Source organism: Hahella sp. NS-SX17 (genome assembly GCF_057367735.1).
The window spans coordinates 4,266,431-4,324,101 of the sequence record NZ_CM170632.1 but is presented as its reverse complement, the minus strand read 5'-3'; the positions used below and the strand labels follow the sequence as shown (position 1 = coordinate 4,324,101).

Here is a 57,671-nt window from a genome sequence, read left to right as displayed (position 1 = left end):
GACGTACCCGTCCCGCGCCAGCTGTGACGCCAGGGTTTTCAATGCCACCGCGTTCAATATAGGCGGACGGGTTTCCGGCAATTGTCTGGCGCTGAGTCCCAGCAATGCAGTCGACATGACGAATAAGCCGATAAACACGCTCAGATAGCCGCCGAACGCCGTTAATAATCCACCGGCGAAAAATCCCAGCACTGGACTGATCGCCATACCCAGTCCCATGACGGCGAACATCTTCGCCAGCTCGGTTCCACGGTAGGCGTCGCGTAACATGGTCTGCGTCACCACTGACCCGACCGCCGCGCCAAAGGCGCTCAGGGCGCGCACGAACAACAGCGTTTCAAACTGATCCACGATCAGCGCCGCCGCAGCGCTGAGGCTATACAGGCCCAGCCCGCAGAGCATGGCGGGGCGACGGCCGATGCGATCAGCCATGCCGCCCCAGAATCCCACTCCCAGGGCGAAGGCGATAAAGTAAATGGAAAGCGTCTGCGCCGCGGCGTGTTCGGGCGTGGCGAAGTGATGGGCGATATCCGTCAGCGCCGGGCTATAAATGGTTTCCGCAATCTGTGGGAACATCAACAAGGTGAACAGCAGTCCTGTCGCCGGTTTGTGCGATGTCATACTTCCTCCAATGAGCACATAAAGGCGGCTATTTTAGGGACGGAAGTTGTGGTCAAATAACATAACCGGATCATAAAACCACAAGATAGAGACAGATGGCGCTAATAGACGGAGAAGCCCAGTTCGACGCAGACCAACTGCATAACGCTGTCATCGGCGTGGCGGCGGAGGTGGGCAGCCATGATTCGGGCATGCACCACCATAAAAAAGCGCAGTTGTTGTACGCTCCTAAGGGATGCATGAACATCACGCTGGATACTATGCACTGTGTGCTGCCGCCGACCCGCGCCGCCTGGATTCCCGCCAACACCCCGCACTGCGTCAGAATGACCAACGTGGTTGCTTATCGCTCGCTGTATTTCGACTTATCCCGCAATGGGCCGCTGCCCGGCCGTATCAGTATTTTTTGCGTTAGCGGACTCATGCGTGAGTTGATAGAACGAATGGCGTTCTGGCCCTGGGATATTTCCGAAGAGAAGCAGCGCAATACGCGCGCGTTGTTTTGCGAAGAACTCAGCCTGGCGAAAACAGAAGCGCTGCAACTGCCATTGCCGCGGGATAAACGCCTGTCCGGCTGGCTGGCGAGTCTGAATCACCCGGACGCACTGCCAGACCCCTTGAACCAGCTTGCCAACCGAGTCGGCGCCAGTAGTAAAACCATCACCCGACTTTTCAACAAAGAGACGGGCATGTCCTATCAGTCCTGGCGCCAGCAGTGGCGACTGCTCAAATCCATCGAAAAACTGTCGGAAGGCCTGAGCGTCAACGACGTCGCCTATGCCCTGGAATTCTCCAGCGACAGCGCTTTCATCAGCTTCTTCCGCCAACACACCGGGCAGACGCCCTATCAGTACGTGCGGCGGGGATAAGAACGATCAGCGGGAAAATTCTGCGTCGGAGTAGGGCTGTAGTTTTGTGCATACGAAGCGTTTCAGTTCCTCATTGGAACAGCCGTCGTAATATCCCAGCTCCGGCTCGAAATAATACAGGTCATTCAATAGGGCGCGTGCGCAGCGCATTCTGACAGGCTGATCCGCGGCTTCCGCCATGCTGATTAGAAGGTCCAGCGCGGCAAGCGCCGCAGGATAATAAACGCCCTGATGGTTATTCCCGAGCGTGTTCAATACTGTCTCGCCGACTGCTTTTGAGGCGTTTTGATCATGGAGTTCGATGAGAGCAAGCAATGACGTAATCAGTTTGTTCGGCGCATAGAGGTTGGGGCCGGAGTATTGCAGCCAATCGATATCGCGAAGTCTGGCTTCAAGGCTTTTGTCCGCCATGGATGCTTAGCCCTCCTGCGATCCGATCGTAGAGACAAACTTCCCGCTAACCATCGCCGCCAAGTGTAATGCGGTTTCAATACCGGGCTTGGGATGAATTTGTTGCAGTCCGAGGAACAGGCCGTAGGCGACTTGAGCGAGTTCCCCGGCGAGGCTGTCTTCGGCGCCCAGATCCAGATAACACTGTTTAAGATATTGCTGTCGTTGGTTGTCGATCTTCACCAGGTGTTCAGCGATCTGGGCGTCTTTCAACGCCCAGGCGCGGATATGCATTTCCGCTTCGATATTGTGTGCGGCGATGACCTGATCGAGTTTTTTCAGCCGCTCCAGAGGCGCGCCGGCGGCGTCCGCCTGCTTGATAAACTCCATGGTCATGCGCTCGTACCAGTGACTCATCAATGCATCATTAAAGTCTTGGCGATTCTCGAAGTGGTGATAGAAAGAGCCCTTGGTGACCTTCAACGCCTCACACAACGGCATGATCTTCAGGCTATCAGGGCCTTTGTTCACCAGTTGTTTAAGCGCAAACTCCAGCCAATCGGTTTTCGATAACTGCTTGGATTTTGCGGGAAGCGGGGCTCTGACTTTCTTGCTGACCATGATTAGATGCGTCCATCTTTGACTGCGTTATGAATGACTACCCGGGCGATCAGCCAGTGAAAGGGCTTGATCATCGCCATATACAGGCGTCCCGTGAGCGTCTTCAGGTTCACCAGTGTGGAGACCACCACCTGTTCGCCTTGTTTGGAGACGGACAGATAAAACTGCATATGCTTATCTTCCGTAAAGCTGACGATTTCGCTGGCGTCAGCATGGATAACGTGCATGAACGCCACGGCGTCCCCAACCTGGAGGTCGCGGGGAGGGAAGACACTGCGATCATCCGTAAACGTCCGCCCAACTTCAAACCCCAACACACCGACAATTCTATTGCGCAACGCCATCAACGCCTGCACCCACAGAGGCATCACCGTGAAAATAGCATTCTGCAATTGTCCGGGCGTTAACGACTTATTTGAGACCGGCGCAGCAAGCGCGTCGCGAAAATAGGGACGAGCGGCGCGTTGGCCGAGATAGTCATCGGTAGGAATCGGTAAAGCGGAAACGCGAAAAAGCTTAAAACCTGACATGGCGTCCTCCTGAATTTTTAAAACATACCGTGAGGTATGGTATGGATGATATTGCGAAAAAGCAGTGGCGTAAAGAGGGTGACATAAAGATGAGAGTGACGGCTGGATAATTTGGGGCGATGAATCAACCATGTCCTGTCACTATCCACCGTTCGCCCTGAGCCTGTCGAAGGGCCTCCCAGAGAGTTAACGCAAAGACACTGGCCCATATTCAACGGATAGTGTTGATGGGAAGCTCTGCTCCTTTCAAACGCTCTGGAAAGCCCTTCGACAGGCTCAGGGCGAACGGAGTAGAAATAAAGGTCAAGTGAAGTGACCTCTGAACGCTATCGTTTTGCGCCCGTCATTCGTTTCACGTATGAAGTGAAAGAGCGTCTGTACTGGTCATGGATGCAACATTTGGACGATTCTAATATCATCCGCGCCAGCTGGGGCCAAAACACCCACTATTGGCGTTCGAAATTTGAGTATTGTGCTGTGGATTTGTAGGCGAGAAAACGAGGATGGATGTGAAACCTATCAGTGGCTATCAAATATGTGCTTTTCTTTCCGCAGGACTAATGTTGGGTGTCAGTACTGTAATATTTGCGGTGGCTATACCCGAGCTTCTGCCGTCTTCTATTGCTCTGTTTATGGTAATAGTTTCCGTCTTGCTCATCGTTAGTGTAAGGAGAGCGGGCGCTACAGCTTTTACTCAGAAAATTCTTTTGTTGCTGCACATATTAATCCCGGTCGCGATTCTAATCCTGATTCAGAGTTATTCCCCTCATAGCTTCTTTTGGTTTTGGAGTCCTCTGGTGGCGCTGTCGGCGTTAGGAGGGTTGCTTCTCTTCCCAAAGCAACCAGGAACTGGCAAAGAGTAAGGCTGAGGCTAGGTATTTGATTATCTGGAGTCATCCAGGAACTGTTTAGTGATGTCAAAAAGATTAAGAAAAAAGAACGTGCTTAGACGAATCAACTCAGCCTTTTCTAATGTAACGCTTGAGGACGGGATTAGTCTGCGTGAAACCGTAGAGATAGATCATTACAGAACCGTACCTAAGAGTTCAAAAGCGAGAGATCAGGATGAAGTGAACGATTGGCGCAAGCTTCTGGGCTCTACGGATATTCAAGAATTATGTTGGATCGGCGGCATACATTTTTTTGATCCGAAAGGTTTCAGGTTCCATATCCCTGCCTATCTCAGCCTTGCTGTTCGTCAAACGCTGAATGGCGATATTTTTCAAAGCATGATTTCCTGTTTGGTTGATCCGGCAGAATATAGACAAGACGGTTTTGTGGTATTTAATGATGCGCAGCGAAAAGCCATCTTTGAAGCCATTATGTATCTGCATGACTTCGAGCTTTATCCTTTGAATGAGCAGGAGATGGCTGGGGCGAAACGGTACTGGGGATAGCGGCTTTGGAATACTGGTCAGGCAAGTGATTTTGTAACGCCATTGTCATCTCCCCGCCTTTGACGTCACCAGCTAATTGTCGCTATCTTAGGCGCTGAATAGAGATGGCCAAGCAAGCCTAACTGAGGGCGTCAAATGCAAAACAAACATCCCTTCACCCTCCTTGAAAACGGAACTCTGGGTCTGGCTACGCTGGTGTTTGGCGTGATGGCGGGGTTCTTCTGGACTTACACTTTCAATGTGAATCTGGCGATGATGCAGGTCGATGGCGAGACCTACGCGAGGATGCAGTCTTTGTTTAATCAAAATGTCCGGCACCCCATGTTTTTTGCTTTCTTTTTTGGCGGCGGCCTGTTTTCAATCATTGCATTGCTGGCGAATTTAAGGCAACGAAAAACGCTCTCGTTCTGGTTCATTGTACTGGCGGCGGTCACTTATATCGGGGGCGTTATTATATTCACCAGACAAGTGAATCTGCCCTTGAATTACTACACCGAATCCTGGGTTCCCACCCGTTTGCCTGCCGACTGGATGGAGACCCGAAACAGTTGGAATGACGCCAACGCTATACGTGTGGCGACCTCTTTTCTGCCGTTCCTGTTCTGCATTTCAGCCTTGGTGATGAGAACCTTCAATCAAGGCGCAGCGGCGAAGTCCTCGTAATATCGATCAGTTTAAGGGGTTGCTTGAACAGCCATGCTTATGGATGCGTGCGTCTTGGTCTGGTAATTTACTTAATGTTACATAGAATGATTTTTTTAGAGCTATTACTAATCCTGGAAGAAGAATGAAAAAGTTACTGGTTATCTCTTTATTGGCGCTGAGCTCGCTTTCACACGCGGAAGAAACGAAAGAAAATACAGTCACGGACGCAACCAAATCCGTTGTGTCCGGTATCGTCAAATTTGGCAAGGATTTATTGGAAGGCGCGGACGAAGGCGTCGATGAGGGCAGAAAAACAGGGCAAAGCCAGGATGGGGCGATCATCGTTGATAACGGCGCCGATCTGGAGAAGAACCTGAGCGTCGAACTGCTGTCCGTCAACAAAGAAGGGGACAATGGTTCCTATATCGAACTCGGTTTCAAGAATGCCAACGACAACCCCGTACGCATTATCAATTTGAAAGATTCCGAAAACATTATCGCCATTGACGCTGATGGTTATGCCACCAATCTGGCCAGAGCGGGCGATAACCCCATAGACGTGACCATTCCCAGCAAAGCAGGCAGAAAGCAGCGCTTCCATTTCGATATACCGGCGGAGTCGGTTAAAGAAGTAAGAATTATGGGTAAAGTGCTTTCTCTTTAAGAGTACATTTATTTTTTCGAGCTTAGGCGACAACTTCTCTCCCGATTGAAGGCATTCAGCGGAGATGAATCTGCTGTTTTGACACATGAAAATCACGGAAGGTTTCTATGGTCAATTATCAACTGTGTCATGCCCTCATCCACCGTTCGCCCTGAGCTTGTCGAAGGGCCTCCCAGAGAGTTGACTCAAAGACACCAGCCTTATTCAATACCCGAAGGCGACAATCCCCTCACTGCTAATAATTTAAAGCTGCTATGGAAGAAGATTATTATTTTTGCTACATGGTCTCATTGAGAATCATCGGAGATATTGATCATTTCGATGAAATCACAAAGGTTGTAGGAGTAAAGCCAACTTACTCACATAAGAAAGGCGATAAACGCTCACCACGAAGTAAGCCGTTTGAACGGGACGTATGGATTTATAGGCCCGAGATTGATGAGCATAAACCACTTGCTGAACACCTGGACTCATTATGGGCGACAGTTAGCGCTAATGTTGAGAACATAAAAGCGCTTAAGGAAAAGCTACAAGTGGATATTTTTTGCGGTTATCGCTCTGATTGCGATCATGCAGGTTTTGATGTGCCGTATCAGAGTCTCACTATCTTTCAGGCGCTGGAAGTTCCGTTTAGTGTCTCTGTCATTGTGATTCGTCCAGATTGAGGTGAGTCAGCATGCAGACGGACCGTTGCTTTTCCGCCTTAGTTCTAGTGTCGCCTAACTGCAGAATGACATCATGAATAAAATCGCCCTCATTCCAGTTATCGAAATTCTGTATCCAGCGGAAGTCACAGAGGCGGAGGGGCCAGCGCCGACTGGTTCCTGGCAGGCGGAGCCGGAAGCATGGGATGCTTATCTGAGGCGGCTCAATCGTCGTCTGGGCTTTAGCGATCTACGCTCATTTCCCCTTGGTTCGCGGAGGTATCCCGTTGCCGGTCTGACGCAGACGGATATCGCTTTAGCGATTGATCTGCACCTCGGAGATACTCCGTTGCAGGAATCCTGTGGATTATTTGGTGGGCTGGTTTTGGTCGAAGGCGCCACGCCGATATTGATCCCTCAGTGTTGTGGAATGCTTGCCGATATAGCCTCTTGGGAAGCGCTTACGAGACCGGAGGCGTTTTCGGAATCCTTTTGCCTGGAAGGGCATCCCTGTCCCCAGGCGATTACCGATTCTGTCGAGGTGGAGATTCAATGTATTGAGGATATGGAGCCTTTCGAAATGCCCGCTCCCCTGAGTTACAGGATTTCCCGGCAGTCTCTCTGTGACGGGCTGGAAGAGGCGAAGCGACTTCTCAACCATTTTGCCGCCAAGGTGGAAGTTTGGGGGCGCGAAAGGGGTTATACCGGGGCGGCGGATGTATTAGTCTACGAAAAATAACGGTCGGGTCTGTGTATCGAAAATGCGTTGACTGAAGGAAGTAAGACGGCCTCTCTGATGAGGCGCAGTCAGCGTGCGGCTTCTCCCTCAAAACTAACAAGGAGTTTCCATGAGTCTTAACGTTAAACAAAGCGGTAATCCCAAGGTTGATAGCTTTCTGGACAGGGCGGGGCGCTGGAGCGAGGAGTTGGCTTTGCTGCGGCGCATGGCCCTCGATTGTGAGCTGGTCGAAGAGTTGAAATGGGGCAAACCCTGTTATACCTCTCAGCAAAACAACATTGTTATCTTGCAGGGGTTCAATGACTTTTGCGCTTTGCTGTTTCCTAAAGGCGCCTTGCTGAAAGATCCTCAGTCCATCTTGCAAAAGCCGGGAGAAAACACGCAAAGCGCGCGTCGAATTCCGTTTACTACAGTACAGGATATCGCCGATAAGGAAGCCGTCATCAAGGCCTATATTCAAGAGGCGGTGGAGGTCGAAGACGCTGGCCTGAAAGTGGATTTCAAGACCACAGAAGATTACGTCATTCCCGATGAGCTGCAGGAAAAACTGGATGAAATCCCCGCCTTTAAAGACGCTTTCAATGCCCTGACGCCAGGACGGCAGCGAGGCTACCTCCTACATTTTTCCGCACCCAAACAATCCAAAACCCGCGCCTCGCGGGTCGCCAAGCACATGCAGCAGATTATGGACGGCAAAGGACTTAATGACCGCTAAGGCGAGAACGCTTTAAATCGGTCGTTGCAGACAAATGGAAGGAAGCTATTTGTCTGCCTGATAGATAGTGCGGCGGCCAAGGCTGAAATCTCAAAATCTCCCCACAATTCAATAGAGTAAAGCTTAAAAATCTGTATTATTAAGCCGATGTCTATAGTTAGTTGAAGTGTAAAAGGAGTAAGGGTTCATGGCGCAGATATTTGAAACAGAAAGGCTGATTCTCAGGCCGCGGGGACTGCAGGATGTAGAGGCCTGTATCGCTATGGATAAAGACCCGGAAGTCACTCGTTACATCCCAGGCGTTTATGACGGATCGGAGGCGCACGTTAATTTCCTTCTCTCGCGCATCAATGGCGACTTCGGCGAGCGTCGCGGCTATTGGTCCATCTTCGCAAAAGATAACCCGGATGAACTGCTGGGCTGGGTTTCCTATATACCCATGGACGCAGTGGGTCCCGAGTTGGAAATGGGCTGGCGCCTGGTGCGCAGAGCCTGGGGCAAAGGCTACGCCACCGAAGCGGCGATCAGGCTTGCTCAATACGCCTTTGAAGACCCCGAACTGGATATGCTGACGGCCATCGCCCATATCGATAATCAGGCTTCCATCAAGGTGATGGAGAAACTGGGCTTTAAGTATATCCGCGACAGCGAATTCGAAGGCGTGGCCTGCAAATACTTTGAACTGACAAAAGCGGATTTCTTGCGCTACTGGGGATAAGTCCACTTACTGCAGGTACATAACAGGAAGCTATATACCTGCAGGTGAGTCATCAGGTTTTACTGGAAGCTCGCTGTCTTGCTGTCAGAGCGCCAGCGCTTCGTCGCAGCACATCGCCCGCCAGAAATAATAAAGCGGCGACACAGACGATTGTTGGGCCTGTTGGGGTGTCCAAAACAAATGCGGCCCGGAGTCCCCCTATGCTCGCGAGGCCGCCGATAAACGCGGCCATGACCGCCATTGTCTCCGGGGTGCGACTGAAATGCCTGGCCGTCGCCGCCGGCGTGATAAGCATGGCGGCTATCAGCAATACACCAACGACTTTGATCGCAACAGCGACGACAGTGGCGAGCGCAAGGGTGAGAATCATTTGTTCCCGTTTGGGATTGAATCCGCTGGCGAGGGCCAGATCCGGGTTAAGCGTGGAAAGCAGCAAGCCTGACCAGCGTAGGGAAACCAAAGTAATAACGGCGATAGCGCCCACCCAAATCAGCGTTAAGTCGGTTTTGCCGACGGCCAGTATGTCGCCGAAAAGATAAGACATGAGGTCGATTCTGACGCCTGACAAAAAAGAAACGGCGACCAGACCAAAAGCCAGGGAGGCATGAGCCATGACGCCCAGCAGCGTATCCATGGCGAAGCTTTTCCCGCTGAGCGCCGATACCGTTATCGCCATCAATAATGAAACCATTAGAACGCCAGGGAAAACGGGCAGGGATAGCGTCAACGACAGAGCCACGCCCAACACCGCTGCGTGCGCCGTGGCGTCGCCAAAATACGCCATCCGTCGCCAGACGATAAAACAGCCCAATGGTCCGGCCGCTATCGCCACCCCCAGGCTCGCCAACGTCGCTCTTACTAGAAAATCATCCAGCACGGCTAAGACTCCCAAGATGACTGTGCTCTCGACCGTGGGAATGAAGGGTGATCGCCCCCTCTTCATTGTTATCTATACCGAACAGCGCGAGATACTCCGGAGAGCGGCTGACGATGTCCGGTTTGCCTTCGCAACAGATATGACCGTTGAGGCAAATGACCCTGTCAGTCTTTCGCATTACCAAGTGGAGGTCATGACTGACCATGATAATGGCGCAGCCTAATGCGTTCCTCACTGAGGTAATTTGACGATAGAAATCCGCCACGCCCTTTGGGTCCAGCCCCTGTGTCGCTTCATCCAGCAGCAAGAGGCGGGGACGACCCAGTAGCGCTCTGGCGAGCAATACCCGCTGCAACTGCCCGCCGGACAGAGACATGATTTGCTGTTTTTCCAAACCAGGAACACCAGCCTGAGAGAGGGCGGCATCTATATCAGACGCAGTCCCGAGCTTGGGCAGGCTCATGAAACGTCGCACCGTCATCGGCAGGGTGGCGTCGATATGGAGCGTCTGCGGCGCGTATCCCAATGTAAGTCCAGGAGCTCTGATCAGTCGACCTGAGCGGGGCGCCAGCGCGCCGATCATGGCTCGCAGTAATGTAGTTTTACCTGAACCGTTGGGGCCTATGATCGTGACAATTTCACCCGGCTCAACCCCCATCGAGATGTTTCTCAGTATGGTTCGTTCGCCCAGTTGAATCGTTAGTGAGGCGCAACCAATCAGCATTTAAAAACTCCAGGTTATCAGGCGAATACGATTATCCGCTGTTTGTCATTTGTGGTTTGCCGTGTCAGTAAGCGGCCGACAAAAGCAAAGAACCATTGATCGAAGCCGTCTTTTAAAATACGATATGTTATATCATAACAATTCTTATTCCTATCCCGCTCACGGCGGATTCCGGGAACGAACCTTGGCGCACAGGAGCCTTTGCATGCGTAAATTCTTTGTAGTCAGCGCAATGACGTTGCTTGTCTTCCCATTCTGGACTTTCGCCGCGCCGCCTAAGGTGGCGGTGGATATTGCGCCGCTGCACTCTCTCGTGACTCAGGTGATGAAAGGCGTGGCTACGCCTACATTACTGATTCAATCCGGCGCGTCGCCTCATCAGTACTCGATGCGTCCTTCCGAAGCTAAAGCCTTATCGGAGGCGGATCTGGTTTTCTGGGTCAGCGAAGGGCTGACCCCCTGGTTGGAAAAATCCCTGGATAGCATCGGCGGTTCTGCGAGACAAATCGAAATGCTGGAATTGGCGGGAACAGCAAGATATGAGTATCGCGAAGGGGCGACCTTTGAGGCGGATGCACATCATGATGGACGCTCTGACGATGAACACGAAGAACAAGCCGGTCATCACGGCCATGAGGGCTATGACCCCCATGCCTGGCTGGACCCTGTTAACGCCAGAGAATGGGTGAAGCACATCGCCGGCGCCTTGTCGGAACAGGACCCGGAAAACGCGGTTGTCTATCAGCGCAACGCCATCTCAGCTGTGGCGAAACTCAATGACCTGATGGTCGCCATCGAACGGAAGGCGGAGAAGCTTAAAGGAATTAAGTTCATCGTCTTTCACGATGCTTACCAATACTTTGAACGACGGTTTGGGCTGGAAGCGTCGGGCGCCATTTCATTGGGAGACGCATCCGATCCCAGTCCGGCGCGTATCGCGGAAATAAGAGACGCCGTCGCGCAGTGGGGAGTGACCTGCGCCTTTACGGAACCGCAGTATAACTCGGATCTGGTGTATGCCGTTTTTGAGAAAACCTCAATCCAAACGATTGGCGTCATGGACCCGTTAGGCGCCTCTTTCCATACCGGGGAAGGCCACTACGCCGCATTGCTGAATTCCATGATCGCCAGCCTGAGCGAATGTAGAACCTAATCGGTTTACCAACAACGACAGGCCTTGTTTCCTGGGGCCTGTCGCCGTGCTATTGCGCAGGATAATTTGCATTTAAAGATACGATGTATCACATCTAAAAAGCCAAAAAACATTCGGACAATTAAGAGGAAAAGCCACCATGAAACACTTTCATCTGATCACTCCCGCAAGGAGGAAGCCCGTTCTCTCCGGTACGCTATTGGTTTTGTCATCGCTACTCAGCGCTTGTGGCGGGGGAGGGTCGAGCAGTGATGGTGAGCACACGGACACGGATATCGACGCCGCCGGGCGACTGGCTATCTATGATGCCGACGCTCAAGCCCTGAAAGTATTGGACCTGGAGGATGGCTCTACGCTTGAAAGCTTTGCCTTAAGCGGCTCTGCGCCAAGACTTTATCCGCTGCCGGGAGATCGTTACACCGCTGTTCTGCAGCGCGACGATAATAAGGTGTCCTTTATTGATGGCGGGCTGTATACCGAAGACCACGGCGATCATATGCACGACTACGCGGAAGCGCCCCGCTTGCTCGACTTCACCCTGAGCGGAGTCAGGCCTACCCATTACGTCATGGGAGATTCCAGCGCGATTGTGTTCAATGACGGCGATGATATGAATGTCGCCAGCGTCACCGCCTTCTCTGGCTCCAGTGTCGCTGCGGAAGAGGTGCTGCTTGAGCTTAACCGGGAAAATAACATGCACGGCGTGGCGAAGCTCATCAATGGTCATTTGTTTGTGACCTATCGTGACTCCGGCATTACCGACACAACGTTGCCGGCCGAAGTCGAACGTTACTCAATCGCTGATGGTATGGCCACGTTTGAAGAGCGTTACGATACTCAGTGTCCTCGTCTGCATGGCGCAGGTTACAACCAGGATGTGCTGATTTTCGGATGCGCCGACGGCCTTCTCGCGATTGATCTGCATAATGCCGACTATCCCGCGACCAAATATGGAAACCCCGAATCCCTGGCTGACGGCAGCCGAATCGGAACGGTCTATGGACATAAAGAGGTTGCGACGCTGGTGACCAGCGCAGGTTCGCAACTGTTCGCCACAGTGATCGAAAATGGCGCGGTGAGCTATCAGGAACTGACGTTGGATGAAGGCGTCAGCGGGCTGAGTCAGAACTTTACTCCAGACGGCGAGTTCTTCTGGGTGCTCGGCGATAACGAAAAACTGTATCTATGGGAGACGGAAGGCGACTGGGGCGTTGCGACGTCTTTCTCTGTCTCCAGCACCAACATCGAGTCGGCATATGTCGCTTCCTCCACGGTCAATCACATGCTCTACGTTCTGGATGTGGAGAACCGACGCATTGTTGAAGTGGACTATGAAGCAGGGCTTTCGGGACGGACTTTCGCTCTCGACTTTACCCCTTCCGGTTTGAGCTGGATGGGTTTGGCTGGCCATGAAGATAATGAAGACCATAGCCATGACTAATCCGCTCGACTTTAATAAGAAACGATTAATCGGCCGCTCCGTTGCGCCATGCGGGTTTGTTTATCTGGCGATTTCGGTTTGTCTCGGCTCCGCCAATCTGCAAGCCAAGGAGCTGAACCCGGATATCAGCGTCGTGCTTGATGGCATGTACATTGATAATCCCTTAGCTCTGGGTCATGGAGGGCCTGGTTTCGCGCTCGGACACAACGAGCTTTCTCTAGGCGCGCCGATTGATGATCTGTTCATCGGGCGTCTGACGACGGTCATTGAAAGTCATGACGGCGAGACCGAACTGGAGTTGGAAGAGGCCTATCTTCGGACTACGGGGCTGGGTTATGGACTTAACGTCAAGGCCGGTCGTTTCCTTTCCGCAATCGGCTACCTTAACAGCCAGCATACTCACAGCGATAAATTCTCCACTCGCCCCGCCGTATACCGGTCACTGCTTGGAAGCCATTATTTTGATGACGGTCTGCAGCTGAACCTGACGTTGCCGACGGATCTCTATTGGCGAGTCACTGCGGAAGCGCTGCAGGGGGACGCCATCTCGGATGTGGAAAGTGGCGTTGGCCTGTATACCCTCAGCACCAAACTCGGGGGCGACCTGTCGGCGTCCCAGAGCTGGCAGGCGGGATTGTCGTATATGAAGAACCGCTCCCCGGCTATCCAGGAAGAGGAGCATGACCATGCCCACGATGAAGGGCATGATCATGCTGGTCATAGCCATGGTCTGAGCTATTACGGCGGCGATCTTTATGCGGCGGATCTGGTCTGGAAGTGGGCGCCGCAGGGAAACAACCGGCAACAGCAAGTTGAACTCAGCGCCGAGTACTTCTATGTCGACGAACTCAATGACTTCGCTGATGAGGATGACTTTCACGAAGGCTGGTATGTTGCGGCGGCCTGGCGATTTGCGCCGCAATGGTCAACCGGTGTGCGCTATGGCGAAGTGGACCTGCGCCAGCCTCATGGCGATCACTTTCACAGTCAGTCCCTGCGGGAGAGCGATGTGATGCTTTCTTATTCACACTCGCACTTCTCAACGATTCGACTGCAGTACACGCGCCAGACCGGGGAGGGCTTCAGCGATATAGACAGCGCCATCCTGCTTCAGTATGTGATGAGTTTCGGGGAGCATGGCGCGCATGAGTTCTAGGCTTCTCACTGTCATATTGCTCGCATGTTCGTTCGGCGCGCGGGCGGAGTTCCGCGTTTTCGCCTGTGAGCCGGAGTGGGCGGACCTGACGCGCGCGCTGGTTCCAGACGCCAGAATCACGGTGGCGACAAGCGCCTGGCAAGATCCCCATTACATTGAGCCGCGGCCCAGCCTGATCGCCGCTATGCGTAACAGCGATCTGGCGGTCTGCACAGGGGCGTCGCTGGAGACGGGCTGGCTGCCGGTATTGATTCAGCGGGCGGCGAATCATAACATCGCAGAAAATCGCCAAGGGCTTTTTTACGCCGCATCGCATGCGCATTTACACCAGCCGCATGATCATATCGATCGCAGCATGGGAGATGTACATCCGGAAGGGAACCCTCATTTCCACCTGAATCCCCATGCGGCGCCTGAGATTATGGAAAGGCTGGCTCATCGCATTGAGCAAGTTGCGCCCGCTGAGGACACGAAGGTTATGCGTGCGCTGCATACAAGGTGGAAGATGCGCTGGAAGCAGTCGCAAGAACAATGGCGAGCGCTGGCGGATGATCTTAAAGGCATGAAGGTTGTTGTGCAGCATTCCGGGTTTGACTACCTGTTGCGCTATGCAGGGATAGAGGCCGTGCTTGATCTGGAGCCCAAACCGGGTCTGCCGCCGACGCCTTCGCATTTGAATCAGGTGTTGAACGATCCCCGTTTGCAAGAAGCCAGCGTCATTCTGATCAGCCCCTACCAGGATCCACAACCAGCTCAATGGCTGGCGGAAAGGACCGGGCTCAAGGTGCTGATCTTGCCGACTACGCTGACGGACGATGAGACGACGGACACTTTGCCGGAGCTTATTACTCACTTGCTGACCAGTCTGTCGAGATTCTCTCCAACGTCGACCAGGGTTTCTGATTCAGATGAACCCTGAGTGGATGTGGATCTGGACGCCAGTGTGCGCCAGCGTTTTGCTCTCCTTAATGCTTGCGCCGCTGGGCGATAAGGTCCTGCAACGCGGCGTCGTGTTTGCGGATATCGCCATAGCGCAGTGGGCGGCGCTGGGTGTTCTGGTGGGCGGGCGGTTTGCGTGGAGTCGCGAGTGGGGCGGCTCACTCGCCGGCTTCTCTGGAAGCGGACTTGTTTTCGCCTTATTGGCGTCCGGCGTCGTACATCTGATTGTGCAGCGCGGAGCCGCCTATCGGGAAGCCATGATTGGCGTCTTGTACGTGGTGGGCGCCAGCCTTGCGACCATCAGCGTCAGTCATGACCCCCATGGCGCTCAGGCGCTGGCTGCGACGCTGAATGGCGACCTGTTGTGGTCGCTACCGTCGCAGCTTTATGTTCTTGCCCCTGTCGCGTTGTTAGTCGTGGGGTGGCTTCGTTTTTCATCTGAATGGCGACAACGGCTGTTTTTACCTTTGTTCGCCCTGGCTGTTACGGTTTCCGTGGAAGTTGCGGGGGTCTATGTTGTGTTTGCGACACTGATAACGACGCCCTTGCTTTTGTGTCGCATAGGGGGGAGGGGAGTTATTTCCGCCGTTATTGCCTGTATTGCGGGGCATGTTACGGGGCTGATAATGGCCGCCTGGGGCGACTTCCCGGTAGGAGCCTCGGTTGTGTTATGCAATCTGGTTGTTGGCGTTTTAGCGCTGCTGCTGGTGCGGCGCTTTTTTAAAGCCAGGGATGGTCGGCGTTGATTCTAACGCTGGCCTTGATCAGGCTCCAGCGGATAAACGCCCAAAACACGGTCAGGAAGACTGCCCCAGACAGTTGTCACAGATGCAGTTTATTTCCAGCTGCGGGCTGATCATATGGAAGCCCGCAAGCTTCAGGCTTGCTTTCAACTCAGAAGCCGTCGATTGGCTGATGCTGATTTCTTTCACTTTTTGGCATTGGCTGCATATCAAAAACTGAGGGGCTTCATGGGCGTGGTCGCAGGCTATGTGAGAACAGGCGACGTATTTGTTGGCCAGATTCAGTTTATGCGCCAGCCCCTCTTCCTGCAGGAAGTCCAGAATTCTGTAAACGGACATCGCGGGCATGCTTTCGCCGTATTCGGACTTGCAGAAGTCCACCAGTTCGTAAGCGGACAAGGCTTTCTGAGACGCAAGTAACCCGGAAAGCACCTGCTTTCTCTTAGTGGTGAATCGCACGCCATGGTCCCGACAATGCCTTTCAGCATGCTCAAGGATGGTTTGAATCTGTTGCACGGCCTTACCTTTGGTCAGAAGTTTGATGACGGATGCCCGACGATTAACAATTAGCAGCCCATGGTAACCTAAAGTCGCATCTTTTTGATTGAAGATTCATGCGCCTGATTATTAACATACCGATATCATTGCCGTCTGAATTATTTCGCTGTGGGCGCAGTCTGTGAACTCTATGAATATCGAACAAGCCTTGAACGCCTTCTACAAAGAAAGCGGTTTTGAACTCGAAACCGGTAAACGGCCGGCTTTTGTTGAAGTCTTCGTGGGCTGTCTGCTGATTCCTTTGCCGAATGTAGAGACGCGTCGCAAGTACATCAAGTATCACGATCTGCATCATGTGATGACCGGCTATGATGCTTCGCAAGTCGGCGAAGGCGAGGTCAGTGCCTGGGAGTTAGGGACGGGCAGCATGCTGCATCCCATTCTGATGTTCATGAACCTGATCGCTATTTCCACCGCCTTGGCGGTCAGTCCGCGACGGGTGTTCAAGGCGTATCTGCTGGGTTGTAAAAGCCGCAATCTGTATTGCCCCAAAGTGCGTCGCCGCATTGATAACGGCGAGCTGAACGACATCGCGCAACTGCGCAGCGAGTTTGTTAACTGCCGCTGCAGCGATGGCTGGATCGCGTTGAAGATGATTCCTTTTGTCCTGTATGCGCTTCTCTCTATTATCATTCACCTGATCCTCGTGATCCCCGCTTTGCTATACAAAAAAGTCTGGGGCAAACTTTTCAGCGCCAGACTGGTGAAGCTGGTGAAAGTACGCAGTTAGCTTGCTGATCGGTTACTGACAACACAGAGAAGAATAACAATGGAAGACCTTAACTTTACTTATATTGTCAAAGACAACGAAGTCACTATCTATCATCACGGCAGGAAAGCCACGACCCTGCGTGGCGACAAAGCCCGCCAATTCGCCGAAGAAGCCGACAGCGCCTCATTCGGAGGCATGCAGCAACTGATGGCCAGACTCACCGGAAACTACAAACGCGGCAATGAGAAACACGCGAAGAAAATTCGGCGGGAAAAGTATGGTTATTAAACTGGCGCTAAACGGTTTCTGAAAAAAGGTAGATAAATGTCCGGTAAAAAAGACAGCAGTGGTGAAAGAGAGCGTTGTCCTGTTCATGGTCGCGGCCGACGTTTGTCTCGGGACAATATTTCCGAGATTCGACGGACGATCGATATCGCCAACTCGCAAGCCCGCAGAAAAGGCAAGACGCCCCAAAAGCCCAAGATCGTTATGTTCAGCTGCGCGTGCAATTGCTTCGCAGTTATTGTTGATTGAGCCTTTGAGTAGGCTCAATGCTGATTAGGAGGTTATTTCGCTGATTTCATAAGAAAAACTTAGCCCCGGGCAAGTGGAACCCGGGAGCTGAGGGTTATTCCGAAGGATTAGCTTGTTTTATCTGCTTTGCTTCTTCAAACCGCTTTTGATACTCAGGAGATAGCTTGACGCTCACAAAAGACATGAACTCGTCTATCGACTCCCTGGCGATCTCAGCAATATTATGTGAAGGGTTATTAAACTCTCTGTTTAATGCGTCTGGACTAAGTATTATAGCTATCTCGTGATCGTCAGATATAGGAATATGGTATTCGATTTCATAAGGTTGCTGAGGATGGCTCGCCGTAGGCGACTGGCTTCTTCTGGGGCTCTCAGCCTTGTCATCGTTTTCAGACATTATTCGAAATATCTGATTTGCCCTTGTGAAGCTCCTGCTTCTATAGAATTTTGCTAAATTATATAGAAGCTACAGTTGTTCAGGCTAAAGCGTGAAAAAAACGAGATATACAGACGCATCAAGCAAGCCTTGGCGGTTACACCCCAAAATCAGTACACCGTCGCACTTCATCTGATTAAGTTTGCCGAAGCGCTGAGAGAACATTGAGGGGCTGCGAAGCAGCTTCGGCATGGAATTTAGCAGAATGCGTAGCCTGACACTGCTCCTGAAAGCCGTGGATTTCAACTCTCAAATGCTGTGATGCTCTTATTTAAGAGACTTCGTTGTATTTTGTTATATGATTAAAAGGGCAAAGACTACTAAAAAGATATCGACATGATAAAAGACTTTAAAGCTATTGACGAGCTAACACCTACAGACTTCGAGATTTTTGTTAGAGACTTGTTCGTTGCATCTGGTTGGTCAGATGCTGAAATCACAAGAGCCGGTAGAGAATTCAAGCATGGTGATGGCGGTGTAGATATCTTTGCTTACAAGGGAAAGCGGAAATTTGCTATTGAAGTTAAACAACGAAGCTTGAGCGCTACTGTAGATGTAAAAGCCTTAAATCAACTTGTTACTGGTGCCTCGTTAGCAAATGTATCTAACAAGGTGTTGGTTACCAACTCATACTTCACTTCGGAAGTTAAAGCTCGAGCGTTGCGGCTAGGTGTGGAGCTCATTGATCGAGATGAGTTGCAGAACCTTTGGGTGATTAAGCACTCAGAGATTGGTAGGGATATTAAACCAAGGAAGTATCAACAAGATGTTATAGATGAAGCTTTATCAAAATATAGCGCAGGGACAACGAAGCTCTTGATTGAAATGGCTACAGGTCTAGGGAAAACCTACACTGTTGCGCATCTTCTAAAGAGATTAATTCAAGGGGAAAGTAAACGACAAAAAGTTCTCTTCCTAGCTCATCAAGTGGAGATATTGCTTCAATCGGTTACTGCCTTTAAAAACGTATTGGGTATTGGAAATTATAGCTTTTCAGCCTGCTTTTCTGGAACGAGGCCTGAGGATACAGATTTTGTGTTTGCATCATTTGATACGTTATATGGGCAGTTAAGTGAACTTTCCAATAATTCATATGATTTTATTATTGTTGATGAGGCGCACCACACAGCAGCAAGAACTTACTCTGAAGTTGTCTCTCTATTTAAACCTAAACTTTTAGTTGGCTTAACAGCGACGCCATATCGTGCGGACAATAAGGATGTAATCTCCTTTTTCGGAGGTGCAGATGGGCATATTGGAAAATTTGACTTGGTTTGGGCATTAAAGCATAAAAAACTTGCATTTCCAAAATATCTCGTCCTTCTTGATGACCTTGATCAAGAAAAAATTAACCAATTAGAAAGTGGGCTATCAATTTCTGATTTGGATAAAAAGCTATTCTTGCATAAAAAAGATCAGGAAGTTGTTCGTATTATCCAAAAAACTGTTGACGAGCAGGGAATACAAAAAGTTAAGGGAATAGTATTTTGCAGAAATATCCGACATATGAATCACCTGATAGGTTTTTTTCAACTTGGATCGGCAACACTGGTACATTCGAAGATGCAAGATCAGGAAAGAAGAGAGAATATCAGAAGTTTTAGAGAAGGAGATGTTAAGTATATATTGGTATGTGATTTATTTAATGAAGGTATTGATATTCCAGAAACTAACTTGCTTATTTTTATGAGGTATACCGGCTCCAGGACCATTTGGCTTCAACAACTAGGACGTGGATTAAGAAAAACTCCTAATAAAGACTATGTTCATGTATTAGATTTTGTTGGATCTCTAGAAAGGCTTAATGAAGTTAAAGAGCTTTCCAAGACTATTGATAGATTACCCGTTGATAGAGAAAGCCTCATTGAAGATATGGATGAGGCAGAAGCCAATACGGTTTTCCATGATGGATCGTTGGATGTCAAATATAGTGAAGAGGCAGCAAAAGTTCTCGAGTTGATTGAAAATATGAAGCTGGTACTCAATAGTCGTGAATTGTTATTAGAGAAGTTGCGGCGATACAGAGAGTTAAATGACTCAATTCCAGATATTTCGAATGTGGAGACTGCTCTGGAAGGAGTAGGCACGGATCAAATAGCTACTCATTTTGGTTCTTACTATAGCTATCTGACTGCTGCATTTGATGATGAGTTTGACAAGCAAGCAATGATTTTGAAGTTGACTCAATATGTAAGTAAATTTTATGAAGAGCATAAAATAATACCTAGTTTTAGGGCGATTTCAGTTCATTTTACATTGAATAGTCTAAATGAGTTTGTTGAGAGAGATATAAAGACATTGATCCCTGATATAGAGGGAATTGTTCGAGAAACCATTCCGTTAATCTCTATCGATAGCAAAGATAATGGCTCAAACTCTGAAATTGAAGTGCCTTGTTTGATAATAGAAAAGTTCAAAAAAACGATAACATCTCGTGCAGACTTAAAGAAGCTATCGGACACTGAAAGAGATGAAATAATTAAAAAATATCGATCAATTTCTATATTTTTGAAAAAACTAAAGGATTCTCAGTGAAATGGAGCTTGTTAATCTGCATATTCAGAATCTCAAGTTGGAATACGCTGCAAAAAAGCTAATTAAATCCATTGTATTTGAAAATGAAGAAAAAATGCTAGGGAAAGAAGATTTGTGGGAGATGATAGAAGATATGAGCATGGATGATTTCATGCTGTTAAAAAGAAACGTTTACTTTGCTGACTTGCTTAGGTTGTTTAGAGTGGAACTACTGCCTAACGAAGAGGCCTGTAATGATGCCCCTGTGAATGCTAGCTGCCTGGAAACTGACCGTGTGGCTGATAGTAGTTATAATATGAATGAATCCGAAGTCGAAGGCGAATACAATTCGGATTTTGAGCTAATACGGCTTCCGTCTCTGTCGACAAGACTTGATGAATTAGTGTTACCCAATAGATTTTCGAAACTAGTTAAAAGGTTAAGAAATATTAGCTTGTCTCATACATCCTTTTGTCTAGGCGAAACCTTGGGGGATCTTGTAGATTTAAATGTTTTTGATGTGGCGTGTCTTCCTGGTGTTGGATCATCTTATGTTGATATTTTTCAAGAGCTTAAATTGTTAGTCAGCACTACGTCGGATGTCGACATTGAGCTTGATAAAGCTTTGTCTTCTGATATTAAAATTGATTTCGCCAAAGTAGATACCAGTAATATGAGGCTAAGCTTAGGGGGGGTAGACTCCAAATTTACTAAAGCGTTAGAAAAGTACGCACGTCATATTTGCGCTGAGAATCTAGCAGAAAGTTTGGATGATGTTCTTAAGTTTGATAGGAACGTGTTGCTTTCGTTGCCAGGTTTTGGTGCGAAATTAGTAGATAGTTTGATTGATTTTCGAGAAGTGGTTAAAAAGGAAGTTGAGTTAGTTTTAACAGGAAAGGTTGACTATCAAGATCTTGAGTCCTCGTTAATTGTACCAAAAAAACTTAATAAAATACCGCTCGAAAAGATAGAAGAGGTTTTGTTAGAGGATATTGATAAATACTTTGACAGGATTGAAGAGGATGAAGCCGAAATTGCTCAAAAACGCTGGGGATTTGTAGAAAAAAAGCAAACTTTAGAAGAAATTGCCTCTAACTTTAATGTCACAAGAGAAAGGATTCGTCAAAAAGAATCCAAGATAAACAATGGTTTTGTTCAGCATCTGCGTATTAGTTCGGAGGCCATGTGGCAGCTTATTGAACCTGAGTTATCCCAGAATTTTAGTGATAAGTTCAAAGATATTTTTTCATGTTTTGCAACTGAAAAGGATTTTTATGATTTTTTAGGTTTTGTTTGTGGAAAGAGCAACCTTTATGAATATGTGTACCCTGAATTAGATAAATCTATATTGAATATCTTTTTTGCGGAAAATGGTGCGCCAATTCATATTGATGATATTAGGGAGTACATTTCCCAACTCAGCCTTGTCGAGATTGGAACTATTGATAATGCTATTCAATACTTGGCACAACGTGGCGCCTTACTTATCGAGGGTGAGAATGTTTGGCCAAGACAGCTTGGGAAAGCTGAAGCCAGTGCGTGTGTTTTATTTAATCATGAAAGAGGTCTTCCCTGGTTCGATGTCGCTAAGTTAGTAAATGGTAACGGCTATTCTAGAACCACCATTTACGAGGATCGTTTGGATAGTGAGGCCTTTAAACTGCCGGATCACATATACTTGTCTGGAAAGGGGGTATATAAGCACACAAGGTTTATTGAGGCAGAATCAATATCTCTAGATGATGTGTTTATCGAACTAATGGAGTATGCTGAGTCAGATCATAGAGACGTTTTTCATTTGATGGAATGCTATCGAGCTTCCAAAAATTTACAAGCACATGACTATTTTGTGATTAGGCATTTTGTAAAGCATTTTGGCGAGGATTATGGCTTTTACTTTGATGGTCGTTCGCAATCCGATTCTGTAGGGTTGGAAAAGGGTTTTAAAAATATCACACAAAAAGATGTAATCATTGAAGCGATGAATCGAAGTGAGAAACCTCTAACAAAAGCGGCTATTGCCAACTTACTTAAAAGCAAAAGCAGTAATCACGCGGCTTTTTATCTAGATGTTTTGATTGACGAAGGAAAAGTTGTTCAAGTGGATAGAATGCTCTACACCACGCCTAGTATAGCATATAGAAGCATTTTAATAGACGAGTATGTGTCTGCGATCGGTGAAGTATTGCTCTGGCACGAAAGACCCGTAGAACCGTCTATCTTAAAAGAAGAGCTTAATAGACGATTTTCACAAAGCTATTCAAAGTATTTTTATGCATCCATTGCACGCCTTTATGCCAGGGGGAAAGGGTGGTACAGGAAGCATAGCTTATATTCTATTAATGAAATCCCATTTAAAAATTTAAAGTCAGCAATACAGTGTGTGTGCCGTTTAGACTTGCCGGTAAATGAGAATATTGAGCTACTTCAAGAGCATATTGCCATTACAAGAGAGTCTGCTACCATTGCGCTCGCTAATTGGCGAAATTCGCCTGAGACCCTGGATTAAAATTAGTTACTATATTAATTCTCTCATACTAGGCAATTTAATGTATGCTTCATGGTGGTGCAGTAAGTACTTAAACGAAATTAATCTTATATTCCTGTCCAAACTTTGACAGGATGTCGTTCACTGACTCTTTCAGCCTGTCGAAAGTCTCATACGAATCCAAAGGCAGCCAGCTGTACTTCACCTTTCGCCACAAGATCTCTATCAGGTTTAGCTCCGGTGAATATTTCGGCAAATAGATTGGCCATATGCCTTTGTCCATCCAGTCCCACCTGTGCCGACGAAACTCTGCAGATCGGTGCACGGAGGCGTTGTCCAGGAGCACCACAGCATTCTTTAGTGGATCTTTACTCTCCGCCAGTTTATTAAAAAGCGCCACCACTTGTGCGGAATCCACCCGCTCCTCGGTTGTATGGAATATCAGCTTCTGGCGGCGGCTCATAAACCCCAGAACGTTCAGTCTCTTATTGTGTGGATAGGATTTCATTTGCGTCGGCTTCCCCACAGGGCTCCAGCCATAAGGTAAGTTGGAACGCTGACTGAAGCCTGATTCATCAAAGTAGTAAAGCTCGATTTCGCCCGCATCCTCCCAGGATTGAAGATCTTTCACAAAGCCCTGAAACTGGCGGAAGGCGTCTTCATCCCGAAGCGCGCGCAGCGAAAAGCGGAATCGCTTGAAGCTATACTTTGATTTTTTTTAAGTTCCGTTTAACGGTCTCCAGACTAGCGCTTTTTCCAGTTTCTTTCTCCAGACGTATCTGGACGTCTCGTAGTTGTTGGGGCTGCTCGTCAATCCACTTACAAACCCTTTCTTGTTCCTGCTCCGTGTAAATGGGCGGCCTTCCCGGGGAGGCGTCGCTAATGAGGCCACATATTCCCATGCTTTCCCACTGCTCAATCCAGATCGAAATGGTGTTGCGGTGGAAGTCGATAATGTCGGCAACTTTATCGATTTTATACCCCTTATTGCTGAGCAATATGGCGTGACAGCGAATACGGAAGCGGGAGCTCGGGCTGTAACGGAATCCATCAGTTAGTGTTTTGATTTCGGCAGGCTTAAGATGATTGACGTACTTCACGGTGCAAAATATGATCAGTTCGGGTGGTCGTAAGTCGCCTATTTTATTAGGAAATTTTTATTTGGCTACTTTGATGGGGATGGCTATTACATGGCGTTATTCTTCAAAGACAATCAGGAAACAGAGATCGTTATTGTGACGGAGGACTACGGAGTCAGCTCTTTCGCGCCGAGCCTCCGCGAGCACCTCAGTAATTTGAAAGCCGGTTTGCGGAAAGGTGTTTTTAACTGCGAGTTTGATGACGATGAGGGCGGATTTGACATAGAGTTGCCAGAGTTCTGGAGTGAAAGAGTCGAGGCTGTCAGCTAACCTTCATGCCAGGCCTCACCCTCCAGATTAATGGAGATGAGGCCTGAAAACTAACCCCCGTCACCCATAACTCAACGCAGAAAACAATTCCCTTCCCATATCTTCCGATGGGCGGCGGCCGTGCATTACGCGTTTGTTGTTGAGGACGGCGATGTCGCCGTCGCGCCAGGGGATTTCCCGGGTGTGGAGGTCGTACAGGGATTTGAGTTCTCCCATTAGCCAGTGTGGGACGGGGGAGCCGTCGTCCATGGTGACGGTTTGGCCGGGGTAGGGGCCGGTGAGGCTGTTGGCCAGGGCTTGGCGTCCGCCAGGCAGTTGGTTATAGACGTAGGTGGTGTAGCTAAAGTCGAGCTGGTTGTCCGCTGTTAGCTCTATTCGCACCCCTTCAAGGCCGCTGAACAACGTTTCCAGGTGATCGCGGTTGATCTCCTCCACCGGAATATCTTCATTGATCATAAAAGCCACAAACACTTTCCAGAACATCTCCGGGAACACGCGATGATAGATAAAGCGGACATTCTCGATGAAAGTGCGGCTGGTGTCGCTGAGGGAGCGCCAGATTTCGAGACCGTCGCAGTAGGTCGTCTGGCCGCGGTCGCCGGCGGCGCGGCGACAATAAAACCAGATGTAATCCGGGGTGAAGGGACTGTTGCTGTGTTCGCTGTGCAGCTCAATGCCTGGGGTTCCCGACAGCACCCGCTGCACTCGGCGGTCATAGGATTGCCGGGTGGGATCGAGTATCAAACGGGAGCTGAATATCTCCACAAAGTCGCCAAAACGCTCCGGCGTCGTTTCATAGCCGCGAAACAAGGCGACGCCTTTCTGCTCCATGGCGAAATGAAAGTCATCCGCGCTGATATGGTCAAGGGCGTCGCCGGGGTGGGCCTGGACCAAGTGGCCTGTAAAGGCGAGCTGGCGCACCAGGGTTTTGCGCGGGGCGGTGGGAATGCGATAGGTAATGGGTGAGGTTGTGGTCATGCTGTCTGCTCCTTCCGTTCCGTCTTCATGGGAGTAAAGGATTCCGCCTGCTGCAGATGCGCCAGCAGACGGGTGGCCAAGGTTTCCACATTGGGAGGCTGCACCATGGTCTGGTGCCGTCCCGGAACGTACTCCACCTCCACGCCCCGTTGCGCCCACTTGGACCAGCCCAGACTGGGATCGTCAGGGCATACGGATTTCGCCAGTTGCTCCTCCCCGAGAGGGCGGAACAACGTCACCTTGCCGTTATAAGGCTGCGGCTGATAGGACTCCACCGCATGGTAGTTCAACTTACTGATATGCAGAATGCGTCGCGCCTGCTCCAGACTGAATCCCTGGGGCAGAGCCTGGGCTTCACGGGTGGCCTGAATGGCCGCCTGCAACTGATCTTCCGTGGACAGGCCGCGCAAGGTTTCCGGGTCGACCTCCGCGATGCCGCCAAGCAGAGAGCTGATGATTTCCGCATCGTCATGAGCGGCGAAGCCGCCGTCGAATACGTGCGGCGCGTAGGCGTCCAGCAGGCCCAGAAAAGCGATCTCCCGACCCCGTTCCTGCAACACGCGGGCGACCTCGAACACCGCCACGCCCCCGAATGACCATCCCGCCAGAAAGAACGGACCTGTGGGCTGGCGTTCGCACAGCGCATCGGCGTAGAACACGGCCATGTCAGGAATATTGTCGAAGGGTATCTGCTCCGCCTCTATGCCCCGGGCCTGTACGCCGATAAAGGGGCGATCCTCTCCCAGGCTGGCGGCCAGATGATAATAGCAAAGCACCGAGGCTCCGGTGGGATGCACGCAGAACAGGGGCGATCGTTCACCCCGGGCGGTCAGCGTCACCAGGGGAGACCAGTCTTCGGGATGGGCTTTGCGGGCGCTGCGCACCTGTTCCGCCAGCTTTTCCACGGATGGATGCTGGAACAGCGTGGTCAGGGGCAGGGCGACATGAAATTCCTGCTGAATCGCGCTCATCAATCGCACCGCTAACAGAGAGAAGCCGCCCAGGGCGAAAAAGTTATCCGTCACGCCCACTGGGCTGCGCTCCAGCAAACGTTCCCATATTCGCGCGACCCCCAGCTCCACGTCATCCCGGGGGGCGACGAACTCGTTTTGCGAGGCGGCGGCGTGCATGCCTTCCAACGCTGCGTAATCCGTTTTGCCCGAGGGCGTCTGCGGCAGCGCGTCGAGGGGAACCAGCAGGTCAGGCAGCATGTAAGGGGGCAGGCGCTCGCGCAGATAGGCCAGAATGGCTTCCGTCTGCACCTCGCCTTTGCTCGCCGCACGGGTCAGAACCACATAGGCCAGCAGGCGTCGGTCCGCCTCTTCGCCTTGTGCGACCACCGCCGCCTGCTGAATGTCCTCCTGGCTCAGCAACTGCGTTTCCAGTTCCCCCGCCTCAATACGAAAACCGCGCACTTTAAACTGGCGATCCGTTCTGCCGAGCAAATCCAGGGCTCCGTCTGGACGCCAGCGCGCGCGGTCGCCGCTGCGATAGTAACGTTGTGGCGCGGACAACCCGGGCAGCGCCAGCTCCACGAAACGGGCGGCGTTCAGCTCCGGTCGGTTGTGATAGCCCAGGGCCAGGCCGACGCCGGAGATCAGCAGCTCGCCAGGCGCGCCCACCGGGCAGGGACGGTCCAGAGCGTCGACCAAATGGCACTGCATATTTTGAATCGGTTGCCCCACATCCGGCGGCAGACCGCTGTACACTACTTCGCCGAGAGTGGCGCAGACCGTCGCTTCCGTGGGGCCGTAAGCGTTGATCATGAGGCGACCCTTGCTCCATTTCGGGACCAGATCCGCCGGGCAGGGCTCCCCCGCCACCACCAGGGTTTGCAGTCCGGGAGCGGAATCCTCCGGCAGCAGGGCCAGGGAAGAAGGCGTCAGCGTAATATGGGTGATCTCAAACTCCCGCAGCGCCTGTGCCAGGTCAGGTCCGGGCATGATGCGGTCGCGGGGCGCCAGCACCAGACGGGCGCCGGCGCACAGGGCGGTGAAAATTTCCGACACTGCGGCGTCGAAACTGAATGACGCCACCTGCAATACCCGGCTGTCGCTGCGTAATCTGAACGCCTTGATATGCGCTTCCAGCATGTTGATCAAGCCGCTGTGATGCAGCAAAGCGCCTTTGGGCGCGCCGGTGGAGCCGGAGGTATAAATCATATAGGCGGCTGCGTTCGCGGCGGGCGCATAGTCCAGAGGCCGCGACGACTGGTGGCGCCAGGAGGTGATGTCGTCCAGATAAATCACCGAACCGCCGCGCTCCTCCAAAATATCAATGAAAGGCGCGTCCACGTCCGGGCTTTCCACTAAAAACAGGCGACAGCCGGAATCCTCCGCCATATAGCGCAGGCGCTCCGCCGGGTAATCAGGGTCCAGCGGCAGGAACGCGCCGCCGGCTTTCAGCGCCGCCAGCAGCGCGATCACCATATCGCAGCCCGGGCGGCAGCAAACGCCTACCAAGCCGCCTTTTTCCAGGCCGGAGGCCTGCAGCTCCCGCGCCAGCTGGTTCGATTGTTCGTCCAGCATGCGATAGCACAACTGCACGCCCGGCGTCTGTAGAGCGATATGCCCGCCATAGCGGGACACCACTTCCCGGAACTGGCTCAGCACATTGGCGTTGGCGGGCGCCGGCTGTTCGGTCAGGTTGAAGCTGGCCAGCAGACTCCAGTCGCGGGTGGTAAGCATATCCAGTTGTTTGACCGGTAAATCCGGCTGCTCCAGCGCCATGGTCAGCACCTGCTGCAAGTGCTCGGCGAACAGCTCGATGCGATGCAGATGAAAGCGTGATTCGTTGTAGGCGATAGAGAAGCTGAAGGAGCCGGCCCGTTGCAACAGACTCAGGGTGACGTCGTTGTTGAGATGGGCGGGCAGTTCGCCGTGTAATGCGTCGTAATGGGCCGCCACGTCGAACAGCGGGCAATGGTGACGCCAGGGCAGACCAAAGTCCTCCGCCATCTCCCGCCACTGGTAATGCTGATGCTGGTAAGCGTCTAAAAGCTGCGAACGGGTTTGCAGCAGCAGCGTCTTGAACGACGCCTCGGGATCAATGCTGTTGATGATGGGCAGGGCGTTGATAAAGCCCGGTTCAGAACCGTTTTCCTCCCGCCGCGCCGGCGACCCGCTGACCAGGGTTTCGACGCCGCCAGCGTCGCCATCGCTGGAGATGGCCTGGTTGTAACGCTGCAGGCATAGCTGCACGCCGGCGGTGAGAATGGTGTAAATAAGAAAGTGTCCGCCCTTGCTGATCTTCATGATGAGATCGTAAAGATGGCTGTCCAGCGCGTGGCCGTAGATCTGATAGGACTTGGGACCTTTATGGGGAAGATCGTAATCGCGGGGCAGGTTGCTGGGGCCGATGGCCTTGGTCAGGGATTTGCGCCAGTAATCCCTTGCCGCGAGTGAGTTTGCGTCAAGCAGAAAACTGCTTTCTTGTTGCGCCATGGTCTTTCCTTATTTTCCTTGTTCCGTTCATGGGGGCGTTATTGTTATGGTCGCCGACCGCGCAACCGCCCTAGAAAGCAAAGCTTTCCAAAGCGTCCTGGCTGACTGTCTCGTTACTTCTATGATGGATATTCGCCATAAAAGCGTCATCCGTGGTTTTTTCCAACAACAGAGTGCGCATGCGCTGCAATATCGGCGCGGGAATCGTCTTCAGCGTAGGGTCCGCCATCTGCGCCTTGATGGCGGAATTGAATAAGGCCACATAGTCGATCACCTGCTGCCGGGAATAACCGCGACGCTGCAGATAGAAAGTAGACCATTGTTCGAATCCGTGCTGGGGCAACCAGGTCGAATTACGAATGTCGAAGAACAAACGCTCCACCCAGTCGCAGGCGGTCTCGCTGGTCATGGTGCGGTGCCGCCAGGAGAAGCCGTTGCCTTCCAGGTCGTACTCCTGGCGGTTCTTCCAGATGGGCGTCAGCGGGTCGCAATACCACAATTGGGCGCGGTAGAAGTCCGGTTTGCTTTGCTCGATCAGCGATTGCGTTTCCCGGATGGTGTCTTCGGTTTCGCCGGGAAAACCGACGATCAGGCTGGCGTGGGCGGAAATACCGGCTGCCTGCAACTGCGGTATAGCCTCGGCGAAATTGCGTCGGCGCGCGGTTTTGTTCATGTTCTTGAGCATGGTGTCGCTGCCGGATTCAATGCCCAGAAACACCCCTTCGCAGCCCGCCTCGCGCATCAACTGGATGGTTTCATAATCACCCTGGTCGCTGCGATAAAAGGAGTTCCAGTGAAAGCCGTACTGCTTGCGGATCATCAGGCGCAGGATTTCCTTGAAACGCTTTTTCGGCACGTTGAAGGTGTCGTCAAGAAAGGTGAGGGTGTCCACATTGCCAAGTGCGGCGATGCGATCCAGCTCCTGCTCCACCAGGTCCGGCGCCAGGGTCTTGTAAGCGCCCGCCCGTTGCGGAAAACCGCAGAATGCGCAGCTGTAGGGGCAGGATTTGGCGGTGCGCAGGGAGATAAACTGGGACAACTGCTCCGGCGGGAACAGGCCATAATCGATGGCGTTTTCCTCCAGGGGGTTGTACTCGGTCTCCACCAGCGTGCGGGAAAAAGGCCGCAACAGGCTTTTGGGATCGCGAATGGCCAGATTGGCGACGCCGTCCAGCGGCTCTCCCTTTTGCAGGGCGCTGATGACATGGGCCAGCGCCTGCTCGCCTTCGGAGCTGATCACGTAAGTGTCCGCCCCCAGATATTCAAAAAGACTGGACAGCTCATCGGCGTTGCGCACTTCCGCCTGTCCGGAGATGTAGGGGCCGCCGACGATGATATGAGCGTCACTGTGCTCGCGCACGAATTTGATCACCTCGATCATCGGCTGGGGCGACACATACAGCGTGGTGGTGACCGCCACCGTGCGCACCTGACCACTGAGCAGGATGCGGCGCATCTCCTCTTTTTCCCGCTGGAACAGGTTGATCCAGTCCACGGTGAAGCCGCGCCGGCGCAGAAAAGACGCCAGGTAGCTCACCGCCGGCCAGAGAAAATCGAGGTTGTTGAACTGCTGGTGAGACTGGCCGGCTTCGTCATAAATATGATTAATCAAATCCAGCGCCGTGTACGGCTGTCCCTGGTGCTCCACAAAGGCCAGCCGGAGGTCGCGCCAGGCGCCGCCGTGATTATCGACGGAACGCACCATCTCCACGTGTTCGGGAGTGGGCGGCATATTGGTTCCGACAATCAGGCAATCGATCATATCCGCTTTCCTTCCTTGTTAGCCCGCCGCATCACTACTGTTTGCAAGCGGCGGGTCTTTATTGTTATTGGCTCGCGCTGTACTGCCCTTGCTCAGCCGCTGAGACCTGTTCAGGTCGCTTAGAAATCATGCTCTGGTTCTAAAAATCAAACTCCTCCGCCGCATCCGCCCCGCCGGTGGCGGGTCTGCCGTCGGCGCCGGCCAGGGACAGCAGACTGTCTCCGGGACGTTGCGCGGCAGTTTCCAGCAGGTGTTGATAGTGCTCCTGCAAGGCGGCGATTTCTTCCGCCGTGAAACGCTCACGGTCATATTCGAAGATAATGCGCACCTGTTCCGGCAGGGCGCTGACGGACAGCACCAGGTCGTATTTGGCGGAGCCTCGCTGTCCTGGCAGATAGGTGACTTCCAGATCATCCAGGAAAACGGCTTTGGGCGGCGCGGCGACCGCCGGCGCATCCCCATTCTGGAAATCGAACACAACTTGGAAGATAGGCTGTCGGCCCGCCACCCTGGGAGATTGCAGCGAACGCACCAGGAGGTCGAAAGGCAGCTCCTGATGCGCCTGCGCCTGCAGGGCTTTGTCGCGCGCTTGGGCCAGCAGGTCGAGAAAGCTGGCGCTGGCGTCCAGGCGCAAACGGATCGGCAGCGAATTGACGAAGAAGCCGATCAGGTTCTCCAGCTCCTGCCGGTTGCGGTTGGCCACAGTCGTTCCCACCACAATGTCCGACTGTCCGCTGAGCCGTTGCAGCAGGGCGGCGAAGGCGGCGAGCATGGTCATGTAAAGAGAACTGCCCTGTCGGCGATTGAACGCCTGCAGCGCGGTCAGAGTCGGCGCGGGCAGATCCTGCACCGCCAGGGCGCACAGGCCCGCGGCCTCGCTGTGAGGACGACGGGGCAGGCGGATGGCCTCCGGCGCGTCCTGCAGCTCCTGACGCCAGTAGTCCAGATGCTGCTGCACCCGTTGCGGCGTCAGCAGGCGGCGCTGCCAGCAGGCGAAATCCGCATATTGCAATTGCATCGGCGGCAAACCGGCGGCGCCGGTGCGACGGCTGTGATAGAAGGCTTGCAACTCGCGCACGAACACGCCGTTGGACCAGCCGTCAAAGATGATGTGATGCATGGTCGCCAGCAGCACATGGCGCTGCTCCTCCAGCATCACCAGGCGAATGCGCAGCAGGCGGTCGCTCTCCAGGTCAAAGGCGTAGTTGGCTTCCTGGCGCGCCAGCTCGCCGACTTCCGCAACCCGTTCCGGTTCTGGAAGAGCGGACAGGTCGAAAAAACGCCAGTCCGGCTCGATATCGCTTTGGATATCCTGCACCGGCGCGTCTCCCTCCATATGAAACCGGGTGCGCAGCACTTCGTGGCGGGCGATGATGTCACGGAAGCTGTCGCGCAACGCCTGCGCATCCAAGGGACCTTTCAGCTCCAGGGCGATGGGCATGTTATAACCCGCCGCGGCGCCTTCCAGTTGATGCAGAAACCACAAGCGCTCCTGGGCGAAGGAAAGCGGCGGCGCGGCGGGCCGCTCCTGCGCGCATAGCCGTTCGCCGTCATCATCCGGGGCGGCGGGCGCGAGGGCGGTCAGTCTTTCCGCCAGCTCGGCGATAGAGGGGTTCTCGAAGACGTCTCTGACTGAGGCGTCCACCCCCAGTCGCGCGCGGATGCGGTTGAGCAGACGGGTGACTAACAGGCTGTGGCCGCCCAGCTCAAAGAAATTGGCGCGAATATGAATACGCGGCTGCGCCAGCAGTTCACTCCACATGTCATGCAGATTGCGCTCCAGGGCGCTGCGCGGTTCCGCCAGCAATTCCGGCCCTTCAATCAGGGCGTCCGGCGCGGGCAGGGCGCGACGGTTGATTTTGCCGCTGACGGTGACGGGCATTTTCTCCAGGGTCAGGATGCGGGCGGGCGCCATGTAGTCCGGCACCCGCTTGCGCAACCAGGCGCGCAGGTCGGCGGCATCGAACCCTTCCAGGCGTCGGGGCTCCACATAGGCCAGCAGGCGCATGCCGGCGCCGTCATCCCGGGCGATCACTGCGGCGGCCTTGACGTTGTCATGGCTGTTCAGCACCGCCTCCAGCTCACCGGGCTCCACCCGGAATCCGCGAATCTTCACTTGCTCATCAATGCGCCCCAGATACAGGAACTCGCCTTTAGCGGTGCGCCGCGCCAGATCTCCAGTGCGGTACAGTCGCTGACTGATCTCGCCATGGGAACTCATGACAGTGGTGGTGAGGAAGCGCTCGGCGGTGAGATCGTCTCGTCCGACGTAGCCCTGGGCCAGACAAACGCCGCCGATGTACAGCTCGCCGGGCGCGCCAGTGGGAGTGGGGCGACCCAGTTGGTTGAAGATATGCAGTTGTACGCCGGGCAGGGGCGCGCCGATGCCCGGCAGCACTGGCCAGCGCTCCGGCTGTTCTTCCAGCTGCAAGGCGCTCACCACGTGGGCTTCGGTGGGGCCGTAATGATTATGCAGACGGCAGTGCGGGCGCTCGCGGAAGAAGCGGCGCACCGGCGCGCTGATCTGCAACTGCTCGCCGGCGGTGATGATATCGCGCAGTAAATCGCTGGAGCTGCGATCCCGGACTGCGTCATCCTCGGCGATGGTCTCCGCCAACTGCTGTAAAGCGACGAAGGGCAGAAACAGACGCTCTACCCCTTGCTCCCGAATAAAGGCCATCAAGGCGCGCGGGTCCTGCCGCAAAGGGGCCGGGCACAGCACCAGGGAGCCGCCGCAGGCCAGCGTGGCGGCGAATTCCTGAAAACAGACGTCAAAACCGACGGCGGCGAACTGCAGGGTGCGCGCTGGCGCGCTCAGACGGGGATGTTGGCGATGCCAGGCCACCAGATTGCCCAGCGCGCGCTGGGGCATGGCGACGCCTTTGGGAGCGCCGGTGCTGCCGGAGGTGTACAAAATGTAGGCGATGCAGTCCTGATCCGGCAGCGGCGGCGGTTCCGCGCGGCGACGGGACAGTTGCGCCCACATTTGCGGCAGCGGTGCGATGGCGCAGGGCGCATCTCGCCAGCCGTGCTGTGCGTTCACCGCCACCAGCAGGCGTGGTCTGGCGCTTTCCACCATCTGCCGCACCCGGGGCAAAGGGAATTCAGGGTCGATCGGCGCATAGGCGACGCCCATCTTCAGCGCCGCATACTTGAGCACAAACAGCTCCGGGCTGCGGGGCAGCCAGAGCGCAATCACATCGCCGCCCGTTACGCCTTGCTCCCGCAGCCAGTCCGCCGCCTGATTGGCGAGGCGGGCGAATTCTCCGTAGCTGACGTGGGAATGGAGTCGGGACCATTCCGTCAGCGCGTCAGCCTGAGGACTCCAGCTCAGGGCTTCCAGGTCCGGAGTGCGTTCGCATTGATCCTGAATCAGGGAGGGCAAGGGCGTCGCCCCCTGGGCGGGCTGGGCGGGAATTTCCGCCGGCGCCGCCAGGGGCAGGCTCAGCACCGGTTCATCCGGGCGGTTGACGCAAAGCTCCAGCAGGCTCAGATACACCCCCAACATGCGCTCAATGCTGGCGCGGTCGAACAGGGTGCGGTTATAGACCGCCTCCCCGTGTATCTGTCCCTGGGACTCGGTCAGGGAGAACAGCAGGTCGAAAGCGGCGCGCTGCTGCCGGATCGGGAATGGCGTAATCTCCAGATCCGGCGTTTCCCGCGTCACTGTGGGGGCGTTCTGCAACACGAACATGACCTGGAACACGGGGTTGTGATTGAGGGTGCGATCCAGCTCCAGTGACTCCACCACTTTGTTGAATGGCGGGTCCTGATGCTCATAAGCGTCAAGAGAGACGGCTTTAACTTCAGTCAGCAACTCATTGAAAGTAAATTCTTTCTTGCTGCGAATTCGGAGCGCCAGCGTGTTCACGAAAAAGCCGATCAGCGGCTCCAGTTCGGGACGGGTGCGATTCGCTACCGGCGCGCCGATGACAATGTCCCGTTGCCGGCTGTACACCTTCATCAGGGCCGCGAAGGCGGCGCAGCTCACCATGAACAGGCTGGCTCCGGCGGCGTCGGCGAAACGCCGCAATGCTGCAGTGAGGCCGCTGTCGATATGGAAAGGCAGGGTGTCGCCGGTGAAGTCCGCCTGCGCCGGGCGCGGACGGTCATGGGGCAGTTCCAGCAGGGGCGGCGCATCCGCCAGTTGCGACCGCCAGTATTCCAGTTGTCGCTGCGCTTCCGGCCGCTCCAGACGCAATACCTGCTCAGCGGCGTAGTCGGCGTATTGCAGGGACAGCGGCGGCAGATTGAGCGTCGCTGTGTCGTTCAGGCCTGAAGTATCCGGGTCGATAGCCTGATAGAAGGCTTTCACCTCGTTGAACAGGACGCCGATGGACCAGCCGTCGGAAATGATATGGTGCATCGTCAGCAACATCACATGGCGTCGCGGCGCCAACCGCACCAGCAGCACCCGCACCAGGGGGCCGCCACTCAGGTCGAAAGGCGTCTGCGCCGCTTCCACGGCGAGTCGTTCCGCCTCAGCCTCTCGCCGGTCTGAGGGGTGAGACTCCACGCTGGCCTGCAGAAAATCGCAGGGAAGGTCCAGATGAATGCGCTGATAGGGCGCGCCATCCGCGCCAAGCGTTTCATCTTCGTGGAAGGTGGTGCGCAGAATTTCATGCCGCGCTGAGGCGCAGGCGAACGCCTCCCGCAGGCGGTCAGCGTCAAGTTCGCCGTTGATGCGTACGGTCATGTGCAGGTTGTAGGCGCTGCTGCCCCCGTCGATCTTGCTGAGGAACCACAGACGCATCTGCGCCGGCGCCAGGGTGGCGCTGCGGGCGCCGCCAGCAGGCGTACGACGGGCGGCTTTTTCGGCGGGCGTCGCAATGGTCGCGGCGTTGCGCTCGCGCACCAGCGCGGCCAATTCCGCTACATTGGGACATTCGAAGAGGTTGCGTACGGTCAGGCCGGCGCCGAAGCGCTGATTGAGGCGGGCGATGATCTGAGTCGCCAATAGGGAATGGCCGCCGAGATGGAAGAAATTGTCGCGCACGCCAATGACCTCCTGCTGCAACACTTCCGCCCACACATCGGCGACCGCCTGTTCAAACCCGGCGCCCGGCGCCACATATTCGACTTCCCGGGCGCTGCGTTGCGGAACCGGCAGCGCCTTGCGGTCGGTTTTGCCGTTGGCGGTCAGAGGGATGGCGTCCAAAGCGATCACCGCTTCCGGGATCATATAACCAGGGAGACGACGAGCCAGCCGTCGTTTCAGATCATCTGCGTCGATATTGCGCCCAGGCGCGCCGACCACATAGGCGGCCAGGTAAGGCCCGAGGTTGTCGTCCTTGATCACAGACACGATGCAGTCTTTAACTAATTTCTCATGATTATCTCGCAAGCTATTGATACATGATTCAATTTCTCCCAGCTCTATGCGGAATCCACGCACTTTCACCTGCTGGTCGATGCGTCCGAGATACTCCAGTTGGTCCTCGCTGTTCACCCGCACCAGATCGCCGGTGCGGTACAGCCGCTCGCTGAGATCGCTGGAAAACGGGTTTGAGATAAAGCGCTGGGCGGTCAATTCCGGCCTGCCCAGGTAGCCCCGCGCCAAGCCGTGGCCGCCGATCAATAATTCACCCGCCACGCCGCGAGGAACCAGTTGCAGATTCTCGTCGACGATATGAATCAAAGTATTGCTGACAGGGCGTCCGATGTTGGCCTTGCCGCCAGGGCGACGCAGGGCGCAGGTGGAGTAAGTGGTGTCTTCAGAGGGGCCATAGAGGTCGTAGACGCGACGAATATGCGGCAATGCGTACAGTTGCTCCACCAGTTCCTGCTTCAGCGGTTCGCCCGCCAGGTTCACCGTGCGCACCTGCGGCGGCACGGCGTTGGCGCGCAGCAGCGCCTGAATGGCGGAAGGCACGGTATTGATCAGACTGACCCTGGAATAGGCCTCCAGATCCCCCACGCGCTCCGCCAGCGCGGTCATATTGTCCGCCAGGCGCACGCGGCCGCCGCTGCACAGGGTAACGAAAATCTCGAACACGGAGAGGTCGAAGCAAATAGACGTCGTGGCCAGCACTTCCTCCAGCTCCTCCAGATGGTATTGGGTCTGCGCCCAGTGAATTAGCGCGCCGACGGAGCGGTGCTCAATCGCCACGCCTTTGGGCAGTCCGGTGGAGCCGGAGGTGTAGATCACATAGGCCAGATTGTCCGCGGCCACAGGACGCTCAGGATTGTTGTCTCCGCAGCCCGCGGTCAGGGTTTCCAGGTCGTCCAGCATCAGGGTGGCGACGCCTTCCGGCAATCGACCGCAGGCTGAGCGCTGGGTCAGGGTCAGTCGCGCGCCGCTGTCCTCCAGCATGTAGGCGATGCGTTCAGTGGGATAGGTCGGATCGAGAGGCGCATAGCTGGCGCCGGCTTTGAAGATGGCGAGCAGGGCGACCACCATGTCCAGAGAGCGGTCCAGACAAACGCCCAGCCGCTCCTCCAGCCTGATTCCCTGTGAGATCAGCCGATGCGCGAGACGATTGGCGCGGCGGTTCAGCTCGCCATAACTGAAAGAGCGCCCGTCCCGCATGACGGCGGTCAGCTCGGGATGCAGCTCGGCGCGACGTTCGAACAACTGGTGAATGCAGAGCGTATCGGGATAGGGTTGGGTTTCCAGAAACAGCCCGCGACTGAGTTCGCCGTATTGGTCCCTGTCCAGCATGGGCAGGCCCAGTACGGGACGCTGCGGCTGATTCAGCGCCGCATCCAGCAGCGTCAGGTATTGCCGCGCCATACGTTGTACGGAGTCCTTCCGCAACAACTGGGAGCGGAACCAGAAGTCCAGATGAAAACCATGGGCGTCCTCTTCCCCGTACACTTCCAGATCAAAGCGGATCTGGCCGGGTTGCGGCAGACGCAGCGGCGTCACCTGCACCCCTTCCAGTTCAAATGCGTCCATGGGCGCGTTCTGCAATACAAAAAGCAACTGGATCAGAGGCGGAAAGCTGAGGTCGCGATCCGGTTGCAGCGCCTCCACCATGCGTTCAAACGGCAGATCCTGGTGATTGTAGGCGTCCAGCGCGGTGTGTTTGACCCGGCGCACCAGCTCGCGGAAGTTGGGATCGTCGGACAGGTCGCAACGCAGAGGCAGGGTGTTAACGAAAAAGCCGATCAGCGCTTCCACATCCGCCTGATTGCGGTTGGCGATCAGGCTGCCCACCACCACATCCTGCTGGCCGCTGAGACGGCCGATCAATACGTTGAAAGCCGCCAGCAGCACCATATACAGGCTGGCGCCGGAGGCCCCGGCGAAATGTCGGGCCTGAAGCGCCAGACGCGGCGGCAGGTCGATACGGACGCAATCCGCGTCAGGGGAGGGTTGCTGAGTGCGGGGGAAGTCCAAAGGCAGATTCACCAGCGCCGGCGCGCCCTGCAGCTGTTGACGCCAGAAGTCCAGCTCCTGCTGCAGCAGTTCGCCTTGCAGGCGTTCCCGCTGCCACACGGCGAAATCCGCATATTGCAGCGCCGGCGGCGGCATTTCGCAGGCGCGGTGGCGCAGGGCCGCCCGGTACAGCGCCGCCAGCTCCCGCACAATGACGCCCACGGACCAGGCGTCCGCGATAATGTGATGAATACACAGGTTCAGCCAGCTCAGGCTGCCGGCGCGGCTGCTGTCCAGCTCCACCAGGGTGACGCGCAGCAGGGGGCCTTCCGAGAGATCGAAGGGACGACGGTTTTTTTCCACGAAGTACGCTTGCGCGCGGGTCTTACGGACCTCCAGATCGCTGTCGGCGAACCATACCCGCTCGATGGCGACGGGCAGAGAGGGCGACACCCGCTGCGCCGGCCGTCCGCCTTCGCTGACGAACAGAGTGCGTAGGATTTCATGACGGGAAACCAGCGTATCCAGCGCCCGCTGCAAGGCAGTAGGGTCGAGAGGGCCTTGTAGTTGCAAGGCGGCGCTGATGTTGTAGGCGACGTTGTCCCCTTCGAATTCATGCAGGAACCACAGGCGTTCCTGAGCGAAGGACAGCGGAAATTGATAAATCTGTACGGCGGTGGAGGCTTCGGTCATAGCGGCGTACTTGCTCGTTATTATGTTCTTTGGGTTGTCGTTATGGTTGTGGTCTGTTTTATCCGGTCTTCAGGATGACTCCGCTGCCGCGGGGTTCTGGGTTTCCGGGCTCCGGCTCTCTGTATTCGGCGCGCCAACGGCGTAGCGAGAGCGATCGGCGGGGCGAATGCCTGCTGCAGACGTCTCCGCCGTCACGGGCCGGGCTGCGTCAATGGCGGCGGCCAGATCCTTGAGCGCTGTCTTCTCAAACAGCAGCGCCAGCGGCAGGTCGCGCCGCAAGCGCCCGCGCAGTTGAGACAGAACACGGGTGGCGCTCAGAGAATGTCCGCCCAGTTCCAGAAAATGATCGTTGCGGCCGATAGGACGTCGGTCCAGCACCTGACTCCAGATGTCCGCGATCAGCTTCTCCGTCTCTGTCTGCGGAGCCTCGTAAGGCGCATCCGCGCGCAGTTGCTCCGCCTCGCGCTGGATCGCCTTGCGGTCCAGTTTGCCGTTGGCGTTCAAGGGCAGGCTGCCCCGTTCCCGCAACAGCGCCGGGGTCATGTAAGCGGGCGCTTGCCGGGCCAGCCATTGGCGGATGTCGTTGAGGTCCAGCGGCGAGTCCTCCGCGCTGCGGGGCGTGACGAAGGCAGCCAGTACGGTATGTCCATCCGCGCCCCGGGTGGCCGCCACCGCCGCTGCGCGCACGCGTTCATGACGGGACAGCAGGTGTTCTATCTCTGCTGGCTCCACGCGGTGTCCGCGCACGGATAACTGGTCGTCGATGCGTCCGAGGAAATCCAGATTGCCGTCTTCGCGCCAGCGGCCTTTGTCCCCGGTCAGGTACACCCGCTTGCCGGGCTTGTAGGGATGCGCCACGAAGCGCGCGGCGGTGAGATCCGCGCGTCCCCAGTAACCTCGCGCCAGGGAAGGTCCGCTCAGGGCGATTTCTCCCGCCGCGCCCAACGGCGCCAGGCGCTGCTGGCGGTCCAGAATCAACGCCTCGGCGTTGGCGATGGGCTTGCCGATGGGATAGGGGCTGGGCTCCTGGGGCGCCAGATAGCAGGAGGTGGCGCACACGCTGAACTCGGAGGGCCCGTAATTATTCGAGACCTTGATGCGGTCGCTGGCGTCGCCGTTACGGATGCCTTGCAAAGTATCGCCGCCGGATTGCAGTACGATGTTCTGCAGCAGGTGCGGATAGCTGGCGCAGGCTTCCTCGCACAAGGCCGGAGGCAGAAAGGAGATATCTATGCGCTGTTCATACAGAAACTCGCACAGGGGACCGACATCCCGTCGTATCGCCTCCGGGGTGATCACAATCGTCGCCCCGGCGCACAGCGACGGCAGCGACTCCCACACGGAGGCGTCGAAAGCCGGCGACGCCAGCAGCGTGGTGCGTTTGCCCGCCTGAATATCGAATTGACGGCGGCTCCATTGGATCAGATTGATGAGTCCGCGATGCTCCAGTATGACGCCCTTGGGCTCTCCGGTGGAGCCGGAGGTGAAGATCACATAGGCCAGATTGCGCTGTTCGCAGGCGCGGACTGGGGCCTGAACGCGACGGCTGTTGAGGGCGAGGGCGTCCAGGGGGATGAAGGGAATCTGGCTATGTTCACGCCACAATACGGCTTCCTCGGCGTCGCCAATTACTAGTTTGCATTGCGCCTGCTGGAAGGTGCGCAGGCGGCGCTCGGGTGGGTAGTCCGGGTCCACCGGAACAAAGGCCGCGCCGGCTTTACCCGCCGCCAGTTCGGCGATCAGCAGGGCGGCGCTGCGGGGTAGAGCGACGCCGATGCGGTCCTCCACGCCCACGTCATAGCGTTCCTGCAGCACTGCGGCCAGGGCGTTGGCGCGTTCGTCCAGCTCGCGATAGCTGATGCGACGCTCCCCGTCTTCCACCGCTATGCTGTCCGGCGCGGCGGCGACGGCCTGCTCGAACAGGTCCAGATAGCTGTCGCAGGAGGGCAACGGATAAGTCTCGCCCTGAAAAGCGCGCAGGCGGTCGTACTCGGCTGCATCCAGCAGGTCTATTTGCCGCAGCGATGGGGAGGTCAGATCTCCGCTCGCGCCCAGTCCCTGGCGCAGCAGGCGCTCATAGTGTCCGCTCAGGCGCTCGACGAAGGCGCCTTCGAACTGCGCCGGGTTGAACAGAAAGCGCATGACCAGCGTCATCCCCTCCGGGCCATGCTCCGGCGTGGCGGTGACGCCGAAGTCATAGGGAATGTCCTCGTGTTTGCTGATGCTTTCCACTTGAATGGCGTCGCGGAAAGCGCCTTCCGGCTGCGTTGGCGCGGGAAAGTTCTCGAAGGCGAATAGATGGGTAATCAGGTCTTTGCCTAGAGGGCTCAGGCTTTGGATGTCGCTCAACGACAAGTATTGGCGGGATTCCGCCTCCAGCAGACGCATCTGCGTCGCCTGGGCCAGTTCGCGCAAGGTGGCCTCGGGACCGACGCGCAAACGGAGGGGCAGGGTGTTAATGAAGACGCCTACCATTTCCATGGCCCCGGGAAGCTCCGCCGGACGCCCGGACACCAGGGTCCCGAACGCCACGTCGTCGCAATCGTTGTAGCGGGCCAGCAATGCGCCCCAGGCGGCTTGCAGGATCGCCCCGGGGGTCATTCCCCAGTCCGCAGCGGCCTGTCGCACTCGCTCACTAAGCGTCCTGGGCAGCGCGTGGGTGAAAGTGCGTTTGCCGGCGCTGGCGGGTGCGAGGGTCTGCTGCCGTGGGACCTGGGCGGCCTGATGGTAATCTTCCAGTTGTCCGCGCCAATAGCTCCGGGCCTGGGTCGCGTCCTGGCGCTCCAGCCACTGAATGTAACGGCTGTAGGGCGGCGGCGCGGGCAAGTCCACGGGGCGACCTTCGCGCAGGGCGTCATAGATCAGGGTGAAATCCCGCAACAACAGGCTCAGACACCAGCCGTCCATGAGAATATGGTGCAGGCTCCACAACAGGGCGAAGCGGTCGTCCGCCAGCTGCAGCAGACGCATGCGCATCAACGGCTCCTTCAGCAGATCAAAGCTGCGCTGGCGGTCTTCCGCCTGCGCCTGACGGATAAGCTCTTCCTGGAAATCCGGCGACGCCTCACGCAAATCGGCGTAATGAAACTCGCCGACCCGTTGATGTAGCACCGCCTGCAGGGGGCGGGACACTTTCTCGGCGATGAACTGGACGCGCAGGATGTCGTGACGCTGGAATAACCGCTCCCAGGCCTGCTCCAGCAGATCCACCCGCAGCTCGCCGCGCAGCCGGTACAGCGCCTGTTCGTGATACACCGGCGCGTCCGGATGCAGCAGGCTTTGATAGAGCATGCCTTCCTGCATGGGGGATAAGGGATACAGGTCCTTGAGGTTTTCCTTTTTGATCATGAAATGATTCCTTCCAGCTCATCCAGGCTGATATCAGAATAAGTCAAATCCGAGGGCGTGACGGTGGCCCCGGCGCAGCCCAGGCAGTGTTCAGCCAGATGCGCTAGCTGTTCGCTCCAGCAGGTCAGCAGGGCGTCGGCGTCCAGCAGGGGGCGCACGCGGTCGATGCAGAGTTGCAGACGCAGGCGTCCGCCCAGAGCCATCGCGCTGATTTCCAGGGCGCAGGGGCGAGGCGCGTCGGGATGCACGCAATCGCCGCAGGGTTCGTCGCTGAAACTCAGGCTGGCGTCAGCGAGAGGGGCGTCGAGGTGACCCAGGTAGTTGAAGCTGATCTGCGGTTGCAGGTTGAAGCGCAGCGCCGCGGTGGCGGCGTCGCAGCCGAATTCCTGCAACAGGGAGTAGCCCGCGCCCTTGCGGGGAACGCGTCGAAGACTCTCTTTCACCGACTTGATCTGATAGTCCAGCTCGCGGTCGCCGGGCAAGGTCAGGGACAGCGGCCACAGACTGGTGAACCAGCCGGCGCAGCGGGACAGATCCAGATCCGTCTCCAGCAGGTCGCGGCCGTGACTCTCCATCAACAGGTTGAGATTGACCGCTGCGTCGTCGATTGGCGCCATGGCGCGGGCCAGGGCGGTGAGCAACAGGTCTTCCGGCGTGGTGTTGTAGGCCTGATTGGCGGTAGTCAGCAACGCCTGGGTCAGCGCTGGGTCCAATTCCCGCATCAAAGTCAGGGCGTCGCCATAGCGGCAGGGGCCGTTGTCTGCGTCGTCGAGGCTTTGGGTTTCCTCCTGCGCCGCCCAGTAAGGAATGTCCGCCTGCAGTTCGCGACCGCCGCCGAAGCGCGCCAGCTGCGCCGCCCAGCGGGTGAATCCGGGGGCTTCCGGCAGCTCGACGGGCTGGCCGTCGCAGGCCTGGGCGTACCCTTGCACCAGATCATCCAGCAGAATGCGCCAGGACACCCCGTCCACCGCCAGATGGTGCGCCGCCAGCAACAGTCGGTCGCCGTCCGGGCAGTGCAACAGCGCGGCGGCGAACAGACGTCCGTTCTCCGGGTCCATGGCGGCGTGCAGTTGTTCGCCCTGGTGAGCCAGCGCAGAGGGAAGGTCTTTGCTGTTTCTGAGATCAATTTCCCGTAGTTGTACTCCCGGTGAATCCTCCAGTGGCATGGCCTCCTGCATCCAACGGCTGTCGTGATCCCGCAGGAAGCGAAGACGCAGCGATTCATGAAGCGCATAAATCCCGTCCAGCGCGGCCTGTAGCGCAGAGGGGGACAACGGTTGCTCGCTGCGTAACAGCAGCCCGTGATTGAAACGGCGTGGGTGCTCGCCATGTTCCCGGAAAAAACGGCTCTGCGCCGGCGTGAGGGGAACCGGACCCTGCGGGATTGCGGCCAGATCCTGATCCTGGCGTTGCTCCAGCGGCGCAATCCAGGGCGCCAGGGCTGCGATGGTAGGGTTGGCGAACAGATCCTTGATGGCCATTTTCCAGCCTTCCCTGTGTAGCCGGGAGGCCAGTTGAATGGCTTTGATGGAATCGCCCCCCAGAGCGAAATAGTTGTCGTTCACGCCGATCTGATCCTGTCCCAGGATTTCGCCCCACAGCCCCGTCAGTCGCGTTTCCAGGGGGCTTTGCGGCGCGGCGAACGACGTCGTCACGCCGAGACGGTCGCTGCGTCCCTGCTTCGCCAGCGCCTTGCGGTCCAGCTTGCCGCTGGCGTTCAGGGGCAGCGCATTCAACGCCACATAGCCGCTGGGAAGCATGTATTCTGGCAAACGTTCTTGTAAGTATTTTCTTAAACTATCTGCGCCAACTTCTTGTTTTAAAACAATGTAGGCGATCAGTTCGGCGCTGGCGGCTGCATTCTCCGTGTCAGGGGCGACGAGCAGCGCCGCCGCCTGCGCTACATCGGGATGGCTGCGCAGATGGGTCTCCACATCTCCCAATTCGATACGATGACCGCGCACTTTCACCTGATCGTCCATGCGTCCCAGGAACTCCAGCGCGCCGTCCATGGTCCAGCGACCGCGGTCGCCGCTTTGGTAAAAGCGAACCGCGCCGGAAGCGGAACAGGGAGAAGAGAGGAAGACGAACTTCTCTCCGTTCAGCTCCGGCCGGTTCAAATAACCCCGGCTGACCCCTGCGCCAGCCAGAAAGATTTCTCCCGGGACCCCCGCCGGGACCGGGGCGCCGTAGCGATCCAGCACCCAGGCGCGGGTGTTGCGCAGGGGCTGGCCGATGGGGACGCAGGGCGACAAGGGCGGACGCTTGCTGTCGATCACGTAGGCGGTGGCGTCCACGCAACACTCAGTCGGCCCATAAACGTTGATCAGGCGCACGGCGGGCAACGCCTCGCCAAAGGCTTGCGCCAACGCGCTGGGCAAGGCTTCGCCCCCCACCAGCAGCGTGTCCAGGGCCAGTTCGTCGCTGCGTCGCGCCAGCTCGGGCAGCCACATCGCCAGCAGCGTGGGGGTGCAGTCGCTGAGGGTGATGCGTTGCTGAATAAACAGCTCGGTGAGGCGAACGGCGTCCTGTCGCGAGTCCTGATCCACCACCTGTAGTCGATGTCCGTGCAGCAAGGCGGGAAACAGCTGTTGCACGCTGGCGTCGAACACCGCGTTGGCCAGCAGCGCCACGTTAATGGGGCGGCTGTAGCGGCGATAGGCGATATCCCAGAGGGCGTCGTTCAGGTTGACCAGGCTGCGGTGCTCAATGGCGACGCCTTTGGGGACGCCGGTGGAGCCGGACGTGTAGATCACGTAGGCGAGCTGCTCTGGACTGAGCGGCCGTTGCAACGCCGGCTCCGGCGCAGCTTCCAGGTGTTGAGCCGCTTCCGGCAGCGCAAGGATATGTATGGCGCCGCCGGCGTCGATATCCCGCAGCGCCGACAAGGTCGCGTGGTCAGCGACGATGATGCGTAAGCCGCTGTCGACGATCTGCTGGCGCAGACGCGCCTCCGGTTGCGCGATGTCCAGCGGCAGGTAGGCGCCGCCGGCGCTCATTATCCCCAGAGCCGCCACCGCCAGATTGACCGAGCGGGCGGTGCACAGGCCGATGGGTTCGTCGTCGGCGACATTGAGCTCCGCCAGTTGGCGCGCGAGTCGGTTGGCGGCTTCGCGCAGCGTCTCATAACTCAGTTGCGCGTCGCCATCACAGACCGCGATGCGCTGAGGAGAAGCCTGGGCCTGGCGCAGAAAGCGGTCAATCAGCGTGTCGCTGTCAGGCCGCCAGGATAAGCCTTCGCTGACGTCCCGCAGCAGCTCCAGACTGGCTTCGGAGAGCAGAGGAATGGCGCTGACCTTAATCTCGATATTACTGCAAAAAGACTCGATAATTGTCTGAAAAATAAGGGGAATGGATTCCACGTAGGCGGGTTCGTAACGACTCCGGTTGTAGATCAGCTTGCCTTGCAGACGTTCGCCGGGCATGAATTGCAGGTCGAAGTCGTAATGGGTTTTTTCGAAGCTGAACACGTCCTCTACGGCGAAGCCCAGGTCGGACTGTTCCGCGGCCCGTTTCACGAGAGCATCCACCGGATAGTTTTCCACCGCCATCACCAGATTGAACAGCCCCTGATCCTGGCCAGCGAAACCAGCGGCGGCCTGAATTTTCGCCAATGGATAGTGATGATGGGGGGCGGACGCCAGATGACGCTGCTGCAGCGTCTGCGCCAGTTGCAACAGACTGCGCTCGGGATCGACGCGAATCCGGCAGGGGACGGTGTTGATAAAAGGCCCCACCATATTCTCAACGCCCGCCAGATCCGCTGGCCGGCCGGACACCACGGTCCCAAAGGCCACGTCTTCCTGATCGCAGCAACGGGCCAGCAGGGTCGCCACGGTCGCCTGCAACAGGGCGTTGAGGGTGATCCCGTGTTGCGCGCACAGGCTCTGCAGGCGCTCGGTCTGGCCCTGGCTCAACTGAAAGCTCAGCTCGGCGCTTTCCGGCTTTGCATCCGGGCGGTATTTGCGAAAGGGCGGCTCCGTCGGCTCTGTAAAGCCTTCCATGTAGGTCCGCCAGTATTGCGCTGAAGCGGCTTGATCCTGGGTGGCCAGCCAGCGCGCATAGCGGCTGAACGGGGGCGTCGGCGTGAGATTGAGCTGCGCTTCCGCGTCTTCGCCTTTACGCAGACTACGATAGGTCGCGAGCAGTTCGCTCAGCAGTAATCCATAGGACCATCCGTCCAGCAGAATGTGGTGATGGCTCCACACCACTTCCCACAGGTCATCCTCCAGGCGCAGCAGGCTGATGCGCCACAACGGCCCCTGAGTCAGGTCAAAGCCCTGGCGGCGTTCGTTGTCGCGAAAGTGGCGGCAGTAGGCGTCAGAGCGCAGGGAGTCAATGTGGCGCAGGTCCTGGCGCTCGAAGCGGGGAGGCAGCTGATGCAGCACGATCTGCAGGGGCTGATCGCTTTGCTGGTGAGAAAACAGGGTGCGCAGCAGGTCGTGGCGCTGCGCCAGCAGGCGCCAGGCATGCTCAAAGGCGTCCGCGTCCAGCGTTCCCCGCAGCCGCCAGGCGGTTTGCTGGAAATAGGCGCTTGATTCGGGCTCCAGCAGCGCGTGAAACAGCATGCCCTCCTGCACCGGGGTCAGAGGGTAGATGTTCTTGATGTCCTTCTTGGTGACTGTCATGGTCCTGGTCCGATTCTTGTTGTTCAGGGACTTCTGGATCTGACGCCTTCAGCGGCCTGGTCTTGGCGACCGCTGAAGGCGTTTTCCCGCACGTCTTCCCATACGAGCGGAACGGGTTAACTCAACCGGTCGATGAACTCATCCAGTTCCTCCATATTGAAACCGTCGTAATCGATGTCCGCCGGCGTCAGCTCCGCCTCGGACTTGCCGACGCCATGGCGGATGATGCGACGCAGGTCGTTGTTAAGCGTCTCGGCGAACACCACCAGGTCGCCGGCGCTGAAGCAGTCCGCGCTTCCGGTCAGACGCAGCTGCAGGCAACCGTCCAGCACCAGCGCCACCACTTCCAGCGCCTGTAGATTCGGCGCCTGCGGGTCCCGCGTCGGCCCTACGTTTTCCTCCGCCAGCTGGAACAGGTCGCCGCTGAAGGCGCCGTCGAACTGACCGAGGTAGTTAAAGGCGACGCAGGGCAAGGGGCTGAATCGAATGAAAGCGTCGTCGCTGTCGTCCTCTTTCTGGTCGCGTATGTAGCGGAGAATTCCGTAGCCGGCGCCCTGTTGGGGAACGCTGCGCAAGGTCTCCTTCACCACTTTGATCTGGCGGTCGAGTTCGTCGTCGGCGTCCATGACGAAGGCGAGCGGGTACAGACTGGTGAACCAGCCCAGAGTGCGGGAGACGTCAAGGCCGGCGCCCAGATCCTCGCGGCCGTGGCCTTCCAGCAACAAACAAGGCGGTCCCAGTTTCTGCCGCAGCAGAGTGCGCAGCAGGGCGGCGACCAGCAATTCCTCGCCTCGGGTGCGGTAGCTCCGATTGGCGTCGCGCATCCATTGGGCGGTGGCGGCGCCGTCGAGATGGCTTTCCACATAATGATAGGCGACGCTCTGATCCAGCATGCGCTTGGGGTAGCGCTGTTCGCCGCGCAGATGTTCCTGCTGTCGCCAGTACTCCAGCTCCCGGGGCGAGAACGTCGGCGCGCCGCTGTTGACCGCCTGCGCCCATTGAGTGAAGTCCAGCGCCGGCGCCAGTTCAATGTCTGCTTCGCCCAGGGCCTGATCGTAGGCCTGGGACAGATCCTCCAGCAAAATACGCCAGGACACGGCGTCCATGATCAGGTGATGGGCCACCAGAAACAGGCGTTGGGTTCCATCGTTCAGGCGATACAGCGCCGCCTTGAAGAGCCCGCCTTCAGGCAGGCTGAAGCGGGTCTGCAGAGCCGCCATGTGGGCTTCCATTTCTGTAAGGGCGTCTGCGGCTCCATGCAGGTCGATGACAGACAGCAACGCATTGGGATCGCTCTCCACGCGCACCTGGCGAAAGCGGCCGCCGGTGGACTGGAAAGCCAGTTGCAGCGCGCCATGGCGCTGTTGCAAAGCCGTCAGGCAGCGGCGCAGGGGCGCCTCTTGCATTCGGCGCAGCGGACGCAGCAGCACCGCCTGATTGTAATGGTCGCGACGACCTTTGAAATGATCGAAGAACCAGCGTTGAATCGCGGTGAGCGGAGCTTCTGTCGGCGCGGCGTCGGAGGTGACGGATTCCGTGAAAGCCTGCAGTTGCGGCGCCAGCTCGGCGATAGAGCGATGTTCGAAAATCTGGCGCACCTCCATGCGCCAGCCCGCCTGCCGCAGCCGGGCGGATATCTGCAACGCTTTAATGGAGTCGCCGCCAAGGGCGAAATAGTCATCCAGGGCGCTGACATCGGGGGTGCTCAGCACGCTGCGCCAGACTTCCGCCAGGGCGGTTTCTCTGGCGCCGTCGGGCGCGCGACCCGGGCGCTGCTCCTGATTGAGGGCGCTGGCGTCGCACCCCGGCAGAGCGCGGCGGTCAATCTTGTTGCTGGCGGTGAGGGGCATCTGCGGCAGAAAAGACCAGCGCGTGGGAATCATGTAGTCGGGCGTACGGTCGCGCAGGAAGGCTCGCAACGCTTCCACGGCGGGGGCGGGCGCCTTGTCCCGCAGCGTGAGATAAGCCGCCAGTTCAAAGCGGCCGGGCTCCGTTTCGAGAGCGATCGCCGCCGCTTCCGCCACGGCGGGATGCTGGCGCAAGTGAGATTCGATCTCTCCCGGCTCCACACGGTGGCCGCGAATCTTGATCTGCTGATCCATACGACCGAGATACTGGATGGCGCCGTCCTGCAGCCAGCGTCCGCAGTCGCCGGTGGCGTACAGACGACGCTCGGAAATGTCGGGATAGTAGGCGAACTTCTCCCGGGTCAGGGCGGGCCGGTTCAGGTAGCCGCGGCCGACGGCGTCGCCGCCGACAAAAATCTGGCCGGGAGCGCCCAGGGGAACCGGGCGGCATAGTTTGTCGAGAATGTATAACTGCGCATTGGGCAGGGGCGTTCCAATAGGCAGGATGGCGCAATGATAGGGATTCTCCCGGGGAACCCTCAGCGCCGTGACGTCCACGGTGCACTCGGTCGGGCCGTAAACGTTGTACAGGACCGCCTTGGCGTTCTGTTGATAGAACGCTTGCGCCAACTCCCGCGACAGGGGCTCGCCGCCGCTCAGCAGCGCCTCCAGAGGCAGCCCCGGCGTCGCTGGCAGCTTTTCCGCCAGCATCATGGACAACAGGCTGGGAGTGCAGTCCGCCACCGTCACCTTGCGCTGCAGAAAACACTGCGCCAGCCGGGCCGGCTCCAGACGCATTTCCGGGGCGATCACCTGCAGCGTATGTCCCAGCAGCAAGGCGGCGAAGATCTGTTGCACGGAGGCGTCGAAGACCGGGTTGGCGAGCAGCGCCACGCATATCGGTTCCTGATACTGCTGATAGATCAGGTCACTCAGCCCTTCCACCAGATTCAGCACATTGTGGTGCTCCACCAGACTGCCTTTGGGCGCGCCTGTGGAGCCGGACGTGTAGATGACATACGCCAGCTGGCTGCGTTGAATGACGATGTCGGCGGCGGGCGCGGCGACGGGTCTGGACAACGCCTGTTCAATGCAGACCAGATCGGCGGGATAGGGCGCTACCGCGGCGCGGGCGAGGTCAAGGGTGGTCTCGTCGACCACGATCTGACTCAGTTTGGCGTCGCGGATCTGATGTTGCAGGCGGGCGCGGGGATGGTCGATATCGATGGGCATGTAGCCTGCGCCGCTTTTTAACACGCCGAGGATGCCCACAATCAGGTTAACGCTGGGGCGTACGCACAGTCCCACCGGCTGATCCGGCAAAGCGCCCTGATGACGCAGGCGCGCCGCCAGGATATCGCTGCGGCGGTCCAGCTCCGCATAGCTCACCGCGCCGTCGTCTGCGGCGACGGCGGTCTGCTGTGGACGGCGGGCGGCCTGGAGTCGAAAGCGACTGACGATGTCGTCGCCCAGGATCGGCTCCTCCACCGGACGCGCCACCGTGGACGAAGTCTCACGCCAGTGTTCGTTGAAGGCGCGCAGCTGGCGCAGGTCTTCAGCGTCGATCATGGTCAGCTGATCCAGCTCGGCTTGCGGCGCGGCGATCACGCTGTCCATCAGGGTGGCGAAATGCCGGGCCATACGCTCGATGGTTCCAGACTCAAACAGGTCGAGGCTGTATTCAAATTCGCATTGCAAGGCGCCGTCGGTTTCCGTGACGATCAGCGACAGGTCAAACTTGGCGCTGCCCCGGTTGACCGGCAGAGAGGCAATGGTGAGGCGCGGCAGCCGCAGGCTTTCCATAGGCGCGCTCTGCAGCAGGAACATGACCTGGGCGATGGGCTCGTAGCCGGGACGTCGCTCCGGTTGCAACGCCTCCACCAGTTTGTCGAAGGGCATTTCCTGATGCGCGAAGGCGCCCAGGGTGGTTTCCCGCACCTGTTGCAGCAACTCGATGTAGTTGGAGACGCTGCTGAGATCCACCCGTAGCGCCAGAGTGTTGACGAAGAAGCCCACCACATTTTCCAACTCGGGACGCTCGCGGTTGGCCACCTGAGACCCTACCACTATGTCGCTGGCTCCGCTGTAACGTTGCAGCAGAATGTTGAAGGCCGCCAGCAGCGCCATGAACAGACTGCACCCCTGTTCCCTGGCGATAGCCTGCAAAGCGGCGCTCCGGTCTGCGGACAGGGTGATGAAATGGCTGGCGCCGCGATAGCTGCGCTGATGGGGGCGCGGGTGGTCGAATGGCAGGTCTGGCGGCGGCGGTAGATTCTGCAGGCGCGGCAACCAGTATTCGCGCAGACGGGGCAGCTCCGCCGGCAAAAAGCTTTGCTGTTGCCAACAGGCGTAATCCGGATATTGGATAGACAATGGCGGCGGCTCGCCGGAGTTGGCGTAAAGCGTCATCAGCTCACGGGTGAGAATGCCTTTGGACCAGCCGTCGGCGATGATGTGATGCAGGGTGAACAGCAGCACGTGGCGCTGCGGACCCAGTTTCAGCAGGCGCGCCCGGGCCAGGGGCGCGCGGCTCAGATCGAAAGGCGCGACAGCCTCTGCGTCCGCAAGCTGGGCGGCGGCGCGCTCCGCAGCCCCTGGCTCCAGACTGCTCAGATCCTCCTGGGTCATCGCCAGCGTCACCTGTACGGCAATGTGCTGGCGAGGGCCGTCCGGCCCCTCGACAAAGCTGACGCGCAGCGCCTCGTGGCGATCTGCGATGCGTTGCAGACAGCGGCGCAGCAGATTGACGTCGAGGGCGCCGTCCAGGCGCAAGGCTTCAGGAATATTGTAGGCGGCGTCGCCGCCAGGCCCGTTGCGAGACTCCGCCATCGCCATCACGAACCACAGTCCCATCTGGTTCAAGGACAAAGGCGCGTTTTTAGCGTAAGCCGGCGCGCGTGGGGGAATGCCGCGGCGCGGCGCCACCGCCTGCAGTCGGGGCGGCGCCGGTTGCCTGGGCAACAGCGGCAGAATGGTCTCCTTCATGGTTTTCAGGCGGGCGATCAGCTCCGGCGTCATGGCGTTTTTCGGCGCCCGGTAACGCAGTTGGCCATTCTCATTCCAAAGCTGCACCCCGCTTTGTTCGACTTCCCGCAGAAAGGCGTACACTTCCATCACAGCACCCCTTCATCCATTTCTTCCGACAGATCCGTGTCCACCGCTTCCGGACAGGCGCGCTGCAGCCATTCGGCGAAGGCGGCCACGCTGGGATAGTCGAACAGGGCCTGCATGCTGATATCGGGAGAAAAACGGCTTTTCAGCCGCGACGCCATTTTGATGGCGATGAGGCTGTCGCCGCCCAGGTCATGGAAGTTATCATGCCGTCCTACTATTTTGATTCCCAGCACCTCGCGCCAGATGGCGGCGATGTCTCGCTCCAGATCGGTGGCGGGCGCGTCGGAGCCGGCCTGCTCGTCCTGAGCCGCATTGATGAGGCGGTTCTGTTCGACGATGCGCTGCAGGTTGACGTCACGGGCGTCCCGCAACAGATCCTCAATGCGGCGGCGAGACATCAGCACCTGACTGAGCCCGCGCTGGGACAGCATACGCAGGAAGGCGTCGGCGCCGGTGGCGGGGTCCATGCCGCCTTCCGGGTCCTTTCCGGTTTTCTGGCGATACAGGGCCTCGTAGGCGCAGGCCATGCCCACATGTCGCCAGCGCTCCCAGTTAATGGACAAGGCCGCCACGCCCTGGCTGCGGAGATGGTGGGCGAAGGCGTCCACGCAAGCATTGGAGGCGCAGTATTCGGCGTCGCCAACGCCTGGCGCCACAGCGCTGGTGGAAGAAGACAGCGCCACGAAATCCAGGTCCCTGACCGGGAGCGTCGCCAGCAGATTGCGCACGCCGTGGGTTTTGGCGGCGAATTCGCCTTTGCCGGGGTCGGGGTGTTTGATCTGAATGGGGCCGCGATTCTCCGCGGCCGCGCAATGGATCAGGCCGTTGATGGGACCGAAACGCTGTTGCGCCTGCGTCAGTTGTTCACGTAGCGCCGCCAGATCGGAAATATCCGTCTGCAAGGTCATGACCTGGGCGCCGAGGCTGCGCAGGCGGCGCAGTTTGGCGCTGCGGTCGCGGGCGCTGCGTTCCGCGTCGGGGCTGACCAGAGCGAACGGCTCCGCCACTTCGGCGTCGCCGGCGGCGGCCAGAATCAGGCCGCAGTCCACATCCTCCGGTCTCATGTCCTCGCCGGGGAAGACGCGCACGTCTTGATAGCCCATGTCATCCAGCAGCGCGCGCCATTGCGGCAGGGACAGCAGCGGACAGTTCTCACGCAGTCCGTCGGCGAAGTACCACCATCCCGCCGCCAGCCCATAGGCCATATTGGTCCAGCGTTCGGTGCGGGTGGACTCCAGCAGGCACAGCAAGCCGCCGGGGGCCAGCAGGCGGCGTGTCTGACGCAGCGTGGCGGGTAAATCCGCGGTGGCGTGCACGGCGTCCAGTTCTATCACCAGGTCGAAGCTGTGCGGGGCCAGCCCCTGTTTCTCCGGCGGCAGCGAGGCGTCGAATTTGGCGTAACGCATTTTTCCAGCCAGAGCGGGATCTTGCTGAAAGCGTTCTTCCGCCGCTAAAACAAAACTGCGTCCGAGGTCGGTGAACCAGTACTCCACATTCGCTTCACGCAATGCGGGGGCGATCCAATTGGTAAGAATGCCGGCCCCGGCGCCGATTTCCAGAATACGCAAGGGGCGGGCGTCAGGCTGCGCCGCGCGGGTTTGATGCAGCTCCCGCAGCAGGCGCTGCAGTAACAGGCCATACAGACGATGATGTGTATGCTCCAGCGTCTCGGTTGCGGCTTTTTGCAGCTTGTCGCATTTGCCAGAGGGATAGAGCACGCTGATGGCGTCAATTTCTCCGGTAAGGGCGGGACGATAGTGGCTGACGCAGTGATCCAGAAACGCCAGCATGGGCGCGAACCCGGGGTGACGCTGACCGACTTCCGTCCGCACTGCGTCTGGGGCCGGCAATTGCTTCATGGCGGGCAAAAGGCGTAACTGGTCATTTTCCTGCTCGATCAGCCCGTCTTCCGCCAGAATCGCGAACATCCAGCGGAAGAATTTGTAGAAGCGGGCGTCGAGGCCGCAGGTCGTCATAAACTCGTCCACGCCGACGGCGTCGCCTTCGCTTATGTGGTCCCGCCACAGGGCGCTGATGAACTGGCCCAGATAGACGGAGCACAGGCTGTGCAGGTCGTCGCGCAGGCCCGGGTGGGCGTCGATGCTCTGAATCGCCAGCTCGTCCTTCAGTTCGCCTTCCATGGCGGCGATGCGCGTAGATTCGGGCAACTGCGCGATAAGGCTGTTCTGGTCGGCGTTGCTGTGTTCGCTCCAGGGGGGAGCGGGCTGGCGTCCGGCCAGGATCAGATGGGCGCGGCATTGCTGCGCCAGGCATTCCGCCAGTTGCAGGCCGATGCCGCCCAGTCCGCCGGTGATCAGGTATACGCCGCCCTCCCGTAAAGGCAATTGTTTGGGGTCGCTGACCGCAGCGGTGGGCGTGGGCGAGAATTCGCAGACCCAGCGGTGGTGACGGGGCGGTTGCGTCAGGTCCAGGCCGCGCAGCGCTATCAGGATTTCATCGCTGGGGCCCTGGGCGAGATCGATCAGATCGCGACACAACGCTTCCTGCCGGGCCGGTGATGGCGGCGGGATGACGTCAATGCACAGCGTGCGCAGGCCGGCGTATTCCAATGGCGCCACTTTGATCGGTCCCATGACTGCGGCCAGTTCCGGCGTCAGGGTTTCATCCCCGAGCACCGGCTGCGTCGTGGCGGTGACCGCACACAGAGTGGGCATGGGCGAGGGCAGGCTATCGAACTGCTGTATCAGCCGGATCAGGCTGCTATATCCCAGATTCAGCAGCTTCTCACTGCGCTCCTGTGCGTCGGCGGCGTCGATGTGGGGGGCATAGGCCCAGGCGTGCAGCACGAAATCCGGCGTTTGTTCGTCCGCCTGCAATTGCGCGAACAGGGCCTGGAAATCTTCTTCACGAGCGGGATCTATATGTAGCGCGTTTGTTATGGGTGGATCTTGAGGCGCATAAGTTGAGCGCACCTGAATCATAACATCGCCGCGGCGCTCAATTTCCGCCCGCAAGCCCTGGGTGAGCGGGGCGTTATCCGCCAGCACCAGCCAGCGACGGGGCCGGGCGTCTGCGTCCGTCGAGGCGGGGGAGATCCGCCCCGCAATCTCGGCGGACAGGGGCAGGCGGCGCCAGGACGGAGCGTAGAACCATTCCTGTAATGGCGTCTCCGTCCGACTCACGCGCTCGCGCTGGGTGGGGGAATGGTCAGTGGGAGCATCTATCCAATAGCGCTGACGGGCGAAGGGGTAGCCTGGTAAATGCAGGCGCTGGTAGCGACGGCGGGTCTCAGGCGCGGCGGCATTGATGACGTCGGCGTAATAGGCGCGCCAATCCAGGTCGCAACCGCGACGCCACAACTCCCCCAAGGTTTCCAGCAGCAATTGTTCTGGATGTTCGCGACGGGACGCCGCCGGAATCAGCGATAAGGCGTCATGACGCCAGCCCTGTTGATGAGCCAGCGCAGTGAGCGCGCGTCCCGCGCCCACTTCTACGCATACATCCACACCTTCCCGCCGCAATGTCTGCAGGCCGGCGGAAAAGCGCACCGGCTCAAGCATATGGCGCACCCAGTAGTCCGGGTCCATGGCCTGTTCCGGGCGCAACAGGTCGCCGGTCAGATTGCTGACAATGGGAATCTGCGGCGCCTGAAGGCGCATACCGCGCAACAGCTCGCGTAAGGGCTCCGCCACCGGCTCCATGGCCGGAGAGTGGAAGGCGCCGCTGGTATTAAGGCGCTGGCAGGTGACGCCCTCAGCGATCAGGCGCGCCTGCAGTTGTTCGATCGCCGCCGGCGGGCCGGACAGGGTGCAGCATTCCGGGCTGTTGACCGCCGCCAGAGATAGCCGCTCGCCCTGGCCTTTGTCGCCGGCGTGGGCGCGCAGATAGGGAATGACGCCCTCTTCGCCAAGGGAGACCACCAGCATAGCGCCGGCGGCGGTGTCCTGCATCAGGCGGCCGCGCTCGGCGAGCAGGCGCAGGGCGTCCGGCAGGGTTAACACCCCGGCGAGACAGGCGGCGACATATTCACCCAGACTGTGACCCAGTAACGCATTGGGTTGCAGGCCCCAGCTTTGCAGCAGACGCGCCAGGGAATACTCCAGTGCGAAGTTCAGCGGTTGCGCCAGAGCGGTGGGGGTCAGGGCGCGGTCTTTTTCCTTGTCGTCGCAAAGCAGCGCGCGGATATCCCTGTTCAACAAAGGTTGCAGCAGCGCCGCGCATTGATCCAGATCCCGGCGAAAAGAGGCGTAGAGACGATACAGCGACCTGGCCATCCCCGCATATTGAGAACCTTGTCCAGTGAGCAGAAACGCCAGTTTGTGAATAGGGCGCTCTTCTTGGTTTCCGCTTTCGTGCTCTTTTTGACCTCCGCTATCGCACTCTTTTAGACCTCCGCTTGCGCGGAATAGAGTCGCCTCCCCGTCGCTGACTGCATAGGCGCGTCGCTCCAGGCGTCGACGGCCGCAGGCCAGGGTGAAGGCGACGTCCGGCAGCGCTTGCGTCGGCAGGTTTTGCAGGTGGGCGCTTAATTGTTCCTGGGCGCTTTTCAGCGCCGTCTCCGTGCGGGCCGAGACCAGCAGCAGTTGCGGCAGGGCCGCCTCCGAGTCTTGAAGGGCATTGGCGTCGACATAGGCGTCCGGGGCCTGCTCCAGCACCACATGGGAGTTGGTGCCGCCGACGCCGAATGAGCTGACGCCGGCGCGCCGGGGTAAATCGGCGGGCCAGTCGATGACGTCGGCGTTGACGAAAAACGGGCTGTTCTCCAGGTCCAGCTTGGGATTGGGGCGCTGGAAATGGCGGGTGGAGGGAATTTTGCCGTGTTTGATCGCCAGGGCGGCCTTGATCAAACCGGCCATGCCGGCGGCGGTGTCCAGATGGCCGAAATTGGTTTTCACCGATCCCAGGGCGCAGAAGCCTTTGCGCGCGGTGGTCAGCCGGAAGGCTTTGGTCAGCGCCGCCACTTCGATGGGGTCGCCCAGGGGCGTACCGGTGCCGTGGGCCTCCACGTAGCTGATGGTGTCCGCGGAAATGTCCGCCAGCGCCTGCGCCTCCGCGATCACCGCCGCTTCGCCGTCCACGCTGGGCGCGGTGTAGCCGATTTTATCGGCGCCGTCGTTGTTGATGGCGCTGCCGCGAATCACCGCATAGATATCATCGCCGTCCTCCAGGGCGTCCTCCAGTCGGCGCAGCAACACCACGCCCACGCCGCTGCCGCCCACCACGCCCTGAGCGTCGGCGTCAAAGGCGCGGCATTGGCCGTCGGGGGAGGGAATGCCGCCTTCCTGATACAGATAGCCTTCTTCCTGGGGGACGCGCAGGGTGGAGGCGCCGGCCAGGGCCATATCGCACTGGCAGGACAGCAGGCTCTGGCAGGCCAGATGCACCGCCACCAGGGAGGTGGAGCAGGCGGTGTTGACGTTGAAGCTGGGGCCTTTCAGGTCCATTTTGTAGCTGACCCGGGTGGCGGCGAAGTCTTTGTCGTTGCCGATCAGCAGCTGGTAATCCATGTCCGGTCCGGTGTATTGCGGGTGCGGAATGATATTGCGCAGGATATAGGTGGGCATGCCCACGCCGGCGAAGACGCCGATGCGGTTTTCCTCACCCTGGCCGGTGTGCCCGGCGTCCTCCAGGGCGCGCCAGCAACTCTCCAGAAACAGCCGGTGCTGCGGGTCCATCATTTCCGCTTCCCGGGGCGTATAACCGAAGAAAGCGGCGTCGAATTTGTCGTAGTCGTTGACCACGCCTTTGATGGGAACGTAGTCCGGGTGGTCGATCAGCGCGGCGGGAACTCCCGCCTGCAACAGTTGCTCACGGGTGAAGCGGGTGGTGGAAACCACGCCGTCGAGCAGGTTGCGCCAGAACCCCTCGATGTCGTCCGCGCCGGGAAAGCGGCACGCCATGCCGACAATGGCGATAGCGTCCGCTGGGATGTCTTGGGATAGGGTGTCCTTCATGGTTGTATTCTTTTTCTTCCGTTTATTGTTCTTGCATTGACTTGAGTGGCGGCGATTGACTCACAGCGCGGGCGTCGGCCTGTCGGCGTCGCGCCTGTCGTTGCCGGTCCACGCGCTGGGCGACACTGTCCCGCAATGCGGCGCGTTCGTTCTCCTCCCCGCCGCCGCCGCTTTCCTGGTCCGCCAGATGGGCGGCGAGCTGGGCGATGGTGGGATAATTGAACAAAGCGGTCAGCGGCGTCCGGAACGCCAGGCGCAGCAGGCGTTCATAAACTCGCGTCAGCAGCAGGGAATAGCCGCCGATATCGAAAAAGTTGTCGTAGATACTGATGCGTTCCTGCCCTAAGACTTCGCGCCAGATGGCGGCGATGTCCTGCTCAAGACG

The 57,671-nt window shown here is 57.3% G+C and carries 37 protein-coding genes (2 of these 37 running past the window's edge); 18 read left to right on the top strand and 19 right to left on the bottom strand.

The window, feature by feature from the left end:
• Window positions 1-621, bottom strand: partial view of a multidrug effflux MFS transporter gene (locus AC2IBB_RS19045; protein WP_486328339.1) — the 5' portion only. 537 nt of this gene lie to the left of the window's left edge; the window shows 621 of its 1,158 coding nt (coding positions 1-621); its start codon is at window positions 619-621; its stop codon lies off the left edge, out of view.
• A gap of 95 nt (window positions 622-716) precedes the next feature.
• Here AC2IBB_RS19045 and AC2IBB_RS19040 point away from each other — a divergent pair, with 95 nt between their 5' ends.
• Window positions 717-1,490 carry an AraC family transcriptional regulator gene (locus AC2IBB_RS19040; RefSeq protein WP_486328338.1) on the top strand — a complete coding sequence of 258 codons (774 nt, stop codon included), beginning with the start codon at window positions 717-719 and terminating at the stop codon, window positions 1,488-1,490.
• A gap of 6 nt (window positions 1,491-1,496) precedes the next feature.
• Here the strand turns inward: AC2IBB_RS19040 and AC2IBB_RS19035 are convergent, their stop codons facing one another.
• The 3 genes from AC2IBB_RS19035 to AC2IBB_RS19025 are packed head-to-tail and all read right to left on the bottom strand — an operon-like array spanning window position 1,497 to window position 3,031.
• On the bottom strand, window positions 1,497-1,901 hold the full coding sequence (locus AC2IBB_RS19035; RefSeq protein WP_486328337.1) for a hypothetical protein: 405 nt from the start codon (window positions 1,899-1,901) through the stop codon (window positions 1,497-1,499).
• Between the two features lie 6 nt (window positions 1,902-1,907).
• A complete protein-coding gene (locus tag AC2IBB_RS19030) occupies window positions 1,908-2,501 on the bottom strand; it encodes a TetR/AcrR family transcriptional regulator (RefSeq protein WP_486328336.1) in 594 nt (197 codons plus the stop codon).
• Window positions 2,502-2,503: 2 nt separating this feature from the next.
• The gene (locus tag AC2IBB_RS19025; RefSeq protein WP_486328335.1) at window positions 2,504-3,031 is read right to left on the bottom strand and encodes a DUF2867 domain-containing protein; all 528 of its coding nucleotides are present in this window, start codon (window positions 3,029-3,031) and stop codon (window positions 2,504-2,506) included.
• Between the two features lie 914 nt (window positions 3,032-3,945).
• Here AC2IBB_RS19025 and AC2IBB_RS19020 point away from each other — a divergent pair.
• The 7 genes from AC2IBB_RS19020 (at window position 3,946) to AC2IBB_RS18990 (ending at window position 8,553) form a co-directional block, all read left to right on the top strand.
• Window positions 3,946-4,428, top strand: a complete 483-nt coding sequence (locus tag AC2IBB_RS19020; RefSeq protein WP_486328334.1) for a DUF6714 family protein — start codon at window positions 3,946-3,948, stop codon at window positions 4,426-4,428.
• Between the two features lie 135 nt (window positions 4,429-4,563).
• Window positions 4,564-5,091, top strand: coding sequence for an anthrone oxygenase family protein (locus AC2IBB_RS19015; protein WP_486328333.1), 528 nt, complete (start codon window positions 4,564-4,566; stop codon window positions 5,089-5,091).
• Between the two features lie 124 nt (window positions 5,092-5,215).
• Entirely contained in the window at window positions 5,216-5,737 is a 522-nt protein-coding gene (locus tag AC2IBB_RS19010) for a hypothetical protein (RefSeq protein ID WP_486328332.1), read from the top strand.
• A gap of 254 nt (window positions 5,738-5,991) precedes the next feature.
• Complete coding sequence (locus AC2IBB_RS19005) at window positions 5,992-6,402, top strand: DUF4279 domain-containing protein (RefSeq protein ID WP_486328331.1); 411 nt, start codon at window positions 5,992-5,994, stop codon at window positions 6,400-6,402.
• Window positions 6,403-6,475: 73 nt separating this feature from the next.
• The gene (locus AC2IBB_RS19000) at window positions 6,476-7,120 is read left to right on the top strand and encodes a hypothetical protein (protein WP_486328330.1); all 645 of its coding nucleotides are present in this window, start codon (window positions 6,476-6,478) and stop codon (window positions 7,118-7,120) included.
• Between the two features lie 109 nt (window positions 7,121-7,229).
• A complete protein-coding gene (locus AC2IBB_RS18995) occupies window positions 7,230-7,835 on the top strand; it encodes a YdeI/OmpD-associated family protein (RefSeq protein ID WP_486328329.1) in 606 nt (201 codons plus the stop codon).
• A gap of 187 nt (window positions 7,836-8,022) precedes the next feature.
• Complete coding sequence (locus tag AC2IBB_RS18990) at window positions 8,023-8,553, top strand: GNAT family N-acetyltransferase (RefSeq protein WP_486328328.1); 531 nt, start codon at window positions 8,023-8,025, stop codon at window positions 8,551-8,553.
• 52 nt (window positions 8,554-8,605) lie between these two features.
• Here AC2IBB_RS18990 and AC2IBB_RS18985 read toward each other — a convergent pair whose 3' ends face one another.
• Window positions 8,606-9,430 (bottom strand): metal ABC transporter permease, encoded by an 825-nt coding sequence (locus tag AC2IBB_RS18985; protein ID WP_486328327.1) that lies wholly within the window; start codon window positions 9,428-9,430, stop codon window positions 8,606-8,608.
• Window positions 9,420-10,154, bottom strand: coding sequence for an ATP-binding cassette domain-containing protein (locus AC2IBB_RS18980; protein ID WP_486328326.1), 735 nt, complete (start codon window positions 10,152-10,154; stop codon window positions 9,420-9,422). The genes AC2IBB_RS18985 and AC2IBB_RS18980 overlap by 11 nt, the downstream gene beginning before the upstream one ends.
• A gap of 205 nt (window positions 10,155-10,359) precedes the next feature.
• On the opposite strand from AC2IBB_RS18980, the gene AC2IBB_RS18975 reads away from it, so the two are divergent.
• The 5 genes from AC2IBB_RS18975 to AC2IBB_RS18955 all read left to right on the top strand — a co-directional run bounded on the left by AC2IBB_RS18975 (window position 10,360) and on the right by AC2IBB_RS18955 (window position 15,589).
• A complete protein-coding gene (locus tag AC2IBB_RS18975; protein ID WP_486328325.1) occupies window positions 10,360-11,307 on the top strand; it encodes a zinc ABC transporter substrate-binding protein in 948 nt (315 codons plus the stop codon).
• Window positions 11,308-11,446: 139 nt separating this feature from the next.
• The gene (locus AC2IBB_RS18970; protein ID WP_486328324.1) at window positions 11,447-12,748 is read left to right on the top strand and encodes a hypothetical protein; all 1,302 of its coding nucleotides are present in this window, start codon (window positions 11,447-11,449) and stop codon (window positions 12,746-12,748) included.
• Window positions 12,741-13,904: a hypothetical protein gene (locus tag AC2IBB_RS18965; protein WP_486328323.1), complete on the top strand. Its 1,164-nt coding sequence runs from the start codon at window positions 12,741-12,743 to the stop codon at window positions 13,902-13,904. Before AC2IBB_RS18970 ends, AC2IBB_RS18965 begins: the two co-directional genes overlap by 8 nt.
• The gene (locus AC2IBB_RS18960; protein WP_486328322.1) at window positions 13,894-14,823 is read left to right on the top strand and encodes a metal ABC transporter substrate-binding protein; all 930 of its coding nucleotides are present in this window, start codon (window positions 13,894-13,896) and stop codon (window positions 14,821-14,823) included. The genes AC2IBB_RS18965 and AC2IBB_RS18960 overlap by 11 nt, the downstream gene beginning before the upstream one ends.
• A complete protein-coding gene (locus AC2IBB_RS18955; protein ID WP_486328321.1) occupies window positions 14,813-15,589 on the top strand; it encodes a metal ABC transporter permease in 777 nt (258 codons plus the stop codon). Before AC2IBB_RS18960 ends, AC2IBB_RS18955 begins: the two co-directional genes overlap by 11 nt.
• A gap of 51 nt (window positions 15,590-15,640) precedes the next feature.
• Here AC2IBB_RS18955 and AC2IBB_RS18950 read toward each other — a convergent pair whose 3' ends face one another.
• Window positions 15,641-16,102, bottom strand: a complete 462-nt coding sequence (locus tag AC2IBB_RS18950; protein WP_486328320.1) for a Fur family transcriptional regulator — start codon at window positions 16,100-16,102, stop codon at window positions 15,641-15,643.
• A 172-nt stretch (window positions 16,103-16,274) separates the two neighbouring features.
• Between AC2IBB_RS18950 and AC2IBB_RS18945 the strand changes: the two genes are divergently transcribed.
• Entirely contained in the window at window positions 16,275-16,874 is a 600-nt protein-coding gene (locus AC2IBB_RS18945; RefSeq protein ID WP_486328319.1) for a hypothetical protein, read from the top strand.
• Between the two features lie 39 nt (window positions 16,875-16,913).
• Window positions 16,914-17,144 carry a hypothetical protein gene (locus AC2IBB_RS18940; protein ID WP_486328318.1) on the top strand — a complete coding sequence of 77 codons (231 nt, stop codon included), beginning with the start codon at window positions 16,914-16,916 and terminating at the stop codon, window positions 17,142-17,144.
• A 340-nt stretch (window positions 17,145-17,484) separates the two neighbouring features.
• Here AC2IBB_RS18940 and AC2IBB_RS18935 read toward each other — a convergent pair whose 3' ends face one another.
• Window positions 17,485-17,787 (bottom strand): hypothetical protein, encoded by a 303-nt coding sequence (locus tag AC2IBB_RS18935; protein WP_486328317.1) that lies wholly within the window; start codon window positions 17,785-17,787, stop codon window positions 17,485-17,487.
• A gap of 375 nt (window positions 17,788-18,162) precedes the next feature.
• Between AC2IBB_RS18935 and AC2IBB_RS18930 the strand changes: the two genes are divergently transcribed.
• Entirely contained in the window at window positions 18,163-20,361 is a 2,199-nt protein-coding gene (locus AC2IBB_RS18930; RefSeq protein WP_486328316.1) for a DEAD/DEAH box helicase family protein, read from the top strand.
• A gap of 1 nt (window position 20,362) precedes the next feature.
• Entirely contained in the window at window positions 20,363-22,849 is a 2,487-nt protein-coding gene (locus AC2IBB_RS18925) for a sigma factor-like helix-turn-helix DNA-binding protein (protein WP_486328314.1), read from the top strand.
• 70 nt (window positions 22,850-22,919) lie between these two features.
• Here AC2IBB_RS18925 and AC2IBB_RS18920 read toward each other — a convergent pair whose 3' ends face one another.
• Window positions 22,920-23,507 (bottom strand): IS630 family transposase, encoded by a 588-nt coding sequence (locus AC2IBB_RS18920; protein WP_486333974.1) that lies wholly within the window; start codon window positions 23,505-23,507, stop codon window positions 22,920-22,922.
• A gap of 22 nt (window positions 23,508-23,529) precedes the next feature.
• On the bottom strand, window positions 23,530-23,928 hold the full coding sequence (locus AC2IBB_RS18915) for a helix-turn-helix domain-containing protein (protein WP_486328117.1): 399 nt from the start codon (window positions 23,926-23,928) through the stop codon (window positions 23,530-23,532).
• A gap of 90 nt (window positions 23,929-24,018) precedes the next feature.
• On the opposite strand from AC2IBB_RS18915, the gene AC2IBB_RS18910 reads away from it, so the two are divergent.
• The gene (locus AC2IBB_RS18910; RefSeq protein ID WP_486328313.1) at window positions 24,019-24,237 is read left to right on the top strand and encodes a hypothetical protein; all 219 of its coding nucleotides are present in this window, start codon (window positions 24,019-24,021) and stop codon (window positions 24,235-24,237) included.
• Window positions 24,238-24,297: 60 nt separating this feature from the next.
• Here AC2IBB_RS18910 and AC2IBB_RS18905 read toward each other — a convergent pair whose 3' ends face one another.
• The 9 genes from AC2IBB_RS18905 to AC2IBB_RS18865 form a co-directional block, all read right to left on the bottom strand.
• Window positions 24,298-25,215 (bottom strand): TauD/TfdA family dioxygenase, encoded by a 918-nt coding sequence (locus AC2IBB_RS18905; protein ID WP_486328312.1) that lies wholly within the window; start codon window positions 25,213-25,215, stop codon window positions 24,298-24,300.
• Window positions 25,212-28,658, bottom strand: coding sequence for a non-ribosomal peptide synthetase (locus AC2IBB_RS18900; protein ID WP_486328311.1), 3,447 nt, complete (start codon window positions 28,656-28,658; stop codon window positions 25,212-25,214). Before AC2IBB_RS18900 ends, AC2IBB_RS18905 begins: the two co-directional genes overlap by 4 nt.
• Window positions 28,659-28,728: 70 nt before the next feature.
• Window positions 28,729-30,420 carry a PhpK family radical SAM P-methyltransferase gene (locus tag AC2IBB_RS18895; RefSeq protein WP_486328310.1) on the bottom strand — a complete coding sequence of 564 codons (1,692 nt, stop codon included), beginning with the start codon at window positions 30,418-30,420 and terminating at the stop codon, window positions 28,729-28,731.
• 139 nt (window positions 30,421-30,559) lie between these two features.
• Complete coding sequence (locus AC2IBB_RS18890) at window positions 30,560-38,434, bottom strand: amino acid adenylation domain-containing protein (protein ID WP_486328309.1); 7,875 nt, start codon at window positions 38,432-38,434, stop codon at window positions 30,560-30,562.
• 69 nt (window positions 38,435-38,503) lie between these two features.
• Window positions 38,504-41,782: a non-ribosomal peptide synthetase gene (locus tag AC2IBB_RS18885; protein WP_486328308.1), complete on the bottom strand. Its 3,279-nt coding sequence runs from the start codon at window positions 41,780-41,782 to the stop codon at window positions 38,504-38,506.
• Window positions 41,779-46,410 (bottom strand): amino acid adenylation domain-containing protein, encoded by a 4,632-nt coding sequence (locus tag AC2IBB_RS18880; RefSeq protein WP_486328307.1) that lies wholly within the window; start codon window positions 46,408-46,410, stop codon window positions 41,779-41,781. The genes AC2IBB_RS18885 and AC2IBB_RS18880 overlap by 4 nt, the downstream gene beginning before the upstream one ends.
• A gap of 116 nt (window positions 46,411-46,526) precedes the next feature.
• Complete coding sequence (locus tag AC2IBB_RS18875; RefSeq protein ID WP_486328306.1) at window positions 46,527-51,371, bottom strand: amino acid adenylation domain-containing protein; 4,845 nt, start codon at window positions 51,369-51,371, stop codon at window positions 46,527-46,529.
• Window positions 51,371-57,286, bottom strand: coding sequence for an SDR family NAD(P)-dependent oxidoreductase (locus AC2IBB_RS18870; protein ID WP_486328305.1), 5,916 nt, complete (start codon window positions 57,284-57,286; stop codon window positions 51,371-51,373). Before AC2IBB_RS18870 ends, AC2IBB_RS18875 begins: the two co-directional genes overlap by 1 nt.
• Window positions 57,287-57,308: 22 nt before the next feature.
• Window positions 57,309-57,671: the end of a non-ribosomal peptide synthetase gene (locus AC2IBB_RS18865; RefSeq protein ID WP_486333980.1), read on the bottom strand. It continues 3,213 nt past the right edge of the window; only the last 363 of its 3,576 coding nucleotides appear in the window; the start codon falls outside the window, past its right edge; its stop codon occupies window positions 57,309-57,311.

Excerpts from the sequence above, each read along its gene's own strand:
- AC2IBB_RS19040 (WP_486328338.1), top strand. The coding sequence starts at position 717 with ATGGCGCTAATAGACGGAGAAGCCCAGTTCGACGCAGACCAACTGCAT.
- AC2IBB_RS19035 (WP_486328337.1), bottom strand. The coding sequence starts at position 1,901 with ATGGCGGACAAAAGCCTTGAAGCCAGACTTCGCGATATCGATTGGCTG.
- AC2IBB_RS19030 (WP_486328336.1), bottom strand. The coding sequence starts at position 2,501 with ATGGTCAGCAAGAAAGTCAGAGCCCCGCTTCCCGCAAAATCCAAGCAG.
- AC2IBB_RS19025 (WP_486328335.1), bottom strand. The coding sequence starts at position 3,031 with ATGTCAGGTTTTAAGCTTTTTCGCGTTTCCGCTTTACCGATTCCTACC.
- AC2IBB_RS19020 (WP_486328334.1), top strand. The coding sequence starts at position 3,946 with ATGTCAAAAAGATTAAGAAAAAAGAACGTGCTTAGACGAATCAACTCA.
- AC2IBB_RS19015 (WP_486328333.1), top strand. The coding sequence starts at position 4,564 with ATGCAAAACAAACATCCCTTCACCCTCCTTGAAAACGGAACTCTGGGT.
- AC2IBB_RS19010 (WP_486328332.1), top strand. The coding sequence starts at position 5,216 with ATGAAAAAGTTACTGGTTATCTCTTTATTGGCGCTGAGCTCGCTTTCA.
- AC2IBB_RS19005 (WP_486328331.1), top strand. The coding sequence starts at position 5,992 with ATGGAAGAAGATTATTATTTTTGCTACATGGTCTCATTGAGAATCATC.
- AC2IBB_RS19000 (WP_486328330.1), top strand. The coding sequence starts at position 6,476 with ATGAATAAAATCGCCCTCATTCCAGTTATCGAAATTCTGTATCCAGCG.
- AC2IBB_RS18995 (WP_486328329.1), top strand. The coding sequence starts at position 7,230 with ATGAGTCTTAACGTTAAACAAAGCGGTAATCCCAAGGTTGATAGCTTT.
- AC2IBB_RS18990 (WP_486328328.1), top strand. The coding sequence starts at position 8,023 with ATGGCGCAGATATTTGAAACAGAAAGGCTGATTCTCAGGCCGCGGGGA.
- AC2IBB_RS18980 (WP_486328326.1), bottom strand. The coding sequence starts at position 10,154 with ATGCTGATTGGTTGCGCCTCACTAACGATTCAACTGGGCGAACGAACC.
- AC2IBB_RS18975 (WP_486328325.1), top strand. The coding sequence starts at position 10,360 with ATGCGTAAATTCTTTGTAGTCAGCGCAATGACGTTGCTTGTCTTCCCA.
- AC2IBB_RS18970 (WP_486328324.1), top strand. The coding sequence starts at position 11,447 with ATGAAACACTTTCATCTGATCACTCCCGCAAGGAGGAAGCCCGTTCTC.
- AC2IBB_RS18965 (WP_486328323.1), top strand. The coding sequence starts at position 12,741 with ATGACTAATCCGCTCGACTTTAATAAGAAACGATTAATCGGCCGCTCC.
- AC2IBB_RS18960 (WP_486328322.1), top strand. The coding sequence starts at position 13,894 with ATGAGTTCTAGGCTTCTCACTGTCATATTGCTCGCATGTTCGTTCGGC.
- AC2IBB_RS18955 (WP_486328321.1), top strand. The coding sequence starts at position 14,813 with ATGAACCCTGAGTGGATGTGGATCTGGACGCCAGTGTGCGCCAGCGTT.
- AC2IBB_RS18945 (WP_486328319.1), top strand. The coding sequence starts at position 16,275 with ATGAATATCGAACAAGCCTTGAACGCCTTCTACAAAGAAAGCGGTTTT.
- AC2IBB_RS18940 (WP_486328318.1), top strand. The coding sequence starts at position 16,914 with ATGGAAGACCTTAACTTTACTTATATTGTCAAAGACAACGAAGTCACT.
- AC2IBB_RS18935 (WP_486328317.1), bottom strand. The coding sequence starts at position 17,787 with ATGTCTGAAAACGATGACAAGGCTGAGAGCCCCAGAAGAAGCCAGTCG.
- AC2IBB_RS18930 (WP_486328316.1), top strand. The coding sequence starts at position 18,163 with ATGATAAAAGACTTTAAAGCTATTGACGAGCTAACACCTACAGACTTC.
- AC2IBB_RS18925 (WP_486328314.1), top strand. The coding sequence starts at position 20,363 with ATGGAGCTTGTTAATCTGCATATTCAGAATCTCAAGTTGGAATACGCT.
- AC2IBB_RS18910 (WP_486328313.1), top strand. The coding sequence starts at position 24,019 with ATGGCGTTATTCTTCAAAGACAATCAGGAAACAGAGATCGTTATTGTG.
- AC2IBB_RS18905 (WP_486328312.1), bottom strand. The coding sequence starts at position 25,215 with ATGACCACAACCTCACCCATTACCTATCGCATTCCCACCGCCCCGCGC.
- AC2IBB_RS18900 (WP_486328311.1), bottom strand. The coding sequence starts at position 28,658 with ATGGCGCAACAAGAAAGCAGTTTTCTGCTTGACGCAAACTCACTCGCG.
- AC2IBB_RS18895 (WP_486328310.1), bottom strand. The coding sequence starts at position 30,420 with ATGATCGATTGCCTGATTGTCGGAACCAATATGCCGCCCACTCCCGAA.
- AC2IBB_RS18890 (WP_486328309.1), bottom strand. The coding sequence starts at position 38,434 with ATGACCGAAGCCTCCACCGCCGTACAGATTTATCAATTTCCGCTGTCC.
- AC2IBB_RS18885 (WP_486328308.1), bottom strand. The coding sequence starts at position 41,782 with ATGATCAAAAAGGAAAACCTCAAGGACCTGTATCCCTTATCCCCCATG.
- AC2IBB_RS18880 (WP_486328307.1), bottom strand. The coding sequence starts at position 46,410 with ATGACAGTCACCAAGAAGGACATCAAGAACATCTACCCTCTGACCCCG.
- AC2IBB_RS18875 (WP_486328306.1), bottom strand. The coding sequence starts at position 51,371 with ATGGAAGTGTACGCCTTTCTGCGGGAAGTCGAACAAAGCGGGGTGCAG.
- AC2IBB_RS18870 (WP_486328305.1), bottom strand. The coding sequence starts at position 57,286 with ATGAAGGACACCCTATCCCAAGACATCCCAGCGGACGCTATCGCCATT.